This is a genomic window from Devosia sp. (assembly GCF_035944845.1).
Classification (GTDB): domain Bacteria; phylum Pseudomonadota; class Alphaproteobacteria; order Rhizobiales; family Devosiaceae; genus Devosia_A.
Map to the genome: position 1 here is coordinate 1 of NZ_DASZAW010000068.1, position 54,415 is coordinate 54,415.

Annotated in this window: 60 protein-coding genes, 1 tRNA gene and 1 riboswitch (1 of these 62 cut by a window edge); of the genes, 27 read left to right on the top strand and 34 right to left on the bottom strand. The window is 65.2% G+C overall.

Annotated features, from left to right (window positions below; all coding sequences use genetic code 11):
- The first annotated feature begins 43 nt into the window (after positions 1–43).
- The 3 genes from def to truA all read left to right on the top strand — a co-directional run bounded on the left by def (position 44) and on the right by truA (position 2,560).
- Positions 44–565 carry a peptide deformylase gene (gene def, locus VGV07_RS12490; RefSeq protein ID WP_326869031.1) on the top strand — a complete coding sequence of 174 codons (522 nt, stop codon included), beginning with the start codon at positions 44–46 and terminating at the stop codon, positions 563–565.
- Positions 566–767: 202 nt separating this feature from the next.
- A complete protein-coding gene (gene fmt, locus VGV07_RS12495; protein WP_326869032.1) occupies positions 768–1,688 on the top strand; it encodes a methionyl-tRNA formyltransferase in 921 nt (306 codons plus the stop codon).
- A gap of 134 nt (positions 1,689–1,822) precedes the next feature.
- A complete protein-coding gene (gene truA, locus VGV07_RS12500; protein WP_326869033.1) occupies positions 1,823–2,560 on the top strand; it encodes a tRNA pseudouridine(38-40) synthase TruA in 738 nt (245 codons plus the stop codon).
- 7 nt (positions 2,561–2,567) lie between these two features.
- Here the strand turns inward: truA and VGV07_RS12505 are convergent, their stop codons facing one another.
- The 5 genes from VGV07_RS12505 to dapD are packed head-to-tail and all read right to left on the bottom strand — an operon-like array spanning position 2,568 to position 6,268.
- Entirely contained in the window at positions 2,568–3,173 is a 606-nt protein-coding gene (locus tag VGV07_RS12505; protein WP_326869034.1) for a hypothetical protein, read from the bottom strand.
- Positions 3,173–3,712, bottom strand: a complete 540-nt coding sequence (locus VGV07_RS12510; RefSeq protein WP_326869035.1) for a hypothetical protein — start codon at positions 3,710–3,712, stop codon at positions 3,173–3,175. Before VGV07_RS12510 ends, VGV07_RS12505 begins: the two co-directional genes overlap by 1 nt.
- Entirely contained in the window at positions 3,709–4,257 is a 549-nt protein-coding gene (locus VGV07_RS12515) for a hypothetical protein (RefSeq protein ID WP_326869036.1), read from the bottom strand. The genes VGV07_RS12510 and VGV07_RS12515 overlap by 4 nt, the downstream gene beginning before the upstream one ends.
- Positions 4,257–5,411, bottom strand: a complete 1,155-nt coding sequence (gene dapE, locus VGV07_RS12520) for a succinyl-diaminopimelate desuccinylase (RefSeq protein ID WP_326869037.1) — start codon at positions 5,409–5,411, stop codon at positions 4,257–4,259. Before dapE ends, VGV07_RS12515 begins: the two co-directional genes overlap by 1 nt.
- Positions 5,412–5,428: 17 nt before the next feature.
- A complete protein-coding gene (dapD, locus tag VGV07_RS12525) occupies positions 5,429–6,268 on the bottom strand; it encodes a 2,3,4,5-tetrahydropyridine-2,6-dicarboxylate N-succinyltransferase (protein ID WP_326869038.1) in 840 nt (279 codons plus the stop codon).
- An 85-nt stretch (positions 6,269–6,353) separates the two neighbouring features.
- On the opposite strand from dapD, the gene VGV07_RS12530 reads away from it, so the two are divergent.
- The gene (locus tag VGV07_RS12530) at positions 6,354–7,241 is read left to right on the top strand and encodes an LOG family protein (RefSeq protein ID WP_414649946.1); all 888 of its coding nucleotides are present in this window, start codon (positions 6,354–6,356) and stop codon (positions 7,239–7,241) included.
- A 155-nt stretch (positions 7,242–7,396) separates the two neighbouring features.
- On the opposite strand, the gene VGV07_RS12535 is transcribed toward VGV07_RS12530, so the two are convergent.
- On the bottom strand, positions 7,397–8,101 hold the full coding sequence (locus tag VGV07_RS12535; RefSeq protein ID WP_326869040.1) for a pyrimidine 5'-nucleotidase: 705 nt from the start codon (positions 8,099–8,101) through the stop codon (positions 7,397–7,399).
- Between the two features lie 224 nt (positions 8,102–8,325).
- Here VGV07_RS12535 and VGV07_RS12540 point away from each other — a divergent pair, with 224 nt between their 5' ends.
- The 4 genes from VGV07_RS12540 to VGV07_RS12555 all read left to right on the top strand — a co-directional run bounded on the left by VGV07_RS12540 (position 8,326) and on the right by VGV07_RS12555 (position 12,099).
- Complete coding sequence (locus VGV07_RS12540) at positions 8,326–8,940, top strand: TetR/AcrR family transcriptional regulator (RefSeq protein WP_326869041.1); 615 nt, start codon at positions 8,326–8,328, stop codon at positions 8,938–8,940.
- Positions 8,941–8,943: 3 nt separating this feature from the next.
- Positions 8,944–10,437, top strand: coding sequence for an MFS transporter (locus tag VGV07_RS12545; protein WP_326869042.1), 1,494 nt, complete (start codon positions 8,944–8,946; stop codon positions 10,435–10,437).
- A 101-nt stretch (positions 10,438–10,538) separates the two neighbouring features.
- Positions 10,539–10,910, top strand: a complete 372-nt coding sequence (locus tag VGV07_RS12550) for a YciI family protein (RefSeq protein WP_326869043.1) — start codon at positions 10,539–10,541, stop codon at positions 10,908–10,910.
- 223 nt (positions 10,911–11,133) lie between these two features.
- A complete protein-coding gene (locus VGV07_RS12555; protein WP_326869044.1) occupies positions 11,134–12,099 on the top strand; it encodes a hypothetical protein in 966 nt (321 codons plus the stop codon).
- Positions 12,100–12,372: 273 nt separating this feature from the next.
- Here the strand turns inward: VGV07_RS12555 and argB are convergent, their stop codons facing one another.
- On the bottom strand, positions 12,373–13,281 hold the full coding sequence (gene argB, locus VGV07_RS12560; protein WP_326869045.1) for an acetylglutamate kinase: 909 nt from the start codon (positions 13,279–13,281) through the stop codon (positions 12,373–12,375).
- 154 nt (positions 13,282–13,435) lie between these two features.
- Here argB and VGV07_RS12565 point away from each other — a divergent pair, with 154 nt between their 5' ends.
- The 4 genes from VGV07_RS12565 (at position 13,436) to msrB (ending at position 16,106) form a co-directional block, all read left to right on the top strand.
- Positions 13,436–13,972, top strand: coding sequence for a sigma-70 family RNA polymerase sigma factor (locus VGV07_RS12565; protein WP_326869161.1), 537 nt, complete (start codon positions 13,436–13,438; stop codon positions 13,970–13,972).
- Positions 13,969–14,685 (top strand): anti-sigma factor, encoded by a 717-nt coding sequence (locus tag VGV07_RS12570; RefSeq protein WP_326869046.1) that lies wholly within the window; start codon positions 13,969–13,971, stop codon positions 14,683–14,685. The genes VGV07_RS12565 and VGV07_RS12570 overlap by 4 nt, the downstream gene beginning before the upstream one ends.
- Positions 14,686–14,916: 231 nt before the next feature.
- The gene (locus VGV07_RS12575) at positions 14,917–15,480 is read left to right on the top strand and encodes a fasciclin domain-containing protein (RefSeq protein ID WP_326869047.1); all 564 of its coding nucleotides are present in this window, start codon (positions 14,917–14,919) and stop codon (positions 15,478–15,480) included.
- A 128-nt stretch (positions 15,481–15,608) separates the two neighbouring features.
- Complete coding sequence (msrB, locus tag VGV07_RS12580; RefSeq protein WP_326869048.1) at positions 15,609–16,106, top strand: peptide-methionine (R)-S-oxide reductase MsrB; 498 nt, start codon at positions 15,609–15,611, stop codon at positions 16,104–16,106.
- A gap of 16 nt (positions 16,107–16,122) precedes the next feature.
- On the opposite strand, the gene VGV07_RS12585 is transcribed toward msrB, so the two are convergent.
- Entirely contained in the window at positions 16,123–16,368 is a 246-nt protein-coding gene (locus VGV07_RS12585; protein WP_326869049.1) for a hypothetical protein, read from the bottom strand.
- On the opposite strand from VGV07_RS12585, the gene VGV07_RS12590 reads away from it, so the two are divergent.
- From VGV07_RS12590 to VGV07_RS12600, 3 genes are all read left to right on the top strand, one after another.
- Positions 16,367–17,071: a type 1 glutamine amidotransferase gene (locus VGV07_RS12590; RefSeq protein WP_326869050.1), complete on the top strand. Its 705-nt coding sequence runs from the start codon at positions 16,367–16,369 to the stop codon at positions 17,069–17,071. The genes VGV07_RS12585 and VGV07_RS12590 overlap by 2 nt on opposite strands.
- A 60-nt stretch (positions 17,072–17,131) precedes the next feature.
- Complete coding sequence (locus VGV07_RS12595) at positions 17,132–18,385, top strand: hypothetical protein (RefSeq protein ID WP_326869051.1); 1,254 nt, start codon at positions 17,132–17,134, stop codon at positions 18,383–18,385.
- A 112-nt stretch (positions 18,386–18,497) separates the two neighbouring features.
- Positions 18,498–19,247, top strand: a complete 750-nt coding sequence (locus VGV07_RS12600; protein ID WP_326869052.1) for a hypothetical protein — start codon at positions 18,498–18,500, stop codon at positions 19,245–19,247.
- On the opposite strand, the gene yihA is transcribed toward VGV07_RS12600, so the two are convergent.
- From yihA to rpmH, 5 genes are all read right to left on the bottom strand, one after another.
- The gene (gene yihA / locus VGV07_RS12605) at positions 19,244–19,894 is read right to left on the bottom strand and encodes a ribosome biogenesis GTP-binding protein YihA/YsxC (RefSeq protein WP_326869053.1); all 651 of its coding nucleotides are present in this window, start codon (positions 19,892–19,894) and stop codon (positions 19,244–19,246) included. The two genes, VGV07_RS12600 and yihA, sit on opposite strands and share 4 nt — an antisense overlap.
- A 179-nt stretch (positions 19,895–20,073) precedes the next feature.
- Positions 20,074–20,775 carry a hypothetical protein gene (locus tag VGV07_RS12610; RefSeq protein ID WP_326869054.1) on the bottom strand — a complete coding sequence of 234 codons (702 nt, stop codon included), beginning with the start codon at positions 20,773–20,775 and terminating at the stop codon, positions 20,074–20,076.
- 16 nt (positions 20,776–20,791) lie between these two features.
- Positions 20,792–22,651 carry a membrane protein insertase YidC gene (gene yidC, locus VGV07_RS12615; RefSeq protein WP_326869055.1) on the bottom strand — a complete coding sequence of 620 codons (1,860 nt, stop codon included), beginning with the start codon at positions 22,649–22,651 and terminating at the stop codon, positions 20,792–20,794.
- Positions 22,651–23,010, bottom strand: coding sequence for a ribonuclease P protein component (gene rnpA / locus VGV07_RS12620; RefSeq protein WP_326869056.1), 360 nt, complete (start codon positions 23,008–23,010; stop codon positions 22,651–22,653). The genes yidC and rnpA overlap by 1 nt, the downstream gene beginning before the upstream one ends.
- 10 nt (positions 23,011–23,020) lie before the next feature.
- Entirely contained in the window at positions 23,021–23,158 is a 138-nt protein-coding gene (gene rpmH / locus VGV07_RS12625) for a 50S ribosomal protein L34 (RefSeq protein ID WP_055047796.1), read from the bottom strand.
- Positions 23,159–23,424: 266 nt separating this feature from the next.
- Here rpmH and VGV07_RS12630 point away from each other — a divergent pair, with 266 nt between their 5' ends.
- From VGV07_RS12630 to VGV07_RS12640, 3 genes are all read left to right on the top strand, one after another.
- Positions 23,425–24,858 (top strand): dihydrolipoyl dehydrogenase family protein, encoded by a 1,434-nt coding sequence (locus VGV07_RS12630; RefSeq protein WP_326869057.1) that lies wholly within the window; start codon positions 23,425–23,427, stop codon positions 24,856–24,858.
- 59 nt (positions 24,859–24,917) lie between these two features.
- Positions 24,918–26,348, top strand: coding sequence for a HAMP domain-containing sensor histidine kinase (locus VGV07_RS12635; RefSeq protein ID WP_326869058.1), 1,431 nt, complete (start codon positions 24,918–24,920; stop codon positions 26,346–26,348).
- A 100-nt stretch (positions 26,349–26,448) separates the two neighbouring features.
- Positions 26,449–26,525 (top strand) — tRNA-Arg (locus VGV07_RS12640).
- Positions 26,526–26,994: 469 nt separating this feature from the next.
- On the opposite strand, the gene VGV07_RS12645 is transcribed toward VGV07_RS12640, so the two are convergent.
- The gene (locus VGV07_RS12645; protein ID WP_326869059.1) at positions 26,995–27,318 is read right to left on the bottom strand and encodes a hypothetical protein; all 324 of its coding nucleotides are present in this window, start codon (positions 27,316–27,318) and stop codon (positions 26,995–26,997) included.
- 43 nt (positions 27,319–27,361) lie between these two features.
- On the opposite strand from VGV07_RS12645, the gene VGV07_RS12650 reads away from it, so the two are divergent.
- On the top strand, positions 27,362–27,709 hold the full coding sequence (locus VGV07_RS12650; protein ID WP_326869060.1) for a VOC family protein: 348 nt from the start codon (positions 27,362–27,364) through the stop codon (positions 27,707–27,709).
- A 187-nt stretch (positions 27,710–27,896) separates the two neighbouring features.
- On the opposite strand, the gene VGV07_RS12655 is transcribed toward VGV07_RS12650, so the two are convergent.
- The 4 genes from VGV07_RS12655 to VGV07_RS12670 are packed head-to-tail and all read right to left on the bottom strand — an operon-like array spanning position 27,897 to position 31,451.
- Complete coding sequence (locus VGV07_RS12655) at positions 27,897–28,661, bottom strand: ABC transporter ATP-binding protein (protein WP_326869061.1); 765 nt, start codon at positions 28,659–28,661, stop codon at positions 27,897–27,899.
- Complete coding sequence (locus tag VGV07_RS12660; RefSeq protein WP_326869062.1) at positions 28,658–29,740, bottom strand: iron ABC transporter permease; 1,083 nt, start codon at positions 29,738–29,740, stop codon at positions 28,658–28,660. The genes VGV07_RS12655 and VGV07_RS12660 overlap by 4 nt, the downstream gene beginning before the upstream one ends.
- A complete protein-coding gene (locus tag VGV07_RS12665) occupies positions 29,737–30,684 on the bottom strand; it encodes an ABC transporter substrate-binding protein (RefSeq protein WP_326869063.1) in 948 nt (315 codons plus the stop codon). Before VGV07_RS12665 ends, VGV07_RS12660 begins: the two co-directional genes overlap by 4 nt.
- A complete protein-coding gene (locus VGV07_RS12670) occupies positions 30,681–31,451 on the bottom strand; it encodes a (2Fe-2S) ferredoxin domain-containing protein (protein ID WP_326869064.1) in 771 nt (256 codons plus the stop codon). Before VGV07_RS12670 ends, VGV07_RS12665 begins: the two co-directional genes overlap by 4 nt.
- 363 nt (positions 31,452–31,814) lie before the next feature.
- Positions 31,815–32,023, bottom strand: a riboswitch (cobalamin riboswitch).
- Positions 32,024–32,451: 428 nt separating this feature from the next.
- On the opposite strand from VGV07_RS12670, the gene VGV07_RS12675 reads away from it, so the two are divergent.
- Both VGV07_RS12675 and VGV07_RS12680 read left to right on the top strand, forming a co-directional pair.
- Entirely contained in the window at positions 32,452–33,087 is a 636-nt protein-coding gene (locus VGV07_RS12675) for a rhomboid family intramembrane serine protease (protein ID WP_326869065.1), read from the top strand.
- Positions 33,084–33,503, top strand: a complete 420-nt coding sequence (locus tag VGV07_RS12680) for a hypothetical protein (protein ID WP_326869066.1) — start codon at positions 33,084–33,086, stop codon at positions 33,501–33,503. Before VGV07_RS12675 ends, VGV07_RS12680 begins: the two co-directional genes overlap by 4 nt.
- 176 nt (positions 33,504–33,679) lie before the next feature.
- On the opposite strand, the gene VGV07_RS12685 is transcribed toward VGV07_RS12680, so the two are convergent.
- The 6 genes from VGV07_RS12685 to VGV07_RS12710 are packed head-to-tail and all read right to left on the bottom strand — an operon-like array spanning position 33,680 to position 37,899.
- Positions 33,680–34,768 (bottom strand): GTP-binding protein, encoded by a 1,089-nt coding sequence (locus tag VGV07_RS12685; protein ID WP_326869067.1) that lies wholly within the window; start codon positions 34,766–34,768, stop codon positions 33,680–33,682.
- A 50-nt stretch (positions 34,769–34,818) separates the two neighbouring features.
- On the bottom strand, positions 34,819–35,715 hold the full coding sequence (locus tag VGV07_RS12690) for a metal ABC transporter solute-binding protein, Zn/Mn family (protein WP_326869068.1): 897 nt from the start codon (positions 35,713–35,715) through the stop codon (positions 34,819–34,821).
- A gap of 18 nt (positions 35,716–35,733) precedes the next feature.
- On the bottom strand, positions 35,734–36,609 hold the full coding sequence (locus VGV07_RS12695) for a metal ABC transporter permease (protein WP_326869069.1): 876 nt from the start codon (positions 36,607–36,609) through the stop codon (positions 35,734–35,736).
- The gene (locus tag VGV07_RS12700) at positions 36,606–37,355 is read right to left on the bottom strand and encodes a metal ABC transporter ATP-binding protein (RefSeq protein WP_326869071.1); all 750 of its coding nucleotides are present in this window, start codon (positions 37,353–37,355) and stop codon (positions 36,606–36,608) included. Before VGV07_RS12700 ends, VGV07_RS12695 begins: the two co-directional genes overlap by 4 nt.
- On the bottom strand, positions 37,352–37,501 hold the full coding sequence (locus VGV07_RS12705) for a hypothetical protein (RefSeq protein ID WP_326869072.1): 150 nt from the start codon (positions 37,499–37,501) through the stop codon (positions 37,352–37,354). Before VGV07_RS12705 ends, VGV07_RS12700 begins: the two co-directional genes overlap by 4 nt.
- A 2-nt stretch (positions 37,502–37,503) precedes the next feature.
- Positions 37,504–37,899: a Fur family transcriptional regulator gene (locus VGV07_RS12710; RefSeq protein WP_326869073.1), complete on the bottom strand. Its 396-nt coding sequence runs from the start codon at positions 37,897–37,899 to the stop codon at positions 37,504–37,506.
- A 158-nt stretch (positions 37,900–38,057) separates the two neighbouring features.
- On the opposite strand from VGV07_RS12710, the gene aztD reads away from it, so the two are divergent.
- From aztD to VGV07_RS12725, 3 genes are all read left to right on the top strand, one after another.
- The gene (aztD, locus tag VGV07_RS12715; RefSeq protein ID WP_326869074.1) at positions 38,058–39,269 is read left to right on the top strand and encodes a zinc metallochaperone AztD; all 1,212 of its coding nucleotides are present in this window, start codon (positions 38,058–38,060) and stop codon (positions 39,267–39,269) included.
- A gap of 55 nt (positions 39,270–39,324) precedes the next feature.
- The gene (gene zigA, locus VGV07_RS12720; RefSeq protein WP_326869075.1) at positions 39,325–40,521 is read left to right on the top strand and encodes a zinc metallochaperone GTPase ZigA; all 1,197 of its coding nucleotides are present in this window, start codon (positions 39,325–39,327) and stop codon (positions 40,519–40,521) included.
- 168 nt (positions 40,522–40,689) lie between these two features.
- Positions 40,690–41,286 (top strand): NAD(P)H-dependent oxidoreductase, encoded by a 597-nt coding sequence (locus tag VGV07_RS12725; protein WP_326869076.1) that lies wholly within the window; start codon positions 40,690–40,692, stop codon positions 41,284–41,286.
- A gap of 70 nt (positions 41,287–41,356) precedes the next feature.
- On the opposite strand, the gene VGV07_RS12730 is transcribed toward VGV07_RS12725, so the two are convergent.
- The 6 genes from VGV07_RS12730 to VGV07_RS12755 form a co-directional block, all read right to left on the bottom strand.
- Entirely contained in the window at positions 41,357–42,049 is a 693-nt protein-coding gene (locus tag VGV07_RS12730) for a Crp/Fnr family transcriptional regulator (protein ID WP_326869077.1), read from the bottom strand.
- Between the two features lie 797 nt (positions 42,050–42,846).
- Entirely contained in the window at positions 42,847–43,071 is a 225-nt protein-coding gene (locus VGV07_RS12735; protein ID WP_326869078.1) for a hypothetical protein, read from the bottom strand.
- Positions 43,072–43,673: 602 nt separating this feature from the next.
- Positions 43,674–44,501 (bottom strand): universal stress protein, encoded by an 828-nt coding sequence (locus VGV07_RS12740; RefSeq protein WP_326869079.1) that lies wholly within the window; start codon positions 44,499–44,501, stop codon positions 43,674–43,676.
- Entirely contained in the window at positions 44,498–45,571 is a 1,074-nt protein-coding gene (locus VGV07_RS12745) for a betaine/proline/choline family ABC transporter ATP-binding protein (protein WP_326869080.1), read from the bottom strand. The genes VGV07_RS12740 and VGV07_RS12745 overlap by 4 nt, the downstream gene beginning before the upstream one ends.
- On the bottom strand, positions 45,568–46,440 hold the full coding sequence (locus VGV07_RS12750) for a proline/glycine betaine ABC transporter permease (RefSeq protein WP_326869081.1): 873 nt from the start codon (positions 46,438–46,440) through the stop codon (positions 45,568–45,570). The genes VGV07_RS12745 and VGV07_RS12750 overlap by 4 nt, the downstream gene beginning before the upstream one ends.
- A 129-nt stretch (positions 46,441–46,569) precedes the next feature.
- On the bottom strand, positions 46,570–47,589 hold the full coding sequence (locus VGV07_RS12755; RefSeq protein ID WP_326869082.1) for an ABC transporter substrate-binding protein: 1,020 nt from the start codon (positions 47,587–47,589) through the stop codon (positions 46,570–46,572).
- A 467-nt stretch (positions 47,590–48,056) separates the two neighbouring features.
- Here VGV07_RS12755 and VGV07_RS12760 point away from each other — a divergent pair, with 467 nt between their 5' ends.
- The 3 genes from VGV07_RS12760 (at position 48,057) to VGV07_RS12770 (ending at position 51,014) form a co-directional block, all read left to right on the top strand.
- Positions 48,057–49,352: a glycosyltransferase gene (locus VGV07_RS12760; RefSeq protein ID WP_326869083.1), complete on the top strand. Its 1,296-nt coding sequence runs from the start codon at positions 48,057–48,059 to the stop codon at positions 49,350–49,352.
- 26 nt (positions 49,353–49,378) lie between these two features.
- Positions 49,379–50,557 (top strand): Na+/H+ antiporter NhaA, encoded by a 1,179-nt coding sequence (gene nhaA, locus VGV07_RS12765; protein ID WP_326869084.1) that lies wholly within the window; start codon positions 49,379–49,381, stop codon positions 50,555–50,557.
- Positions 50,558–50,798: 241 nt separating this feature from the next.
- Positions 50,799–51,014, top strand: coding sequence for a hypothetical protein (locus VGV07_RS12770; RefSeq protein ID WP_326869085.1), 216 nt, complete (start codon positions 50,799–50,801; stop codon positions 51,012–51,014).
- 20 nt (positions 51,015–51,034) lie between these two features.
- Here the strand turns inward: VGV07_RS12770 and VGV07_RS12775 are convergent, their stop codons facing one another.
- The 4 genes in view from VGV07_RS12775 to VGV07_RS12790 are tightly spaced (at most 18 nt apart) and all read right to left on the bottom strand, a layout consistent with a single transcriptional unit that may run on beyond the window.
- The gene (locus tag VGV07_RS12775) at positions 51,035–51,721 is read right to left on the bottom strand and encodes a PIG-L deacetylase family protein (protein ID WP_326869086.1); all 687 of its coding nucleotides are present in this window, start codon (positions 51,719–51,721) and stop codon (positions 51,035–51,037) included.
- Complete coding sequence (locus VGV07_RS12780) at positions 51,718–52,992, bottom strand: MGH1-like glycoside hydrolase domain-containing protein (protein WP_326869087.1); 1,275 nt, start codon at positions 52,990–52,992, stop codon at positions 51,718–51,720. Before VGV07_RS12780 ends, VGV07_RS12775 begins: the two co-directional genes overlap by 4 nt.
- A gap of 18 nt (positions 52,993–53,010) precedes the next feature.
- Entirely contained in the window at positions 53,011–53,673 is a 663-nt protein-coding gene (locus VGV07_RS12785; RefSeq protein WP_326869088.1) for an SGNH/GDSL hydrolase family protein, read from the bottom strand.
- Positions 53,670–54,415 carry the 3' portion of an amylo-alpha-1,6-glucosidase gene (locus tag VGV07_RS12790; RefSeq protein WP_326869089.1) on the bottom strand. 526 nt of this gene lie beyond the right edge of the window, so the window shows 746 of its 1,272 coding nt (coding positions 527–1,272); the start codon falls outside the window, past its right edge — the gene reads right to left on this strand; it ends in the stop codon at positions 53,670–53,672. Before VGV07_RS12790 ends, VGV07_RS12785 begins: the two co-directional genes overlap by 4 nt.

A 54,415-nucleotide genomic window follows, 5' to 3' on the forward strand; every position in this document is an offset into this window, starting at 1 on the left:
ATACCATATTCAGCGGCAACCCCCGATGAAGGACTGAACGTTCATGGCCAAGCGCCCCATCCTGATCCTGCCCGACGAGCGCCTGCGCGCCATTGCAGAGCCGATCGAGAAGATCGACGATGGCATCAAGCAGCTCGCCAAAGACATGCTCGAAACCATGTACGACGCGCCGGGCATCGGCCTTGCCGCGCCGCAGATCGGCGAGTTGAAGCGCATCGTGGTGATGGATCTCGCCAAGGAAGGCGAGGAGCCCGCCCCGCTAGTGATGGTGAACCCCGAGATACTCAAATACTCCGACGAGACCGTCACCACCGAAGAAGGGTGCCTGTCGATCCCGGAGCTCTACTACGACGTCGAGCGCCCGGCCGAGGTCACCGTCCGCTACACCGATCTCGACGGCAAGCAGGTCGAGCTCGATGCCAAGGACCGCCTCGCGGTCTGCGTTCAGCATGAACTCGATCATCTCGATGGCGTGCTCTACATCGATTACCTGAGCCGGCTGAAGCGCGACCGCGTGCTGAAGAAGTTCCAGAAGGCCGAGCGGCTGGCCAAGAAGGCCGGCTGAGCACGCCGATCTCTCAGTCATTGCCTTCTCCCCCTGTGGGAGAAGGTGGCCGAAGGCCGGATGAGGGGTATCTCTCCGCGCACTCGGTCGCTCCTCGCCTCGCTCGGAACGCGCTACACTTCGTTTCGCGGGCCCCCTCATCCGCCCTTCGGGCATCTTCTCCCGCAAGGGGAGAAGGCGACGACCGAGAGACCGGGAACATATGAAAATCATCTTCATGGGCACGCCGGAATTCGCCGTGCCCACCCTCACCGAGATCGTCTCGACCGGCCACGAAGTGGTGGCCGTCTATACGCGCGCGCCCAAACCTGCCGGTCGCGGCCAGGCCGAGCGCAAGTCGCCGGTGCACGAGGCGGCCGAGGGTTTCGGCATCCCCGTCTTCACCCCGCGCAGCCTGAAGCAGGCGCCCGAGCAGGAAGTGTTTGCCTCGCTCGACGCCGATGTGGCGGTGGTCGTCGCCTATGGCCTGATCCTGCCCAAGCCGATCCTCGAAGCGCCGCGGCTCGGCTGCCTCAACCTGCACGGTTCGCTCCTGCCGCGCTGGCGCGGGGCCGCGCCGATCCAGCGCGCCGTGATGGCGGGCGATGCGCGCACCGGCATCATGGTGATGCAGATGGACGAAGGGCTCGATACCGGCGCTGTCGGCCTGATCGAAGAGATGCCTATCGGCCCCGACATGACTTCGGGCGAACTGCACGACAAGATGATGCTGGTCGGCGCCGACCTGATGGGGCGGGCGCTCGCCGCCCTCGATCGTGGCAGCCTGCATTTCACGCCGCAGCCCGAGGAAGGCGTGACTTATGCTTCCAAGATCGACAAGGCCGAGGCCCGCATCGATTGGACCAAGCCCGCAGGCGAGGTGCACAACCTGATCCGCGGCCTCTCGCCATTCCCTGGCGCCTGGTTCGAGCTCACGCTCAACGGCACGCCCACCCGCATCAAGGCGCTTCGCTCGACGCTGGTCGGCGCAGAGGGCGCCCCCGGCTCCATCCTCCCCGACCTCACCATCGCCTGCGGCACCGGCGCCGTCCGCCTCACCATGGTGCAGCGCGAAGGCAAGGGTGCCATGGACGCAGCGACGTTCCTCCGTGGGGCAGGGGCCCTGCCGGAGCGGGCGGGCTAGCCGTGCGAGCGGTCGTTTCCAAACACTCGGTGCCATCCCCGCGAAAGCGGGGATCTCTGTTTTCTTTGCCGGCACCGCAAACTGAGGTTCGCGGTTTCGCGGGAATGACCCGGTGGTTGGGGGTGATGTCCTAGATGCCCCGCTACCGCCTCTCCATCGAGTATGACGGCCGCCCGTTCTGCGGCTGGCAGCGGCAGGCGCACGACCTCTCGGTGCAGCAGCTGCTCGAGGAGGCGATCGAGCGTTTCAGCGGCGAAAACGTCGTCACCCAGGCTGCCGGGCGCACTGATGCCGGCGTCCACGCGCTGGGCCAGGTGGTGCATTTCGACCTCGAGCGCGACTGGGATCCGTTCAAGGTCCGCGAGGCGCTGAACTATCACACCAAGCCGCACCCGGTGGCGATCCTTACCGCCGACCTGGTCGGCGAGAGCTTCGAGGCCCGCTTCTCCGCCATTGCCCGGCACTACGAGTACCGCATCCTCAACCGCCGCGCCCGGCCCGGCCTCGATGCCGGCCGCGTCTGGCACGTGCCGGTGCCGCTCGATGCCGAGGCCATGCACGCTGCAGCGCAACTGATCCTCGGCAAGCATGACTTCACCACCTTCCGCGCCGCCGAGTGCCAGGCGAAATCGCCGAATCGTACGCTCGACGTCTTCACCGTGTCGCGGCAGGCTGAGATGATCGTCGTCACCGCCAAGGCGCGGAGCTTCCTCCATTCGCAGGTGCGCTCGATGGTCGGCTCGCTGAAACTGGTGGGCGACGGCAAATGGCGCCCAGGCGATTTCCGCGCCGCCCTCGATGCGCGCGATCGCGCTCGCTGCGGTCCGCTGGCGCCGCCCGACGGGCTCTATCTCACGCGGGTGGATTACTAAGGGCGCTTCAGGGGGCCCTAGTCGCTCCAGCGCCGGTCGTCAGTTCGGCCAGTTGCTCGGGCGACAGCGGAAACACCGCGCTGATGACGAACAGCGCAATCACCCCGCTGATCAGTTGCACCACGAGGAACGAGGCGATCTGCCAGGGTGTCAGCGTCAGGATCAGCCGGGCGATGTTGACCATGATGATGATGATCACGATGCCCGTGGCGATGAACACCAGTTCGCTCCCCATCCCCACCAGCCCGAGCAGCGTCGTCGCGATGGTGAGGTAGAACGTCGCCCAGTTGTCGACCACGATATAGGGCACCAGCGCATCGGGCCGCTTCAACTGGCGCAGTACCAGGGCCGCTGCTCCGATCTGCAGCGCCAGGACAATCAACACCGTGGCGGTGGCCCGGAACACCGTGCCGCTCACCCCCGGCACGCCAAGTAGCAGCGGCACTGCCGTGTTCAGCATCGCCACCACCAGGAAGGCGATGAAGCTGCCGACCAGGCCGCGATCAGAGAAGTCGAAATAGCCGTTGGCCCGGCGGTCACCGATGATCAGCGCCACAACGCCGCGGGCAGCCGAGGCCACCTCGTTCCAGATCTCGTTGCTGCGTTCAGGCACTAGCCGACCCCGTTCACTCCGGTGGTCAGCATGTAGAGCCCGACTCGGACGGCGACAAGCGCGACGATACAAAGAATGGCAAACGCGGCGGAAATGCCGAACCGCAGTTTACCGACCTCGCGCGCCACCCGGAACTGCATGAACCCGATGACCCCGAGCGTCGCCGTCAGCGCGTTCGAGCCGCCGAGATAGGCCAGCGGCAGCGACGCTCCGAGGACGAACGCCATGGCGTAGGTGGCGGGCACCGCCATCGCGACGGCCGGCGTACGAAACACCCGCGCCGACACTGCGATCACCACCCATACCACGCCGAGCTGAAGGGCGTTGGCGACAAGGCTGAGGACGACCGTCGCCCAGCCGGGAAAGCCGCTGAGCGAACTCTCGATGAGGATCAGCGCCAGCACCACGGCAAAGAAACAGCCGGTGGCGTTGACGAGCCCGAGGCCGGTAAGGTTGAATTTCTCTGCGGCGCCGGGGCGCGCCGTCAACAGGTCAAGCCAGCCGATAATGGCGCGCCAAAGCTCGCCGAAGGCGTTCATGGCGCCGCCAGCATCGCCTGCCCGGTGGGCAGCATCAGCAGCAGGAAGCTCGACGCAAAGGTGCCAAGCGCCACCAGGACGCCGATCAGGATGGCGCCGCCCCAGCCGATGGCGAACAGGCTTTTCGAGGCTCGCGCCGAGAAGTAGCCGAGGATGCCAATCATCGCCGTACCGGCGCCGATTCCGAGCGCTCCCAGGATGATGCCGATCAGTTGGCTCAACGCCAGCACCAGCGCGAGGAACAGAAACAGCGCCGGCAGCCGGTCGCGTTTATCGAGCAGCATGCCCGCGCCACCCACCACTATATAGGGCACCGCGGTCATCACCAGCGCGAGGAGGGCGAAGTCGATGACTGCCCGCAACGCCTCGGGCAGCGCCTCGGCAAACGGCACCACCAGCAGCACGGCCTGCAGCAGCAGCATCAGGACGATGCCGGTCACCGCATAGGTCCAGCTCACGCCGGCTGCCGCTTCATCGGTTGCCAGTGCGCGTCCGAACGCCGCCTGCGTTGCGACGCCCACAGCCCCGAGAAAGCCTGCTGCCATCACTCAGCCCCCAGATAGTCGGTGATGAACTGCGCATAGAGCGCCGTCAGGTCCTCGACATCGGCGACGCGGACGTTCTCGTCGACCTTGTGCATGGTGGGGCCTGGCAGCCCGAACTCCACCACCGGGCAGTATTCCGCGATGAACCGCGCATCCGAGGTGCCGCCGCCGGTCGAGAGCTCCGGCGGAATACCGGTGCGCCGCGCAATAGTTTCGACCAGCGTTTCGACGCCACCACCGAGCGGCGACAGGAACGAGCGGGACGGACGTCCGACCACGGTGAACTCGGCGCTGCACTCGCGCAGGTCTTGGTTGCCGATCACCTCTTGGATCGCGGCGATCAGGCTTTCGGGCGTCCAGCGGTCGTTGTAGCGCACATTGAAGCGCAGCAGCACTGAGGCCGGGATGACGTTGGTGGTCTCGTTGCCGACATCGGCCGAGGTGAACTCGAGGTTCGAGGGCGGAAAATGCTCGGTGCCGTCGTCGAGCTTGCCGGTCAGCGCCCCGATCAGCAGTGCCGCCACCGGCAGCGGGTTGTTGGCCTTGTCGGGATAGGCGACATGCCCTTGCCTGCCGGTCACCCGGATCTGTCCGTTGAGCGAGCCGCGTCGCCCTACCTTGATGCTGTCGCCCACTCGTGTGGCGGCGCTCGGCTCGCCGACGATGGCGAAATCGAAGCGGTGACCCTGCTGGTCGGCCCAGGCCATCAGCTTGTCGGTGCCGTTCACCGCGTCGGCTTCCTCGTCATTGGTGATGGCAAGCGAGATACGCCCGGCCTCCGGCGCGCGGGAGATCGCCGCGATAAACGCCGCGATCCCCGACTTCATGTCCGCCGCGCCGCGCCCATAGATTGTCCCGTCGACGAACTCGGCGGCAAACGGCTGGTACCGCCAGCCCGCCGTGTCGCCCGGCGGCACCACGTCGGTATGCCCGGCAAACAGCAGGTGTTTCCCGCCGGAGCCACGCGTCGCGAACAGGTTGTCGACCGGGTACGACCCATCCCCCTCGAACCGTAGCCGCTGACAAGTGAAGCCGAGCGGCGCCAGAGCCGCCTCGAGCACGTCGAATGCGCCGTGGAGCTCCGGCGTCACCGAAGGCTGACGGATCAGGTCGGCGAGAAGCTGGACGGGATCGAGTCCCTCTGCGAGCGTCATTGTCCCGTCCGTCCCTGTCAGTCGCGCAGCAGTTCGTTGATACCGGTCTTCGACCGCGTCTGCGCATCGACCGTCTTGACGATCACTGCGCAATAAAGGCTCGGGCCCGGCTGGCCGTTGGGCAAAGGCTTGCCCGGCAGGTTGCCCGAAACCACCACGGAGTAGGGCGGCACTTTGCCGATATGGATTTCGCCGGTGGCCCGGTCGACGATCTTGGTCGAGGCGCCGAGATAAACGCCCATCGACAGCACTGAACCTTCGCCGACCACCACGCCCTCGACCACCTCGGAGCGGGCGCCGATGAAGCAGTTGTCCTCGATGATGGTCGGGCCGGCCTGCATCGGCTCCAGCACGCCGCCAATGCCGACGCCGCCACTCAGGTGCACGTTCTTGCCGATCTGCGCGCACGAGCCGACCGTGGCCCAGCCATCGACCATCGAATTCTCGTCGACGAAGGCGCCGATATTGACGAAGCTCGGCATCAGGACGACGCCGCGACCGATATGCGAGCCCCGCCGCACGATGGAGCCGGGAACGGCTCGGAAGCCAGCCTCGCGAAAGCGGTTCTCACCCCAGCCTTCGAACTTCGAAGGCACCTTGTCCCACCAGGTGGTGCCGCCAGGCCCCTGGATCACCGCGTTGTCGTTGAGGCGGAAGCTCAGCAGTACTGCCTTCTTCAGCCACTGATTGACCGTCCACCCGTCGCCGGACTTTTCGGCGACGCGCGCCTTGCCGCTGTCGAGCAGTTCCAGCGCAGTCTCCACCGCCTCGCGCACTGCGCCTTGCGTCGTGGAGCTGATCTCGGTGCGCGCCTCCCAGGCGGCATCGATGGTCTGGGCGAGATCGGCATACGACATGAGCAAGGCTTTCAATCGGGGGACAGGACGGCGCGCCGGACATTATCCGGCCCGGTCCTGCTGTCAACGATCCTTAACCCCGGCCATGACAAGCTCAAGGCCACTATTCGGAGACGCCAGAATGGCCAGACGCGCCCATACCCCGCTTCGCACCTCGGTGGAGGACCTGGATGCGGCAAAACGCGCCCCGTCGACGCCGCAGACGGAATCCGCCGCGTTCCGGCTCGCCTTCTCCGATGAAGAGTTCATGACCAGCGAGGACACCCGCGGAGTCCGCTTTCAGCTGGAATACCTGAAGACCGAGTTCCGCCTGCGCGAGCATGGCATCCGCTCGACGGTGGTGCTGTTTGGCGGCGCCCGCATCCCCGAGCCGGGCAAGCCGGCATGGGCCGCCCGCAACGAGACGCAGAAGACGAACCTCGAGGCCGCCTCGCGCTACTACGACGAAGCGCGCCGCTTCGCCCAATATGCCTCGCTCACCTCACGGGCGCTGAACTTCCGCGATTATGTGGTGGTCACCGGCGGTGGGCCGGGCGTGATGGAGGCCGGCAACCGCGGCGCCGCCGATGTCGGCGCGCCCACCATCGGGCTCAATATCGTCTTGCCGCACGAGCAGGCGCCCAACACCTTCATCACGCCCGAGCTCTGCTTCAATTTTCACTACTTCGCGACGCGCAAGATCCACTTCCTGCTGCGCGCCCGCGCCGTCGCCATCTTTCCGGGCGGCTTCGGCACGCTCGACGAGTTCTTCGAGACGCTGACCCTGATTCAGACCGGTCGCATGGAGCGCGTACCGCTGCTGCTGTTCGGCAAGGAGTTCTGGAACAAGGTGATCAACTTCGAAGCGCTCGCCGATGCCGGCACCATTGCCCCTGACGACCCGCATCTGTTCACCGTCGTCGACAGCGCCGAAGACGGCTGGAACGTCATCCGCGAGCACTACAACCTGCCGGAAGTGAAACTGGCGGGGTGACGGCTGACTGATAGAGACGACCCCCTCCCGGCCTCCCCCATGAAGGGGGAGGTGAAGAGTCGAGGCTCTGTCTTCAATCGTGCCAGACGCACCAGCGGGGCACCTCCCCCTTCATGGGGGAGGATGGGAGGGGGCCGTCTCTATCAGTCGTCCCCCTAAGGCAGCTTCCGCAGGAACCCCGCCAGGTCCGCCGTCATGTGATGCACATGGGCGCCGCCGGTGCGTTCAAGCTCCCAGGCCTCCACCTGCTCGTGCGCAAAGGCCTCGCCGGCGATCACCTGCACGGTGGTCATGCCGGTGTCGTGCGGCACCACCAGGTTCTTTTCGAGATCGTCGAACATCGCGGCGCGCCGCGCATCGATCCCATGCCTGCTGAAGAACGCCTCATAGGCCTCGGGCAGCGGCTTGGGCTTGTAGCTCATCGCGCGGATATCGAAGATGTCCTCGAACAGCTCATCGGCATTGCCCAGCCGATTGAGGACCGATCTCGCGTGCCCGACATCGCCATTGGTGAGGATGAACTTCCGGCCGGGCAGCGCGCGGATCGCGTCCACCAGGTCCGGATGCGCCTCTACCGGCGAATAATCTATGGCGTGCACCGTGTTGAGGAAATGGTCCGGGTCCACCTCGTGCAGCTGCATCAGCCCGTTCAGCGTCGTACCGTAATCGCGGTAATAGGCCTTCTGCAGCGCCCGCGCCTCGTCGAACGGCAGTTGCGTGACGCCGACCATATAGTGGCTGATCAGCATGTCGATCTGCGCAAACAGGTTGCACTCACGCGGGTAGAGCGTGTTGTCGAGGTCGAACACCCAGTCGGTGACATGGGAAAGCGAGCGGGGCGTGGGGGTAAGGTCGTTCATCCTGCCAATATGGCAGCTTTCGCCTGAACTTTCACCCCGCGCCGTCCGCAGGGCTGCGTAGCCTTCCAGGCAGGCAGGCCATGACGGCGGGCCGTCGCCTGCACCAAAGTGATCAATCAATCACTTGATTGAGATCGCGATTGCGGGTATCTGCCTGCGCTGCCGAACAGAGAACGTCGAAATCACGCCTTCTGGCGCGACATTGCCGGCGAGCCAGGACAACCATGACCGTCACCAGCACCGCACCCAGGCGCGAAACCACCGACGACCGCCGCCGCGCCATCGCCGCGGCGGCGCGCGAGCTCATCGCCGAGAAGGGCTTCGAGGGCCTGCGTACCCGCGATATCGCGGCGCGGGTCGGCATCAACGTCGCGACGTTGCACTATCATGTGCCCACCAAGGAGGCGCTGATCGGCCTCGTCGCCGACGCCATGCGCGAGGATTTTCGGGCACAGTCGCTGGTCCGGCCGCGCGCTCACCTGTCACCCGCCGAGCGGCTCGAGCACGAGTTCTACGACTTCCAGGAAATGTTCTACGAACAACGCGATACCCTCGCCGTGATGTCCGAACTGATGGAGCGGGCGCGGCGCGACGAAGTGATCCACGCCGCCATGCGGCCGATCCTCCTGAAGTGGCACCAGATGGTTGCCGCGATCTTCGTTGACGGCGTCGCCGACGGAAGCTTCCGGGCCGACCTCGACCCCGAGGCCACCTCCAGCATGTTTATCGGGGCGCTGGTCGGCTTCGGCCGCGGCCCCGATACCTCACCCCAGTATTTCGAACGCCTGTGCGCCGAGTTGCGCCGCGCCGTTCGTGTCCAAACCCCGACCAGGAACTAGTCCATGTCTTCGCAATTTCATGTGCCGCAGTCCAAAGCTGATGCCGATCCGCGCCGCTGGGTGGCGCTCGCCGTGCTGCTGCTCGCCAGCTTCATGAACCTCATCGACGTCACCATCGTCAATGTCGCGCTCCCCAGCCTGCAGCAGAACCTCGGCGCCGACCCGACCCAGATCGAGTGGGTCATCGCCGCCTATGTGCTGGCCTTTGCGCTCGGCCTCTTGCCGTTCGGCCGCCTCGGCGACATCGTCGGGCGCACCCGCATGTTTCTCATCGGCGTTGCCGCCTTCACGCTGGCCTCGGCCTTCTGCGGCCTCGCGCCCTCGATCGAGTGGCTGATCGTTGCCCGCGTGCTGCAGGGCCTCGCCGGCGCCTGCATGACCCCGCAGGTGCTCGCCATCGCCCAGGTCACCTTCCCGCCCGAGGAAAAGGGCCAGGCCTTCTCGCTGTTCGGCCTCAGCGCCGGCCTCGCGGCCGTCGCCGGCCCGATCGTGGGCGGGCTGCTGATCGGCGCGAACCTCTTCGACCTCGACTGGCGTCCGATCTTCCTCGTCAACATCCCGTTCGGCATCCTGGCGGTCGTTGCCGGCTGGTACCTGATCCCGCGCACCCCCGGCCACCCGACGCTCAGGAACGATTTCGTCGGCATTGGCCTGTTCGCCATCGCCATGGTCGCCATGGTCCTGCCGCTGGTCGAAGGCCATGCGCTGGGCTGGCCGACGTGGCTGTGGGGCCTGATGGCGATGGGCCTGATCTTTGCCGGCATCTTCATCATCTGGGAGCGTCACCGCGCCCGCCTCGAGCTGCCGCAGTTGCTGAACTTCAGCCTGATCAGCAACCCGAACTACCTGCTCGGCCTGCTCATCACCACCATCTTCGCCTCGGGCATCCCTGCCATGTTCATGGTGATCTCGCTGATGCTGCAGTCGGGCTACGGTTTCACCCCCCTCGAGTCCGGGTTGGTGAACACCCCGTTCTCGGTGGGCGTGCTCACGGTCTCGCTGTTCATCGGCCGGCTCGGCCAGAAGTACCTGCGCACCCGCCTGGGGGTCGGCGCGGCGATTCTCGTCGTCGGCATCACCTGGGTGGATTTCATCATCCGCGGGCTGGGCGACAGCGTCGATCACTGGACCTTCCTGCCGCCACTGCTGCTGGCCGGCATCGGCCTGGGCCTCGGCTTCTCCGGCCTGTTCCAGTCAGTGCTGGCTGGCGTGCCGCCGCGCGACGCCGGCGCCGGTTCCGGCGCGCTGCAGGCTTTCCAGCAGGTGGGCGGTGCCGTCGGGGTGGCTCTGGTTGGGCAGATCTTCTTTACCCAGCTCGCCGAGGGCTTTGCCGCCGGCAATACCCCGCATGTCGCCTTCGCCGAGGCGGCCGCCCCCGCCATCGTCTACCAGATCATCTCGTTCGGCCTGGTGGTGATCCTCGTGCCGTTCCTCAAGATCAAGCGTCCCGACCAGACCGGTGCGCCGGCGGCGCCGCCGGTGGTCGCCGAGGCCTGATGCACAAGGGCGCCTGCGGGCGCCCTTTCCTTTTCTCGCAGCAGGATGTCGATTCCGATCTCGCCCCCTCGACCAGTCCGGCAAGCCGAAGGAGAAAATCGATGCGCTACGTTTGCCTCGTCCATGTCGACCAATCGCTGATCGACGCCGCGACGCCCGAGGAGCTCGCCAACATGGACCGCGACAACCAGCGGGCCAATGCCGAGCTGACGGCCAGCGGCCACCTCGTTCTCGATCTGGCGCTGAAAGCCCCCGACACCGCGCGCATCGTGCGCTCCCGCGGCGGCAAGGTCTCGGCCACCGACGGGCCCTACGTTGAAAGCAAGGAGCACCTGGGCGGCTTCTTCGTCATCGAAGCGCGTAGCCTCGACGAGGCGACGGCGATTGCGCGTCGCGAGCCGATGGCCCGCTTCGGCACCATCGAGGTGCGGGCCGAGATGGGGATTTCGTGGCAGCAGCCCAAACCGGCCTAGCCCCTCCCTCCATTCGAGGGGAGGGATTGAGAGTGGGGGTGGTGCGGTGATCGCCGATAGACCCCCACCCCCAGCCCATTCCCTCAAGGGGGGAGCTAGAGCGAGCCCATTTGCAATTGGCTAACCATTGCTGACGAGTTTCCATAAAATGCCACATGTCGGTCGCTGTGCCGGCCAAGTGCGCCTCCATCTCGCGTCTCGTCAAACGCGTACAGGAGCTACCGTGAACAGCCTCGCCATCTTCGGCATCACCGCCGCCACCATCTTCGGGCTCGCCACGGCGCTCGCCGGCAACGTCCAGGCCGCCGAGAACTTCATCTACACCGGTAATGGCGACCTCGCGGCGGCGCAGCCGCTGCTGGAGCGGGCCGACATCGCCGGAGCGCAGGTGGTCTACAACTGGCGCGCCCTCGAGCCGGCCGAGGGTGAGTACGATTTTTCGGCCATCGAGCGCGATCTCACCCAGACCGGCAAGCTGGGCAAGAAACTCTTCATCCAGATCCAGGATCGGTTCTTCTCGCCCGAGGCGCGCAATATCCCCGACTACATCCTCGAGGGCGCCGAATATGGTGGCGGCCTCGTACCGCAGGTCGATAACCCCGGCGAGGGCAAGGCGGCGGCTTACGGCTGGACCACGATGCAGTGGAACCCCGCGGTGCGCAGCCGCTATCAGGCGCTGCTCAAGGCGCTCGCCGCTCGTTTCGACGGCAAAGTCGAAGGCATCAACCTGCCGGAGACCGCCATCGATATCGACATGAAGGCCGACCAGACCGGCTTCAGTTGCGACACCTATTTCGAGGCCGAGCTGGAAAACCTCACCATGGCGCGGGCCGCCTTCACCACCTCCAAGGTGGTGCAGTATGTAAACTTCTGGCCCTGCGAATGGGAGAACGACCACAACTATATGGGCCGCCTGTTCGAACGCGCCGCCGCCGGCGGCATCGGGCTCGGCGGCCCCGACATCGTGCCCTACCGCAAGGGCCAGATGAAGAACTCCTATCCGTTCTTCAACCAGTACAAGGGCAAGCTCGCTTTCGTCGGCATGGCGGTGCAGGAGCCGACCCTCACCTACAAGAACGACAAGACCGGCAAGCCCTTCACCAGGGACGAGTTCACAGCCTTCGCCACCGACTATCTCGGCGTCGACGCGATCTTCTGGAGCGTCGAAACCCCGTGGCTGAAGCAGTGAGCGGGGGCATGCGCGACCGCCCCCGCCCCCTCCCGCACACCAGCCGCCAGCCGGGCGAGAGCCGCAACCCGCGCCGCATCGGGCACGATCTGGAGGCGAAGCCGGATCGACCAAGCGAGTGGATGGGGCTGAGCAGGCGCTGACCCGCCTGTCCGCAAGCGAAACTCTGTCCCGTCCAACCTGTGGTTGAGGAGCGTCGTCGCCCTGGACGCCGACAAGCACCTGAACGGAGGGGACATGGCCACCCTCGATACCGAGAGCCGAAGCCGCCCCCTACCTGACGATCAGCGTTCCCGCGCCGTGGGCGGTGAACAGCTCGACCAGCACCACGTGCGGGGTCTTGCCGTTGAGGATCACCACGCCCTCGACGCCATTGTCGAGTGCTTCGAGGCAGGTCTCGACCTTGGGGATCATGCCGCCATTGATCGTGCCGTCGGCGATCAGCGCCCGCGCGTCACGCGCCGAAAGCTCGGGGATCAGCTTCTTGTTCGCGTCCAGTACGCCGTCGACATCGGTAAGGAACAACAGGCGCTTGGCGCCGAGCGAGCCGGCGATGGCGCCGGCAAAGGTATCGGCGTTGATATTGTAGGTCTGGCCATCGCGGCCCGGCGCCACCGGCGCAATCACCGGGATCATCTCCGAGCGGGCGAGCAGGTCGAGCAGCGTGCGGTCGACTTCCACCGGCTCGCCGACGAAGCCGAGATCGAGCGCGCGCTCGATATTCGAGCCGGGGTCCTTGACGGTCTTGGTGGCCTTCCTGGCGAACACCATGTTGCCGTCCTTGCCGCAGAGGCCGATGGCCCATTCGCCTTCGGCATTGATCAGCGCCACGATCTCTTTGTTGATCGATCCGGCCAGCACCATCTCGACGACTTCCATCGTCCGCTTGTCGGTGACGCGCAGCCCGCCCTCGAACTTCGACTCGATGCCGAGGTTCTTCAGCATCGAGGCGATCTGCGGCCCGCCGCCATGCACGACGATCGGGTTGACCTTGGATTGCTTCAAGAGCGCGATGTCGCGCGCGAAGGCCTGGCCCAGTTCCACATCGCCCATGGCGTGGCCGCCATATTTCACCACGACCGTCTTGCCCTCATAGCGCTGCATATAGGGCAGCGCCTGCGACAGGACGGCGGCGTCGCGGGAGAAACTCTCGATGTCGGGCATGGCGCGCTGTGTATCCATTGTGCTTCGTCCTATAGCGCATTCCGATGGAGTCGAAAGCGCTTTTGAGCCCGTTGGGTTCAATAGAATAATCACGAAGTTTTCGTGGCACGGGGCTGTCGGGCTATAGGCAGCAGCGGGGCCATTGGCTAAGGTTCGCGCCATGAGCAGCACCATGAGCCCCGAGATCGCCGACCTCATCGCCCGTTGTGCCCTGCGGGATCGCGCGGCATTTCGTGATCTCTACGCCCGCACCAGCGCGAAACTTTTCGGCGTTACGCTGCGTATCCTCAAAGACAGATCGGAAGCCGAAGAGGCGCTCCAGGAAGTGTACGTCAAGATTTGGCAGCGCGCCGACCGCTACGTCGCGGGGGGCTACAGTCCGATCAGCTGGCTGGTGGCGGTCGCCCGCAACCACTCGCTGGACGTCCTCCGGGCGCGGAAGCCGGTAAGCGATGATATCGACCTCGTGCTTGACCTCGCCGATGGCGGGCCTGACCCCGAGCAGGCGACCATCGACAGTTCGGAGCGGACGCGCATCGACGGCTGCCTCGACGAGCTCGAGAGCGACAAGGCCGATTGCGTGCGTGGGGCCTATCTCGACGGCTTCAGTTACGAGGAACTGGCGACGCGCCATAGCGTGCCGCTGAACACGATGCGAACCTGGCTGCGGCGCAGCCTGTTGAAATTGAGAGAGTGCCTATCGGCATGAGTACGGAAGGTCACAGCGGCGGCAGGGAAGACGACCAGGTTCTGGTCGCCGAGTATGCGCTCGGACTGCTGGAAGGCGGCGAACGCGCTGCACTCGCACGCCGCATCGCTGCCGAGCCGGCACTCGCCTCGGACCTGCGCCTGTGGCGCTCCCGCCTCGCGACCCTCGACGACGAGTTCGCTGAAGTCACGGCGCCGCCGGGCGTTCTGCCACGCATCGAAAGCCGCCTGTTCGGCGCCCCTGCCGCCGCCGCCGGGGGCTGGTGGAACTCCTTGGCTTTGTGGCGCGGTCTCACCGCCGCTGCTGCGGCGGTGGCGGTGGTAGCGATCGGCGTCAACCTGCTGCAGCCCCGCGTCGATCCCAATGTTCTGGCCACCCAGCTGGTCGCCGCCATCCAGGCGCAGGAGGGCAGTGGCGTCGAGTTCGTCGCGCTCTACGACCAGGCCTCGGGGCAGGTGCGGATCACCTCGCTCAAGGGCACCGCCGTGCCCGACAAGGATTTCGAGCTCTGGTACATCAAGGGCGAGCAGCCCGCTGTTTCGATGGGTGTGATCCCGGTCGACGAGCGACGGGAGATTCCGCTCGATGCCGCCGCCAAGGCCGGGATCGAACCCGGCACCGTTCTCGCCGTGACGCTGGAGCAGAAGGGTGGCTCGCCCACCGGCGTCGCCCAGGGTCCGATCGTCGCTGTCGGGACCGTCACGCCGATCTGACCCCGTCCATCGCCATTGCAACGAGACGGCCCGCTTCTACCGAGGCGGGCCGTTTCGCTTTCGCCGTCGGCGGCGCCGCATACGAGCCGAGGCCGCGAATAGTTTCGCGACAGGTCGCGAATAAACCGCTCCGAATGAAAATGTGATCCGAAACTGCCCGGCAACAACCTCCGTATCTCCGCCTGTCCCGTCACAAGAACAATGCGGACGCCCAAAGGAAGGAACCAAACAATGAAGCTCTCCACTCTTCGCGTACTTGCCGTATCGGCCATGCTGTCGGTCTCCGCGATCTCCGGCGCTGCCTTTGCTGAGAATCCGATGGTTGGCGGTGCGCCGATGCTCGAGACCAAGGACATCATCGACAACGCGGTGAACTCGGCCGACCATACGACGCTCGTCGCCGCGGTGAAGGCCGCTGGCCTCGTCGAAACGCTGAAGGGCGCCGGGCCGTTCACCGTCCTCGCCCCGGTCAATGCCGCCTTCGATGCCCTGCCGGCCGGCACCGTCGACAACCTGCTGAAGCCCGAAAACAAGGATCAGCTGGTGAAAATCCTCACCTGCCACGTCATCGCCGCCAAGGCCATGGCGGCCGACATCACCAAGATGGCGATGGATGATGGTGGCGAGCATGTCGTCGACACTGTCGGTGGCTGCAAGCTGACCCTCAAGGCAGCCGACGGCAAGGTCACCATCACTGACGAAACCGGTGGTGTCGCCAATGTGACCATCGCCGACGTGGTGCAGTCGAACGGCGTGATCCACGTCATCGACAAGGTGCTGCTGCCCAAGATGTAACTTTCGCAGCCCCTGCTGCGAATAGCCTGTCGTGTCCCGCGGGGGGTGCCTCGTGGGACACGCGCATTTGAGATGCACCCACCGACAGTGCGGATAGACTGTCGGCAACCGTTGAAAGGCCCCATCCCATGCAAGTCGATCGCCGCACTTTCCTGCTTGGCGGCACTGCCGTAGCTGCGTTCGGCGCGGCGGCCCTGCTGTTCCGCCCCATGGGCTCGAGCCACGCCGCCGAAGGCACCTTCGAGGTCAGCTTCACCGAAGACGAGTGGAGGGCGAAGCTCGAGCCCAAGGTCTTCGAAGTGCTGCGCCACGAAGCCACCGAGGCCCCCGGCTCCTCGCCGCTGCTCAACGAGCACCGCGCCGGCATCTTCAACTGCGCCGGCTGCGACCTGCCGCTGTTCGATTCCAAGACCAAGTACGATAGCGGCACCGGCTGGCCCAGCTTCTATCAGCCGCTCGACAACGCTGTCGGCGAGGCCACCGACAACACGCTCGGCATGAGCCGCACCGAGGTCCATTGCCGCCGTTGCGGTGGCCACCTTGGCCACGTCTTCAATGACGGCCCGCAGCCCACCGGCCTGCGCTACTGCATGAACGGCCTCGCCTTGACCTTCACCGGGGCCTGACTGCCGCTACCCCAAACTAGTGCCGACCCTCCAACTGGCCCTCCATCCCCATTTCGGGATAGAGGGCCTTCTTCTTGATCAATTGACGGGTGAGCCGAACCACCGCTGGTGCCTCCACCCCGGTGTCGGCCGGTGGGTGGATAACGATCGAGGCCGACCAGTTTCTCGTGCGCAGTCCATCGTCAAACGATCTTGCAACCGAGCTCTGCCGTTCGGCCATCTTGCCAAGCCTCGCAAACCGCCCCATTTCTTGCCGCGTCATGAAGCTCACCATCATCCAGACCGGCGAAGTCCCGGCGCCGCTGCGGCCGCAGTTCGGCGCCTATCCGCCCATGTTCAAGCGCATGTTCGACGAAGCCGGCCAGCCGTTCGAGTACGAGACGGTGGCGGTCTATGACGGGGCCGATTTCCCCGATGCGAGCAAGCTGGACGGCATCCTGATCACCGGCTCCGCCGCCGGTGTCTACGACGATTATGCCTGGCTCGATCCGCTGCGCGCGTTCATCCGCTCGGCCTATGCCGCCAATACGCCAATGCTCGGCATCTGCTTCGGCCACCAGATCATGGCCGATGCGCTCGGCGGCGATGTGCGGAAATCCGAGAAGGGCTGGGGTCTCGGGCGCCACACCTACGAGGTGAAATCCCGCCCCGGCTTCCTCGCCACCGATCTGCCAGCGCTCTCCATCGCCTGCTCGCACCAGGATCAGGTGCTGGTGCCGCCCAGGGAGGCGGAGGTCTTCCTCGGTTCCGAGTTCACCCCGAATGCCGGCCTGGTCTACGCCAACGGCAAGGCGCTCAGCCTGCAACCGCACCCCGAGTTCCACGACGACTACACCCTGGCGCTTGCTGAACTCCGGCGCGGCAAGGCACCGGCGGAAGTAGTCGACACCGCAATCACCTCGGTCTCGATGCCGTCTGATAGTAAGCAGGTCGCAAGCTGGATCGGGAATTTCTTGCGGCGCTGAGCAAAAGACTTGCGCGCCGGCGCTGTCTGCCCCAACAATTGCGGTTTGGGGGATATGGTCATGCGTAGCCTGCTATCGAGTTGCCGAACGACAGTATTCGTCGCGCTCGGTCTGGCATCGCCGGCCCTTGCCGATGGTGCCGACGACTATAGCTATCTGCGCACCGCGCAGAGCCTGGATGACAGCTGCCATGTCCTGAAGTTTGTGGAGCGCAAGCTCGTCGACGAACTGGCCTTCGACCATATCCGTGGCACCGGTCAGTATGGTTTCTGGCAAACCGGGCGCATGACCAATGAGGAGTACAACGCCTGGCTCGACGGGCTCGATGCCGCCGCCGATGCCAAAGCCGCCCAGATTGGCTGCACACAACCGGCGGAGGCCTATTTGCTGCAGGCCCGCGGGGTGGCCAGCTCCGCTATCCTGCAGGGCATGATGCTGGCGCACCATCTCGCCGGCTTGCCCGAGGACGACAGCTATCGCCGGCCCCTGCATGCCGACCTGCTTGCCGCATCGGCGGCCTATCAGGGCTTTCTGCAGCAAGTCTATCAGAACCAGTACCCGGCCTTCCACGAAGCCCAGCGACAGGCGGCCTTGGCCCGGCTGCCCAACGGCGGTATGCCGGTCTGCGACATGTGGTCCGCGCCGGATGCGCCCTGCGTCGAGACCTTTGGCGGCTTCCCCAGCGATGACTACTACGAGAAGATGGGCGACGCCGGCACGGCTGCAATCGTCGTGAACGACGTTCTGTTGGAGGTGGCGGCGGAAACCGCCGGTTTTCGCGTTGCCGGCAATTTTCTGCAGAAGACTCTTCTGGTCGGCAATCTCATTCAGCCCGCCAGCGGAGCAATCTACGCCACGCTCGTAGACGGCGCGCGGGCGTTCAGGTTGCAGGAGGGCGGCGAGGTTTTTGGCGCCATGGCACAGGCCCCTGATGGCTCGCTGCGGTTCATGACCTATGGCACCGACGCCGAAAAACTCCGTACCGGCGCTGTGCGGCTGCTGGTCCGCACGGAGCCAAAACCGGAGGGACTGCAGGATTGGGAGATATTCAACCTCGAGGATTACCGCAGTCTGACCTTCCCGTTCGATGGCGTGCTGCTCGATGAGAAGTGCCTCGGCGGCCCATGCTTCGCCTTCTCGCCGCAGGCGACCCAAGCGATCCTTGACACTGGCTTCGACGAGAAAGCCGAACTCTGGCTCTCCGGCGACTCCGCTGCTGCCCCGGCGGCGACCGCGGACTGGTTGCAGCGGAACATCGTCTATCCACAACTCATGCGGCGGCTGCTCGGGGAGACGCCGCCACCGGCGCAATAGGGCCTCCAACGTTGAGTGGCTTGACTCACCGCGCCCCTGGGCCTCGAATGCCCTTAGCGCTGCCTGACGGGGTGTCGCAGTGTGGGATTGGGTCAAAGCGCACGGCCGGCTGGTGCGATCGCTTGTCTGGGCGACGCTCGGGGGGATTTGCTTTGCCGTTGCCATTGGCCTGACCTGGACCATAGCGCACGTCACGACGGCGCTTTCCGCCAGTTCGGAAGATCGTCTCGAGATCGATCCCGCCGGGTGGTACGCCGTCTCGGTCGTGAGCGGTGGCAGTGCCGAAGCTCCGGCGCAGCTCAACTACGACTACACCTTGCAGGACGACCTGGTGGTCCTGTCCTTCGACCTGCCCGCCGGGGTGACACAGATCATCGTCGCCGCCGTCGACGCCGCCTGCTGGGAAGCCCGGCCTGGTGGGGCCCGGGGTGAGGACCTGTGGACCTTCGACGAAGGCAACTACCGGCACCTGCGCATTCCTCAGGCCATGGTGCCGGTCGGCGGCCGCGTCGTCTGCAACCTGGCGCCTCGCATCCGCGCCGCCTCGTTCACCACTTCGGCGACGGTGTTCTACAATGACCCGCGGCCTGAGCTTGCCTCCACTGGCGGTGGCGTCTTCCTGCCGATCGAGCTGTCGCTCAACAACCGCGATGGCCCCTACGACATCGCTGCTTCCAACAACGCGGTCCTCGGCGATTCCGTGCTGCTGCGCCCCGACGGCAACATCACCGTGCGGTTCCATTCCATGCAGATGGGCGAGGTGCGCGACTGGTACATCCTCGTCATCGGCGTGCTTGTCGGCTTCGGCGCCGCCATGGTCATCGAGGCGTTCCGCCCGCTCATCGAGCGGATCGGCCGCTAGTGCTCCATCAGCTGCCGGATCTCGGCGCGCAGCTGCTCGAGGCCGATCTTTTCCTCACTCGAGGTCAGGATGATCTCCGGATGCGCCGCCGGCCGCTTGGCGATGGCCGCGCGGGTCTTTGCCAGCGCGGCCTCGAGTTCGGTCTTGTTCGGCTTGTCCGCCTTGGTGACGACGATCTGATAGCTCACCGCCGCCTTGTCGAGCTCGTTCATTACGCTGGCATCGTTGGCGTTCGGGCCGTGCCGGCCATCGATCAGCACATAGACGCGCCGAAGGTTCGGCCGCCCGGTAAGGTACTGGTGGATCAACCGGGTCCACTGCTTCACCTTATCCTCCGGCGCTCGCGCATAGCCGTAGCCGGGCATGTCGACGATCCGTAGCGCGTCCGACTGGCTCTCGAAGATATTGAGCTCCTGCGTCCGCCCCGGGGTGTTCGACGTGCGGGCGAGCCCGGTGGTGCCGGTCAGCGCATTGATCAGCGACGACTTGCCGACATTGGAGCGGCCGGCAAAGGCGATCTCCATCCGGTCGGCCGGCGGCAGGTCGGCAATGCGTACGCACCCCTTGATGAAGACGAACGGCCGCGCAAACAGCAGGCGCCCCGCCTCGATCTGGTCTGTGCTGAACTTGGATGGTGTCTCGCTCATTGGCGTTCAATAGGGGAGGGCGGCGGAGAAGGGAAGAGGAGGGCAGGCTGAAGCAGACGGCCTCTCCCTCAGCGGCAATCGGCAGTAGGCAGTCGGCAGTCGAGGTCCCGACTGCCGATTGCCGACTTACGACTGCCGGTCCGAGGCCGGGAGGGGGCCGTCTCTATCAGCCCGACCACCTACACCGGATACCCGAACGCCCGCTTCTCCAACCCTTGCGCCACCAGCGCCCTCGAAAACGCCGGCCAGTTGTCCACCTTGTCGGCCGCCGCCTTCACATGGTCCTGCTTTACCAGCCCGGTCGTCGTTAGCGTCGCCGGGACCTTCAGCGTCACGCCGACCTGCGCTGCGGCGGCCGAAAAACGCCGCAGCACCCCCTCGGGCGGCTGGTCGATATCGGTCTCGTACCGGAGGATGGGAGAGGGCAGGAAGCGCCGGTTCAGCCAGTTGCGCCAGCGATCGTACCAGCGCTCCTGTGCGTCCATCCAGGCGGCGAAATCGGCGATGTCGAGGTTGAGCCGCACCGCGGAGGTGTCGACCTCCTGCCACTTGTGCACGCTGATCGCCTTGCACCAGCTGACATAGGCATCGATCTGCCGACGCACCACGAAGATCACCCGCACGCCCGGCCGCGACAGGATCATCTGCTCGACCGTCTCCGGTTCGAGCGTGTCGTGCCAGAGCTTGAAGGCGAGGACGCGCTTGTGTTCGGCGCGGGCTGCGGCAACTGCCTCATCGAGCACGTGGTCGGGCTCGATCCGTTCGGCGAGGCTGTTGAACAGTTCCGGGAAGGTCCTGAGCTCGGCGAAGTTGCCGCCGAGCTGCATCAGGTGATTGGCCCCGGTGCGGGGGCCGGTGATCAGGCAGAGTGTATCCAGCACCCGATCACCTGTCGCGTCAGCTGGCCTTGCCGCCCGCTGGTTTCTCTTCAACCTTCGGCTTGCGCTTGAAGCTCGCCACGATGTTGCCGAGCAGGTCCACTTCGGCGCCGTGGCGCTTCATGATGAACCATTGCTGCGTCACCGAGAGCAGGTTGTTCCAGGCCCAGTAGATCACGAGGCCGGCGGGGAACGAGCCGAGCATGAAGGTGAAGATGATCGGCATCCAGTTGAAGATCATCGCCTGGGTCGGATCCGGCGGCGGCGGGTTGAGCTTCATCTGCACCCACATGGTGATGCCCATGATCACCGGCCAGATCCCGAGGTGCAGCAGGCTGCCCACTACCGGCACGGCGACCGGGTTCCACGGGATCAGGCCGAACAGCGTGAAGATGTTGGTCGGGTCGGGCGCCGCGAGGTCGACGATCCAGCCGAAGAACGGAGCGTGGCGCATCTCGAGCGAGATGAAGATCACGGTATAGAGCGAGAAGAACACCGGGATCTGGATCAGGATCGGCCAGCAGCCAGACAGCGGATTGATCTTCTCTTTCTTGTAGAGCTCCATCATCGCCTGCTGCTGCGCCGGGCGATCGTCCTTGAAGCGCTCCTGGATCGACTTCATTTCCGGCTGCACGCGCCGCATCGCCGCCATCGAGGCATAGGAGCGGTTGGCCAGCGGGAAGAACACCGCCTTGACGATCACCGTCACCGCGAGGATGGCGAGGCCGAAATTGCCCAGGATCCCGTAGAGGAACTGCAGCAGGTGGAACATCGGCTTGGTGATGAAGTGCAGCCAGCCCCAGTCAATCAGCAGTTCAAGCCGGTCGAAGCCGTAGGTCTTTTCATAGCTGGCGATCACGCCTTCGCGCTTGGCGCCGGCGAACAGGTAGGTCTTGTTTTCGGCGGTGCCACCGGCCGGCACCAGCACCGGCGTCGTCTCGACGAAGCTGGTCTGGAAGACGTTCTGCGCGCCAGAGGGGGTGGCCGAGAAGCGCGCGTTGAGCGGGGCGCCCGGCACCGACAGCACCGCCGTCGCCCAGTATTTGTCGGTGATGCCGACCCAGCCACCGGTGGTGCTGGTGACGTCGATCTGCTTGTCGTTGACCACGTCGTCGTATTTCTTGGAGACGAGGTTGTTCGAGCCGAGCACGCCGAGCGGGCCTTCGTGTTGCACGAAGAAGTTCTGCACGTGCGGCTTGCCCTGGCGCACGATGCGCGAGAACGGGTAGAGCGCCACGTCGCCCGAGCCGGTGTTCTCCACCGACTGCGCCACCGTGAACAGGTAGTTGTCGTCGACGCTGATGGTGCGGCGGAAGATCAGCCCGGCGCCATTGTCCCACTTCAGTGTCACCGGCGTTGCGACCGTCAGCGTCTCGGCGTCGCCCTCGACCGACCACACCGTGGTCTCGGTCGGCGTTGCAGCGGTGCCGCCGGCCGCCGGCACCCAGCCGGATTCGGCGTAGTAGCCACCCGGCGCGCCCGACGGGATCAGCAGCGTAATGATCGGGGAGTTAGGGTCGACCGTCTCGGTGTACTGCTTGAGCTGCAGGTCATCGAGGCGAGCCCCGGTCAGGTTGATCGAGCCTGCGAGCGACGGCGTGTCGATCTTGACGCGCTGCGGCGTAGCGGCGAGCGCGGCGGTGCGATCGGCAAACGAACCGACGGCCCCGGTTGCGGCGGTCGCTGCAGGCGTCGAGCCATCGGCAGCCGGCGTCGCGAGGCTGGTGTCGGTCGCCGCTGCCTGCTGCGCCTGCTCGATCTGGGCGCGCTTCTGCGCCTGCTCCAGTTGCGGGCCGGCAATGAAGAACTGCCATCCGAACAGCACCACGACGCTGAGCACGATCGCAATGATCATGTTGCGGTTGTTATCGGACTGCATCAGCTCTTCTTCTTCAGATGGACTTTGGAAATGGCGGCGGCCAGGTCGTTGACCAGCTGGCCGTACGAAATGCTCAGCGCCTCGCGGCGGCCGACCAGCACGTAATCATGTTGGGGTTCGAACCCGCTCGCGCAAGCCTTCGCGGCAGCCCTTAGGCGCCGGCGGATGCGGTTGCGCTCGGGCGAGTTGCCCATCTGTTTGGTAACCGTGAAGCCGATCCCCGGCAGATCGAGCTCGCGTGCGTTCGCCTGCAGCGAAAACGCAGCGCGCCCGACGCGTTGGCCTCGGGCGGCTTTCAGGAATTCGGACCGGTTCTTGAGGCGCCGCAAGGCGCCGTCCCGTGGCATGGCCGTGTTCACGGCCAGCGCCTTAGGCCGAGAGCTTGGCGCGGCCGATCGCACGGCGGCGGTTCAGGATCTTGCGGCCGTTCTTGGTCGCCATACGGGCGCGGAAGCCGTGGCGGCGAGTGCGGACGAGCGTGCTCGGCTGGAAGGTGCGTTTCGACATACGATCTGACCACGCCGGCGCGCGGTTCCTCTTATACTTGAGAGCAGCAAGGTGCTTGCCGGCCGGGCCCTGCTCTGGGCGCCTTCGGCAGATTGGGGCGGTGTATAGGGAATTGGTTCGGTGAAGTCAACGCGGCGGCGATGCGGCAGAACGGCATGGTTCCACCCGGAAATCCGCGGATTTCCACACTGCCTTGATCCTGCCCACTATTGTCGGGCGGCAAGCGAATGGTATTGAGGCGCGGGGCCTTAGTCGAGAGAGCGAGATTGGCCGATATCCTTACGCCCGACCTCTGCGTCATCGGGGCCGGATCAGGCGGCCTGGCCGTCGCTGAAGCGGCTCGCGCCTATGGCGCCTCGGTGGTGCTGGTCGAGAAAGCCCGGATGGGCGGCAACGCCCTCAATGCCGGCGCGATTCCGGCTAAAGCACTGGTCGCGGCTGCTGCGCACGCCCAGGCGATGCGCGACGGCGCCGCCTTCGGTATCGCTGCGGACGAACCCAAGATCAACTTCCGCAAGGTGCACGACCATGTCGAACAGGTGATCGCTGCGCTCGCCCCGCGCGATGCTGCCGGTCGGCTCGCGGCGCAGGGCGTCGACATCGTTCGCGGCGCGGCGCACTTCATCAACCGCAAGGCGCTGTCGGTCGGCGATACCGAGATCCGTGCCCGCCGCTTTGTTATTGCCACCGGTGCGCGCCTGCCGGTGCCGTCGATCCCCGGGCTCGACGCGGTGCCGTATTTCACCAGCGAGACCATTCTCGACAACACACGCAAGCTCACCCACCTCGTGGTGATCGGCGGCGGCCCCGTCGCGATCGAACTGGCGCAGGCCTATGCCCGGCTCGGCACCGAAGTCACGGTCGTCGAGAACGGCCCGCTGCTCGCGGGGTTCGACCCTGAACTTGCCGACATCGCACTGAAGCGGCTGGCCGAAGAGGGCGTCAGCCTCCGCCCGCATGCGACTGTCACCGCCATCCAGGCCCGCTCCATGGGCATCGGTGTCGCCGTGCAGAGCGGCGAAGCCGATCAGTTGCTCGATGCGTCGCACATCCTCGTTGCCGCCGAGCGCCTGCCCAACCTCACCGGCCTCGATCTCGATAAGGCCGGCATCCGGATGAGCAAGGCCGATCCGCGGCTGCTGCAGCTCACCGCCGGCCTCAGGACCACCAATCCACGCGTCTATGCGGTGGGCGATGCCGCCGGCGGGCAGTCGGTGCAGGCGGCGGTGCGCCAGGCCGATACCGTCGTTCGCAGCGTGCTGCTCGGCGCCATGGCCAAACCCGACGCCCTGCGGGTTCCCCGGGTCGTCTCCACCGACCCCGAGCTCGCTGAAATCGGCCTCAACGAGGCGCTGGCCCGGTCGCGGCATGGGATCGGCTTCCGGGTCACCCGCTGGTCCTATGCCGACAACGATCGGGCCCGCGCCGCCCGTGCGACTTATGGCCTCGCCAAGCTGCTGACCGATCGCTCGGGCTGGATCATCGGCGCCGGGGTCGTCGGCCCGGGCGCTGGCGAGCTGGTGTCGCTGTTTTCGCTCGCCATGACGGGCCAGCTCAGGGCCGATAAGCTTGCCGAGCTGGTCGCGCCCTATCCTTCTTATGCCGAGATCGCGGTGCGGCTCGGCGAGGCGTTCCGCCGCGGCGAGACAACCAAGCCGCTCATCCGGCAGTGGATCGGCCTCAACAAGCTGCTCGGCTAGCTCCGTTTGTCATGCGTTGACGCTGGAAAGCGACGGCTTTCCCCGCTAATCATCGCTCAATGGCCAAACAAAACCGCGCGATGCCGGGTCCGTTCTCCGGGCTCTCCGTCAAGATCATCGCCACCATCATCGTGGTGATCCTCGCGGTCGAGATCGTCATCTACCTGCCATCGGCGGCAAACTTCCGCCAGAGCTGGCTCAACGACCGGCTGCGCGTCGGCGTCGTGGCGGCCCGCGTGCTCGATGCGGTGCCCGACGCCATGAACCTGCCGCGCATGCTGACCGACCGGTTGCTCACCTCGGCCGGGGCGCTGGCCATCGTCTACCGCCGCGAAGGCCAGAGCCAGCTGATCGAACTCGAGAACGTCACCATGCCGCGCGCGGCGGTGACGGTGGACCTGCGCCAGCGCGATCCGGCCTCGCTGATTCTCGGCGCGCTCGAGACGCTGGTGCTCGGCTCGAATCGGACGCTGCGCATCGTCGGCGAAGAGGATGGCATGCCCGACCGGGTCATCGAGGTGCTGATGCCGGAGGCGCCGCTGCGCCGCGAGCTGCTGCTCTATTCGCGCAACCTGTTCTTCCTGTCGCTGATCCTCGCCATCATCACGTCGGCCGTGCTCTACGTGTTCGTCTCGCGCATCCTGATCGCGCCGATCCGCCGGATCACCGGCAACATGGTGGAGTTCTCCGAGGCGCCCGAGAACGCCGCGCTGATCGTGGCTCCCTCCGATCGGCGCGACGAGATCGGCATCATGGAGCGCGAGCTCGCGGCGATGGAATCCGACATCTACTCCATGCTGCGCCAGCGCCGGCACCTTGCCGATCTCGGTCTCGCCGTCGCCAAGATCAACCACGACCTGCGCAACACCCTCACTTCGGCACAGCTGCTTTCCGATCAGGTGGCAAATCTCGACGATCCCAAGGTGCAGCGCCTCGCTCCGCGCCTGGTGCTGTCGATCGACAAAGCCATCGGCTTTGCCCAGTCGGTGCTCGACTATGGCCGCCAGAGCGCCACGCCGCCGCGTCCCGTACCGGTCGACCTGCACCTGTTGCTCGACGAAGCCGCATTCGACGCCGGTCTCGTCGGCCACCCCGCGATTCGCTGGACCAACCACGTGCCCGACGCGGTGTCGATTTCCGCCGATCCAGACCAGTTCGCGCGCATCTTCGACAACCTGCTGAAGAACGCCCGCGAAGCGCTCGAGGCCGCCGGCGGCAAGATCGAAAACCCGGAGGTCGAGGTCACTCTCACCGAGACGCCTGAGTGGCTGACACTGTCGGTCACCGACAACGGCCCCGGCCTGCCGCCACGGGCCCGCGAGAACCTGTTCGTCGCCTTCGAGGGCTCGGCCAAGGCTGGCGGCACCGGGCTCGGCCTCGCCATTGCCCGCGAATTGACCGAAGCGCATGGCGGCAAGCTGGGCTTCGTCGACCAGCCGCTGGGCACCCGCTTCGACGTCACGCTGCCCCATTCCATCCGCATCGCCTGAACTGTCATGGCGACGTCAATTTCCCTGCGTGTCGATGCTTGCAATGCTGCAGCGGCCCATGTATGGGTCTCGCCGTTCGCCGGAACACCACCGGCCGTGCGCGCCCTTAGCTCAGCTGGATAGAGCACCAGACTACGAATCTGGGGGTCAGGAGTTCGAATCTCTTAGGGCGCGCCATTCTTTTCCCGTTGCACATCAGTGACTTAGGTGCGAGGAATCGCGGCGGCGGCCAGGGCGCGAGGACCGGCGTGTCGCTTGAAATCTTGGAAACTCATTCCGAACCAAGCCGGCTTTAGGACCGACATGCTCGGTTACGGAAGTCCCCGAAAGTCGGTTCGGGCTGTCCGAAGCAGGTCGGACTGGCGATAGGCCAGGGGTCGAATTTCTCCCCGGCGACAGCGGGCTCGGGAAGTGCCCCAAGCCTCGGCCTCGGGCGCGCGCCAGCTCCGTTGCAAATGACGATCAGGCGTCGCTCATCGAGAAGCCAAGGGGGGAGGATATGCCGCCAGGCTGGCGACTTGGGGCGCTCGATACGGTTTGAGCCGAGGGTAGCGAAGTCGGTCATGCGTGGGGCCGGCGAGTTTGCCTTGTCGATCGAGCGCACCGCATAGGCCAGGCAGAATGCCAGTCGTTACCGCAGCACTGACTAGCGCCTAAGCTCACCGGTATAGCGGTCAAGAAGGCCGTCGGCCTCGCAGAAATTCCCGCGCCGGTTGCCGAGCATGTATGTGCCCGCCAGCTTTCCGCTTCCTCGGGCGCCGGCGAAGATGCCAGTACCGCGGGTCACCTGCCACACGCCGCTGTTGGTCGGATCGCATTCCGAAACGTTCACCCGGAAAGCGAGCGTCAGCGTGTTGCCGGCGCCGCAATCGAACTTCTTGCTGCCGTTGAACACCTGCGCGCCGTGTGACTGCGAGGCGCCACCGTTGATGGTGCGGAAAGCGCCCCCTCGCTCACTGCGGCTATCCACGCCTGACCTGTTCGTGCCACGTTGTGGGCATCGGAGGACGCCTATGCCAAGCATGACGCTCGACCACGTTTCCCTGCTGGTCCGCAACCTTGAAGCGAGCTCGAAATTCTATACCGAGGTGATGGGCTTCGTACCGATCCACAACGGTACCGAGAGGTCCAATATTCGTTGGTTCGGCATCGGTGGCATCACCGCACTCCACATCACCGAAGACGATTTCGGTGATACTCGCCTCAAGAAGCAGACGCATTTTGCCGTCTGCGTCGACGATTTCGACGGCTTCGTGGCCGAGTTGCGGGCCAAGGGGGTGAAATTCTGGAGCTGGTCCGAGAAGATCGGCGAAGTCCGGTCGACCCGACGGCTTCCACCAAATCTACCTCGCCGACCCTGACGGCTACTGGGTTGAGGTCAACGACCACAATCGCCACTCAGCGTAACGGATGGCCAGGCGCTCGTCGCCAAGGTGATTGTCGCAGCTCAGGTTCTGGCGCAAAGCGGATGTCGCCTCAGAGCGCGAACCGCGCCTCCCCCCATCGGTCTTCGCCGCCTGATGGGCCGCTTCGGACCCAATGCGAGCGTCATCTTTCGAGGTCAAACTCGATCCGGACACGCCCATCACGGCTGGCGATTGTCGCCTGCACCCCAAAGGCCTCCCGGATGCGCTCTGCGGTGAGCACTTCGACCGGCGTGCCGAACGCGATCAGCTTGCCGCTATGCAGCATAGCCAGGCGATCGCAATAGCGGGCGGCCAGCGTCAGGTCGTGCAGCGCGGCAAGCGTCGTGGTCTTCAGCCGCCGGATCAACTCGAGCAGTTCGAGCTGGTGGCGGATGTCGAGGTGGTTGGTGGGCTCGTCCAGCACCAGGAACGGGGCTTGCTGCGCGAGCGCCCGTGCCACCAGCACGCGTTGCTTCTCGCCCCCCGAGAGGCTGAGGAACGATCGGGTGGCGCAATGGGCCATGCCGACCTCGGCGAGGCAGCGCTCGACGATATCGCGATCGGCCGCGCTGTCGCCATCGAGCAGGCCCTTGTGCGGCGTGCGCCCCATCTGCACCAGCTCGCGCACTGTGAAGTCGAACTCCCCCATCCGCTCCTGCGCCACCACCGCAGTGCGCCGGGCAGCATCGCGAGCCGGGAGCTTCCAGACGTTGTCGCCCAGATGCACGACCCGTCCGCCCGCCGGCTTCAGCACCCGATAGATGGCCCGCAGCAGCGAGGATTTGCCCGAGCCATTGGGTCCGACGAGGCCGACGAACTCGCCCGGCTGGAGGTCGAACAGCACCTCATCGACCAGCCGCTTGCCCTCGATCTCGACTGAGAGGTCTTCGATGGAAAGCTGGGTCATGAGGCGTCTCGCGATCTCCAGCGCTGGCTGACCAGCATCCAGACGAAGAATGGGCCGCCGAGGAGCGCGGTGATAACGCCGACCGGCAACTCGATCGGCGCGAAGGCCATGCGGGCGACGACGTCGACCCAGACCAGGAAGATCGCCCCGACCAGCACCGAGACCGGCAGCACGCGCCGATGGTCGGTGCCGACCAGCATGCGCACGACGTGGGGAATGACGAGGCCGACAAAGCCGATGGCGCCTGACACCGCCACCATCACGCCTGTCAGCAGCGACAGCACGATGAAGAGCGTGACGCGCAGCCGGCCGACATCGACGCCGAGCGTCCGAGCCGTATCATCGCCGACCAGCAGCGCATTGAGCGCCCGGCCGCTGAGCGACAGCCACAGGGTACCGAGCAACAGCACCAGCGCCGGCAGGCCGAGATCCGGCCATGCCGCCCCACCGAGACTGCCGAGCATCCACTCCATGGCGGTCCGCGCCAGCTCGCGGTTCTCGGAGGTGAGCACGATAAGGCTCGTCAGCCCCGCCAGCGAGTAGCCACAGGCCATGCCGGCGAGGACCAGCCGCAGCGGCGAGAGTTGCCCGCCCGCGACAGCGATGAGGAACACCAGCGTGAACGACATGATGGCGCCGGCGAAGGCGCCGGCCGAGACCGCATAGATGCCGAGAGAGCCGAGTGCGCCGGTACCGAGCACCAACACCGCGCCAACCGAAGCGCCCGATGAAATGCCGAGCACATAAGGATCAGCGAGCGGGTTGCGCACGACGGCCTGCATGGCGACGCCGACGGCGGCGAGCCCGGCCCCGACCACAGCGGCCAGCAGCACGCGGGGGAAGCGCAGCATCCAGACGATGTTCTCCTGCGCGCCCGTCCAGTCGCCGGTGGTGCCGGTCAGCTTGGCGAAGGCGATCTGCCACACCGTCAGCATGGAGAGGTCTACCGGCCCGATGGTGACCGCCAGCGTCAGCGACAGCAGCAGCGCTGCCGCCAGCCCCGCGCCGACCACCGGGAGCGGCAAGTTGCGCAGATGCTCCCGCCAGCTGGCGGGAGCATTGCTCGCAACGATCGTCACTGGAAGAGGTCCGGATAGAACCCGGCCGCCAGAGTGCGCACTGCGTCGGGGTTGCGCACACCTTCGAAGGCCGAGGGTAGCGGCAGGACGACGAAGCGGTCGTTCTGGATCGCCGGCACACTGGCCAGCGCCGGATTGTCCTTGAGCAGCGCGATCTTGGCCTCGGCGCTGGTCTGGCCGTAGTCGTTGATGACGATCACGTCCGGCGCGCGAGCGACCGCCTCTTCCCAGCTCACATTCGACCAGGTCTCGTCCAGATCGGCAAAGACGCTCTCGCCGCCGGCGAGTTCGATCAGATGGGTCTGCAGCGCCTTGCCGGTGGTGTAGATGGCGTCCTCGCCGCTGTCATAGACCAGCACCTTCACCTTGGGCCGGCCGGCTGCGGCGATGACATCGGTCACCTCGGCGATCTCGCCCTTGATCTTGTCGATCAGCGCCGTGGCAGCCGGCTGAATGTCGAAGATCAGGCCGAGGTTGGTGATATCCTCGTAGACATCGGCCATGGTGGCGCCCTTGATCAGCGTGCCCTTGACGACGTAGGCGTTGATGCCGAGTTCCTTCAGCTTCTCGGCAGGCGCCACCGCCGTATCGCGGAAGGCGCTGAGGCGGCCGAAGGCAAAGTCGGCATTGGTGCCGAGCACCACCTCGAGCGAGGGCGATCCGGTGCCGTCCGAGAGGATCGGGATCGCGTCATAGTCGGCCTTCAGCGTGTCGAGGATCGGGTGGTTGAGATAGGCGGTGCCGACCATTTTCGGCGCCAGTCCCAGCGACAGCGCCAGTTCGGTCACGTGCCCGTTGAGCGTGACGGCGCGTTCCGGCGCCTTGTCGAAAACCAGCGTGTTGTCGCCGTTCTGGATGGTCAGCGGATAGGTCGTCGACTGCGCGACGGCGATGGCCGGCAGCGCGGCGAACAGCGCGGCCGCCCAGAGGGATTTGAGCTTCATTCGTCTTCTCCTGTTGCAAGGGTGAGGTCGGCCGGCGTGTCGAGTGGAGCGACGCGATGGACAATGAGTTCGGGGACGGGCTCGCCGCGGCCGATGACCATTTCGACGAAGCGGGCGACAGCCTCGCCGTCGAGCAGTCGGTACCATTCGCCGCGCGGATAGGCGGCGAGCAGCGGGCCCTGGTTGCAGGGGTAGAGGCAGCCGGACGTCGCCACGAGGCACTCGCCGCCCAGTCCGGTGCGGGTGAGCTCTTCCGCGAGCGCGAGCTTCAAATTGGGCGCCCCGCGGAAATGGCAGCGCGGGCCGGTGCAGACAATCAGATGGTGCCTGAATGGTGGAGGCCGGTTCCAGCCCGGTTTGCCCAGGCTCGGCCGCTCCTCGACTGCAATCGCCTCGGCCCGGCCGGCGTCGACAGCCATGCCGACAATATCGCGGATGGTCTCGTCGGCGATGGCCTGGTCCGGTCCGAGCAGCAGCGTCACGTCCGGCCGCTGCCGCTCCTGCCGCCAATGCGCCAGCACCCCCGGCAGCCATGCCGCCAGGCTTTGCGAAAACGGCAACCCAAGCGGCTGCACCAGTATGGTGCGATGGCCCTGGGCCACCAGCTCATCCAGAGCATCGCCCAGGTGCGGTCCGGTGCCCTCCAGCCGAACCAGCCGCGCCGGCACCGGCGAAGCCTCGGCCACCAGAGCCGCCAGCTCGCGCTGCCGCCCGGCACTCAGATGCTGCTGGGAAACGCAGACGATGACGCAATCAGGTCGGGGCATTGGAAACGAAATCCGGTGTGGCTGGGGAGGCAACGCGAGGCCGCTCTCGCGGCGGCACCGGCGGGGTTGGGTGGGAATTGGCCAAGGCGGTGGAGGTCGAACTGGTGCAACCGAAATGCTCTGCGGCGGTCATCGTCGCCGCAGGTGCTCAAGCGGTTGCCACTGCTCCTGACGGCGCAGAGATGCCATCGAACGGCCACAACACCTGCGGGCCGGTCGTGTAGCCGAACACTGCCGACGATAACGGCATCAGGTCGAGCCATCAGAGCTTCTCCGGACTGGAGAAGGCTCACATGTCGCCAATGCCACGGAATCCGTGCCTGGTCTCAATCGCGCCCCCTGCCGGGACACCTCGCCCGGCTACATGGTCTTGCGCTCTGGGCAGGTCTCCTGGCTCGCGGCTCGGATGTGACGGCAGCCTTCCCAACTCCAGTACGGAGTCAGTGGCGATGTGCAGTCACTTGCCGCTTACAGTTGCGAGGGCAGCCACGGTCTTGGCCCCTGATGGGTAATCCGCACCGTGTTCCCTTTTAATCCGCGCCTATGGCGGAACCGAAAGCACGAGCAACCTCTATGATTCGGGGGCGGGGATTCAAGCCAGTCGCGGTGTCGGCGTAAGGCGCAAAGCGGATATCGCTTGTCGGTCGTTGGTGGCTTCTGTTGCGCGTGCCCACCGTCAGCAAACGGCCTTTTTCGTAGACCAACTGAGCGGAGTATTATGCCTCGGATCACTTGGACAGCAATTGGAACTGCGATCGGCGCAGGCATCGGAGTCGGTATGCAAGAGGTTGGCGTCGGTATCGGGATTGGCCTGGCGATCGGCCTCGGCCTCGCAGAGGGGGCGACGAAGGCTCTTGAGGTGGCTTGGCACAGGTCGTCGGGCGCACACGCGGCATGCAACCGGGAGGCGACGCGCATCTGTTTGGCAGACCCCATGCCGCCGTCGCGAGAACAGCGTGGAATCTCGTTCCAATTGCCCGCGCTTTTCAGAGAATGATCTGTGACCTTTGAGAACGTTTTCTTGGCGATGGCCATGGTTCTGGGCATTTCGGTCGGGACGGCCATTGTCCGCCGACACGGTGCGCATCGGATACCATTGCTCACCCTTGTCGTCGCAATGCTGACTGTTGCCGGCTTCACGCTCCAGGTCCTGCAGCCTGGCACGCTTGAAGCCCTCCAGCGCAACAGCTCCGCGATAGCGGCAGGGCAATGGTGGCGTCTCCTGACCACGCTCTTCGTGCAGGATGGCGGCTGGGCCGGCTTCCTGTCCAACCTTGCCGGACTGGTGCTGGTGGGCGCGCCAGCCGAGCAACTGGTGAGCAGGCGGGTCTGGACGGGGCTCTACTTCGTGCCTGCGTTCGTTGTTGAACTGATCGCGCTTTATTGGCAGCCCGTTGGCGGCGGCAACTCCATCGCCTGGATGGCGCTGGCCGGAGCGGTGTGGATTTTGGCCCTACGGCGCAAGGGTGGGCTGACAATATCCCTACTGAGTGGGGCCGGCCTTGTGATCGGCGTTCTGCTCTCCGCGGTGGGCAATATCCACGGACCGGCCATCCTGCTTGGTGCCATGCTTGGGTGGGCCGTTGCCGTGATGCATCCGGATGCAATTTCAACAGATGAGGTGAGGCGAGAATGATCGAGAATGAAATCGGCGATCTTGGCGCCGCGGTCGAGCGCTTCATCGCAACATCCGATTCCGGAAATATGGCCGAGATCGAGAGGATCTATGCGAAGGACTTCCTTTGCCTGCGTGCACCGGACACTGGGCAGGCGATGCGTTTGCCACGCGATACCATGCTGTCCATACTGGCGTCCGGGACCAATCCGCAAAGGTGGAGCGGCACCACCTCGATCGACAGTGTCGAAATCATCGACGGACTCGGGGTGGTCGTGCTCCGGAGAGAAAAGGATGTCGGCCACGGGCCAGAGGTTATGTTCTATTGCCTGATCTGGCGCCTCGATGCCGCTGGCTGGCAGTTCGTGCGGGAGTATGTCCACCAGCACGCTTTGCCTGGGGCGGTGGTTCGCCAGGACGAAGGGACGACGACCTGACGCGGGCCCTGACGCTAAAGCCGGACGAGCCGCCGAGTGCCGCGTCATGCAGACAGATCGAAGCGAGCCAGTGTGCCGCCGCTCAACAGACCCAGCTGCCTGCCTTCTGAGTCAAAGGCAAGGGTGGTGATCGGCTCCCCGCCGGCGTCGCGCGGCGGCAGCATTGCAAAGAACAGTCAGGCGGGCGCCCGGCGCCGCCTCGACTTGAGGGTGTCGAAGAAGCTGTCGAGTGCTGCCTCGTCGATGCCGTCCGCGATGAGGACGAGGCGCGTGCGGCGGTCCTCGCTGGGCCAGCGCTCGAGCCGCACCGGCGGGTGGAAGATGTCCTGCACCAGATGCACCAGCATCGGCCGCTCCGGGTCGTCGTCGAGCGCCACCAGGCCCTTGAGCCGCAGCAGGCGCGAGCCCGCGGCGCGGCGCAGCACATCGATGAAGGTGACCAGTTCGCGGGCCGAGACCGGCTCCTCCATCACCATGCTCTTGGTGTAGATGCCGGAGTGGCGCCCGAGGCCTGCTACAGGCGAGATCGCCGGCTTGGCAAAGGCGCGGGAGATCGGGCTCTCGGCGGCGAGCCAGGCAACAACATCGCTGCTGCGCCCGCTGGCGCCGTATGAGCCGGCGGAAAGCAGCGTCTCCGGCTGGGCCAGTGGCGCCTGCACATCGACGACATGGGCGCCGGGATTGATCCGGGCAATCAGTTGATCGAGCGCATGACGACGCTCGGCCTGTTCGTGTGCCAGCAGGTCGGATTTCGTCAGTGCGATGCGGTCCGCGAAGGCCAGTTGCTTGTGGCCGAGGATGCGCTCCTCCACCGTCGCCGCGCCGCGCACGGCATCGAGCGTGGTGATCACCGACGCCAGGCTGAAGTATCGCCCGCCGATCCGGTAGGGCGAAGCCAGCAGCATCTGGTTGATGATCGGCGCGGGGTCGGCAAGCCCCGTGGTCTCGATGACGACGCGCTCGATGCGGCCGGTCTTGCCCTCGTCGATGCCGTCGGACAGGCGCGCCAGTGTCGAAACGATGTCGTTGCCCGGCTCGCAGCAGATGCAGCCGGTGGAGGTTTCGGCGAAGGTCATGTCCTCGCCGTCGACCTGGACCAGGTCGTTGTCGATCGGCACGTCGCCAAACTCGTTGACGATGACCGCCGTTCGTGGGGCGCCGGGTGCGATCATCCTGTTGAGCAAGGTGGTCTTGCCCGACCCCAGAAAGCCGGTCAGCAGGAAGACGGGGATCGGCTCGGCCAAGCCAGGTTCAGGATCGGACATCGGGGACCATCGTGAAACTGGGCGCCGGACGGGCCGGCGCCCGAGGGTGGCTATTTGGCAAGCGCTGCCGCGATGAGGTCGACGTTGTGTCGGAACATGTCGGCATAGGTCGCCGCCGGTCCCGAAGCGTCCGAAAGCGACTCGACGAACAGCTCGCCGCCGGGCTCGGCCCCCGTGGCACCCGCGATCTGCTGCACGAGGCGCGGATCGTTCGAGCTCTCGAAGAAGTACGCCTTCACGCCTTCGGCCTTGATCTGGTCGATCAGTGCCGCGACATCGGCGGCTGAGGCTTCCGTCTCGGTGGAAACCCCGACCGGGGCCAGGAAGGTGATGCCATAGGCGTCGCCGAAATAGCCGAAAGCGTCATGGCTGGTGAGGATGCGGCGGTCTGCCTCGGGCACCGTATCGAACCTGGAGCGGGCGTAGGCATCAAGCTCCTTGAGCTTGGCGAGATAGGCATCGGCATTGGCGGCGAAGGCCTTTGCGTCCTCGGGATCGGCTGCCGCAAGCGCCTTTTCGATATTGCCGACCCAGATCTCGACATTGGCCGGGCTGTTCCAGACATGCGGGTCGGTGACGGTTTCGCCGTCTTCCTCGAGCTGGCGCGTCGGAATGCCCTCGGACGCGACGACCGGCGTGCCCTGATAGCCGGAAGCGCTGATCAGGCGATCGAGCCAGCCCTCGAGGCCGAAACCGCTGACGAACACCACGTCCGCGGCCTTGAGGTTGCGGGCGTTGTCGGGCGTCGGCGCAAACTCGTGCGGATCGCCGCCCGGTCCGACCAGCGAGGTTACCTCGACATGCTCGCCGCCGACCTGTTTGACGACGTCCCCCAGCACCGAAAAGCTGGCAATGGTCTTGAGCGTGGCGGCAGACGCCGAGGTGATGCCCGCGACGAGAATCGCGGCGGCGAACCCCAGACGCACGAGAGGATTGAATGGTTTCATGGCGTTTCCTTTCGGGAATCAGCCTGCGCTTTGCAGGTTTGGGAGGAGCCGCCGCAGCCATCCCGAGGGCGCGACGAGGAGCGAGGCGCCATAGAAGATGCTGGCGGTAAGGATGATCGTCGGCCCCGAGGCAAGACCCAGGTGGAAGGAGGCGATGAGGCCGACAAACCCCGAGACGGCCGCCACGGCGGAGGCGATGACCACCATCGCGGGCAGGCTGGTTGCCCAGAGCCGGGCGACAGCCGCCGGCAACATCATGAGCCCCACGGCCATCAGCGTGCCGAGGGCCTGAAAACCCGCCACCAGATTGAGCACGACGAGGAACAGGAAGAGGAAATGGTACAGCGAGCCACGCCCGCCGACGGCCCGCAGGAAGCCCGGGTCGAAGCACTCGGCAACGAGCGGCCGGTAAACAATCGCGAGGATGACGAGGCTCGCCGAGGCGATCGCTCCGACCAGGTAGAGCGCCGGGGCATCGATCGCCAGGATGGTGCCGAACAGCACGTGCAGCAGGTCGATGTTCGAGCCGCGCAACGACACGATGAGTACGCCGGTGGCGAGCGACGCCAGATAAAAGCTCGCAAAGCTCGCGTCCTCCTTGAGCGCCGTGGTGCGGCTGACGAGGCCCGACAGCAGGGCGACCGCGAGCCCGGCCGCGACGCCGCCGATGCCCATGGCGGTCAGGCTGAGTCCCCCCGCGACGAGGAAGCCGATGGCGGCGCCCGGCAACACGGCATGGCTCATGGCGTCGCCGACCAGGCTCATGCGGCGGAGCAGAAGAAGCACGCCGACCGGTCCGGAGCCGAGCCCCAGGCAGAGACAGGCGATGAGGGCCCGCCGCATGAAACCGTATTCGACGAACGGAGCCAGCAGCAGATCGTAGAGCACCGTCATGCGGCCCCTCCCATCCCGGAAAAGCCAAATCCGCTGTCCGGCCAGGCCTCTGCCATTGCTCTGGCGTCCGTGAGGTTGGCGCTCGTCAGGGTCTCGGAGGTCGGACCCCACGCAATTTGTCGCTTCGCCAGCAGCAAGGTGTTCGGGAAATGCGCCCGCACCTGTTCGAAATCGTGCAGCACGGCGATGACCGTGCGGCCGTCGCTGTTCCAGCGCAGCACGATGTCGAGCAGGTCTCGTGTCGTGCGGGCGTCGATGGCCGTGAAGGGCTCGTCGAGCAGGATGACCCTGGCGTTTTGCAGCATCAGCCGGGCGAACAGCACACGCTGGAACTGTCCTGCAGAAAGCGTCCCGATATGGCGCCGTTCGAAACCCTCGAGCCCCACCGCCGCCAAGGCATCGCGAGCCGCCGCAGCGACCGCTCTGGATGCGGCTCCGAAGGCGCCGATGGCGCGCCACGCCCCCATCAGCACGGTGTCTGAAACCGATAGCGGAAAACTGCGATCGACCTCCGCCGCTTGAGGCAGGTAGCCGAGGTCACGGGTGCCCAACTGGTCGCGGGCGATACGCCCATGGGTCGGCGTCAGTTCACCGACGATGGCCTTGAGCAGGGTGGACTTGCCGGCCCCGTTGGGCCCGGCAATCGCCGTCAGGCTGCCGGCCGCGAAGCTGCCGCTGATATTCGCCACGGCCTGCTCGCGCCCATAGGCGATCGACACGTCGTCAAGGGTGATTGCCGCGCTCATGGCAGGGACACTGCCCAGGCGATCAGCAGCCAAAGCGCGGCCAGCACGCCAACCACGCCGGCGAGCCGGACCCACACGGGCCTGGCGAGAAGCGACGACACGAAGATGTCGCCTTCGAGGGCGGTTCGGACTTTGTCTCGGGGCATCGTCACACCGCTTCCGATCGGCACGCGACGCACAGGCCTGAAACCTCGAGCGACAGGTTCTCGACTTCGAAGCCGGCGCCGGCCAGCCGGCTGCTGATCTCGTCGATCGCCTCGTCGTCGAACTCCTGGACCGTCCCGCAATGTTTGCAGATGAGGAAGCCGGGGCGCGACGTCGCGTGATGGCGGTCGCACAGCACGAAGGCATTGAGGCTCTCGACTCGGTGCACCTTGCCCGAAGTCATCAGCTGCGACAGGGCCCGGTATACCTGCACCGGCGCCTTGATCGTCGTGCCCTCGAGCTCGTGCAGGATCTGATAGGCCGTCAGCGGGCGGGCCACCACCTGCAGCACCGAGAAGATCTCATCGGCGTTGGCGCTGAGATTGGAACGGGTTCTCAATTGGCCAGCTCCCGCTGTGGGCAATCCGGATGGAGCAGTCGTCGCTTGTAATGTGATAACATATCAAGATCCAGTCTGTTCGTGCGTAATGATATAACGTACTATCCCGGGCTGGGCGCGGGGCAGAGGGCCACCGCGCCGTTGCAAGGAGCAAACACATGCAAAGACCCCTGCTGATCGGCCTCACCCTGGCCCTGATGACCAGTGCAGCCCCGTCATTGGCCGAGGAAGCAAGTGCCTGGCGCCTGTTCGTCGCCGACCACTCCGACCCGCTGGTCACTGCCCTCGATGTCGAATCCGGCAAGACCATCGGTCAGTTCCAACTGAAGGGGCCGGCGACGCTCTATGCCACTCCCTCCAAGGGCGGCGTCTATGCCGTGCAGACCGAAAGCAACCAGGTCACGGCCATCGCGACCGGCATCGCCATCGAGGATCATGGCGACCACGGCGACCTGAAACTCGGCGACCCCGCGCTGATCGACGTTGCGCTGGAGGGTGAGCGCCCGGTCCATTTCGTCCCGCACGATGGCCATCTCGCGATCTTTTTCGACGGCACGGGCACAGCCAAGCTCGTGCACGAGGACGACTGGCTCGAAGGCGAGATCGAGGGCCACGACTTCCATACGGCGGCGCCGCACCATGGCGTCGCGGTCCAGGTCGGCGACCATCTCGTCATTTCCGAGCCGAATGCCGCCGATCCATCGGCGCTGCCCGTCGGGGTGCGGGTGCTGGATCACGATGGCAAGGTGGTTGGTGCACTGCATGACTGCCCGGACCTGCATGGCGAGGCTTCTTCGGGTGACACGCTGGCCATCGCCTGCGCAGCCGGGCTGCTGCTCGTCAAGCAAGCCGCAGCAGGCCCCTCGATCGAGTTGCTGCCCTACTCGGCCGATCTGCCGGAGGGCAAGTCGACCACGCTCCTCGGCGGCGTCGGCCTGCAGTACTTCCTCGGCAATTACGGGGCGGACAAGGTCGTCATCGTCGAGCCGGGCGCCGAGGCCGCCTTCCGTCTCGTCAACCTGCCGACGCGCCGCGTGCATTTCGCCGTCGATCCGCAGCGGGTTCGGTTCGCCTACGTATTCACCGAGGATGGCAACCTGCACGAACTCGACGTCGTCGACGGCGCGATTACCCGCAGCCTGAAGCTCACCGAACCCTACTCGATGGACGGCGAATGGAGCCTGCCGCGACCACGCATCGCCGTGGCGGGTGGGGACATTGCGGTGACCGATCCGCTCAAGGGGCTGATCCACATCGTCCATGCCGAAGACTTCGAACTCGAGAGCGACATCGCGCTCGACGGCAAGCCCTTCAACATCGTGGCGGTCGGCGGCTCGGGCGAAGACCACGGCCATCATCACCACCACTGAGGCCTTCGCTCCTCCCGGCCAGCCGGGAGGAGCTCTCCTTTTCTGAGGATCTCCAATGAAAAAGCTCCCCGTAACCGTGCTCTCCGGATTTCTCGGCGCCGGCAAGACCACGCTGCTCAACCACATCCTCAACAACCGCGAAGGTCGCCGCGTCGCGGTGATCGTCAACGACATGAGCGAGGTGAACATCGACGCCGAACTGGTCCGCGACGGCGGCGCTAATCTCAGCCGCACCGATGAGAAGCTGGTCGAAATGAGCAATGGCTGCATCTGCTGCACGCTGCGCGACGACCTGCTCGTCGAGGTCAAGCGGCTGGCCGAAAGCGGCCGTTACGACTACCTGCTGATCGAGGGCACTGGCATCGCCGAGCCGCTGCCGATCGCCACCACCTTCGATTTCCGCGACGAGCGTGGAGAGAGCCTGTCCGACCTGACGCGGCTCGACACCATGGTGACGGTGGTCGATGCGGCGAACCTGCTCAAGGACTACGCTTCGCACGACTTCCTGCGCGATCGCGGCGAGATCGCCGGCGAAGGGGACGAGCGCGCCCTGGTCGACCTCCTGGTCGAGCAGATCGAGTTCGCCGACGTCGTCATCCTCAACAAGGTCTCGACCTCAACGCCCGAGCAGCGGGATGCGGCGAAAAAGATCATCAAGGCGCTGAACCCGGATGCCAGGCTCATCGAGACGGATTTCTGCGACGTGCCGCTCGACGAGGTGCTGGACACCGGGCTGTTCAGCCTCGAACGAGCGGAGACGAACCCGCTCTGGTTCAAGGAGCTCAACGGCTTCAAGGACCACATCCCCGAGACCGAGGAATATGGCATCCGTTCCTTCGTCTATCGCGCCCGTCGGCCCTTCAACCCGATGCTGCTGCAGAAGTTCGTCAGCAAGACCTGGCCGGGCGTGGTCAGGGCCAAGGGCTTCTTCTGGCTTGCGACGCGGCCCAGTTTCGTTGGCGAGCTCAGCCAGGCCGGGGCTTTGGTCCGCACCGGTCGCCGCGGTATGTGGTGGGCGGCAGTGCCCCGGCAGCGTTGGCCGGATGATACGGAATGGCGAGCCTCGATGGCGCCCTATCTCGATCCCATCTGGGGCGATCGGCGGCAGGAGCTCGTGTTTATCGGCGCCGACCCCATGGACGAGGCTGCCATCCGCCGCGACCTCGACGCCTGCCTCATTCCGGCCAATCGCTTCACCCCCGAGCAGTGGACCAGCCTCGCCGACCCCTTCCCGAGCTGGACGGCAGCGTGATCCCAACAGGAGCAAGCCCCGCGATGCCCGGATCGATCCGGGCGAATATTGTCCGCCAGCGCGGGCCTCGAGCCCGCCGGTGGGTCGCGTGGACTCTTCGTCTTCGCGGACCTTGCGGGTGTTTTGCGCAAGCTGCCATAATCGGATTGGCACCTGGGGGCGCTCGCCATGAAGGTCAACGTCGTCTATGCGCATCCGGCGGCCGACAGCTACCAGGCGTCGTTGCACCAGCGGATCCTGCGCACGCTCGACGCCATGGGCGACGAGGTCATCGATTTCGACCTTTACGCGATGAAGTTCGACCCGACGATGGGCGAGGTGGAATGGCACGGACACAACGACCCACCACAGCCGCCGCCGCAGGACCTGAAGGTCTATATCGACGCGCTGAAATGGGCCGACGCCTGCGTATTCTGCTTTCCCACCTGGTGGTTGGGCATGCCGGCGATCCTCAAGGGTTATTTCGATCGCGTATGGCGTCCGGGCGTTGCCTTTGAACAGCCGCCGGGCGGAGGTCTGATCAAGCCGGCTCTGCTGAACCTTACTCGGATGGGCGTGGTCACCACCTGCGGCGCGCCCTGGTTCTACAACAAGCTGTTGATGCAGGATCCGGCGAGAAAAGTGCTGCTGCGCGGGCTGAAGGCCACCTGCGGCGGCCTCGGCGTGAAGCACGTGTATCTCGCGCAGCACTCCGTTTACGACATCTCGCCGGAGGCGCGGGAAAAGTTCGCGCAGAAAGTCGAACAGCGGTTCGCCCGGTTCTGAAGTGCGGGCCGGTAAGGACGGCACCGCCCAGGCTGCTCCAGTCGGCCCGGGTTTGAAGGGGCAAAGCATATCAATCTGCTCCCATCAGCCGCCGGTACTCAGCTTCCGCAAGTCCGTAGGAACGGTCCGCGCGATCAACCAGCCGCTTGCGGTCGAGGATGACCAGATGCCCGCGAGTCGAGCGGATCAGGCCCTCGCCCTCGAGCAGCTGAAGGGCGAGGGTAACGCTGGAGCGTCGCACTGCCAGCATCGTGGCGAGCAGATCATGGGTGATGTGAAAGTGCAGCCCTAGCCGGTCCGATACCATCAACAGCCATCTTGCCAGCCTTTCGCCCAACAGCGCCTGCCCATTGGTCACCGAGGTGGCCGTGATCTGGATTTCGAACGCACGGTAGTATCGAGCGAGAATGGTCGAGAAGGCCTCCGACTGTTGGAGCGCAAGCCGCACTTGGTGAATTGCCGCGCGATAGGCAGTCCCGGCAGCTTGAGAGAATGTCTCGAATGGGGACTGACTGTCCCCGGTTACCACGAATGGGCTGGTGACTCCTTCGCGCCCGATCAGCCCAACTTCGATGGCGCCGCGTCCAATCTGCGCCACAACCGACGCCATGCAATCTTCAGGAAAGTACAGCGCATCCACGGGAGCGTTCGCCTCATGGAACTGTTGACGCAGGGCAACGTCAACCAACTCTAGATCGAGCAGTGCGCGGTCGTCCGGAGAGAGCTGTTTCAATAGAAAATTCTGAAATGAAGCGTCGGACAAAGTGCTCTCCCGCGTTTTGGGGGCAAGGCACTTCGCATCTCCTGGCCGTCCGAGCCCGGCAAGCCTACAACCGATGCGTCAGTTTGCTATTGGAAAGCGCCTGCTTTAGGGCCTTGGTCAGCTACCGTACCAACTACGTTCGGTCGCGCCGGATTTCCAATGACAGACTGATGTTGCTTCGTTCTCGAACGCTGAACCCTCGGTGTCGGCATGGGTGCCGGGCTCATCAGAAAAGTCGAAGAACTAGCGATCCATAGTGGTTAGCCAGGTCGGCTGGCTAACGTCAGTCGCCGGGGTGCCATGCCCACGACGCGGTGAGGGCGACGCCGGCAACACGTTCTGCTGTTTCACAGAAACTCAGACCCGCGTAAGCTACATGAGTTCGGATCGCGTCCACAACCAATCCGAACAGACGGGTGCTCTGAAGCCACCAGCATCAGAGCACCCGTTGCTGTCAGAACGGACAGGTTTCGCGTCCACATCAGAACTGCCCGGTTTTCGCGCCCCCTTTGGATCAGGGCGCACCGAGGCCGTTATGGCAGCCAGCCTCAACGTCACTATGGTCGAGATGGAAGAGTCTGGATACCGACTGTCCGGTTCACGACATTTGCGCGGTTGCACGTTGAATCGGTTCAGCTATTTCTTCCCGAGCGGCCGTGGGGTGGCGTTTCGGGGGGCCCTGCGCCAGTCCAGCTGTTCTCGGTTTCCGGCATCGCACCGGCCCGCGTCGACCCCACCTCGAGCATGCCGAGAAACGCCGGTCCACACCGGCGGCAGGTTCGGGCTGCTTCCGGCCCTTACTTGTCCGGCTCGCCTCCCGGATCGAAGGCAACCAACCTGCCATCGACATCGACGATCGTTATGTCGCTTGCCCCCGATAGACGCAGATCGCCGAGCAGTCTTGTAAGCTCAGCTTGCGTCGTCGCTTCCAAGCGCCCCGCGCCGGTCAGCATCCGGAAGGTGATGAAATAGGCCGTGGGGGGGCGCGTGTCCTCAGGCCGCTTGAAGAACCGCCAGGTCATGATGCCGGAGCGGCGCCGGGAGCCTGCTCAGGATCGCAGAGCGTGACACTGTGCGATACTAAACCGCCTGTTGGCCGCCACCCAAAGGCAGCTGCAGGTCTATCCTCCAGCAATGGCGGGCGCTCATGTGCCGCTTCCTGGGCTTTCAGTGCGCTGTTCGCCACTATGGTGACGTCGCGGGTCGTGTCTACAGTGCCGTCATCGAGCACCGGCTGAACGAAATAATGCTCAAGTGGTCCCAAAGCAGATCGCCTAGTTTCAAAGGGTGATGGAGACGCCCGCGCCTGGCTGCGGGTATCACGCGAACGACTCCATCGCTGCGGAGAGCGCGCTATGACACGCTCACCCAAACACCTCGCCAGTCCCGAACTATCCTCCCTACGGTACCCAGGACCGCCCACACGAGGCGCTTTCGCGATGGAGGACTCCCATCACGACGGGGTTGCGGCGGTCATGCACGGGAATGCCTGAGGGCAAAGGCCACTAAGCCCTCTGTAACCGCCAAACCGATAGTCCGACACACTGGTGCGAGGGTAAAGTTGCAATTTGGTCACGGTGCAGCCGCGATCCTGCCACCAATTGGCCGCGACTGGTCAGCCACTTCAGCACAGCAAGACCGGAACCTGGCAGGCGCGAAGGAACTCCGAGGTAAGGCTGCCCAGGATCATCGATCTAAGCCTAGAACTGCCGAACGCACTCACGGCGAGCAGGTCGATCTCATCAAGCACGACCCGCTCCGGAACGACCGTCTGAGCCACGCCCGGCTCGATCCTGGTTTTCACTTCGAAACCGGCGTCTCTCAGTTTCGTCTCGGCCTGCTCGAGTGTCTGCAGCGCAATGTCGGTGCGGTCGCCGACATGCAGCAGATCGAGGGGATAGTTCGGTACAACACCGCTCGCGAGGGTGTTCACCGCCGGAGCGGCGGACTCGACCTCTACCGCCACCATCATGCGCTTGATCGGCCTGAAGCTGCGCGAAACCGCCAGCACGGGAACCTTGCTGCCGCGGGCCAGACGCTCGAGGTTCGAACCGAGCGGCAATCGCGCCAGGTCGGCCTGCTCGCCGCGCTTGCCCATGATGATGATCGAAGCTGGCGAGGCGGCATGCACCATGGTCCGAGAGATGTGTCCCTCCAGCAGGCGTGTACTGACATCGTAAACGCCGGCCTCGTTCAGCAGCCTGCGGGCCTGATCCAGCCGCTCGCGACCCTGGCGCGCCAGCTCGGCCACCTTGGCGTCGAGAGTATCGTCCTGGTGAAGCAGCATGGCGCCCCCCGGGTGGACGGGCGCGAGGTTGGACGCCGCGAGCTCATTCGGCGAAACGATATTGACCAGTTCAACGCTGGCCTGCTTCTCGCGCGCCAGCCAGACCGTGTGGTCGATGACGCTGTGCGCGTAGAGGGACAGGTCGATGAAGGCCACGATCTTCATGATGCGGCCTCCAGCACTGGGGATGCGACTGACGGCGACCTCGCGCCGTGCCGCGCCAGCGCTCCGATCACCCGCCTTGCCGTGATGCGGCCGATCTGCCCGCCGGACGCATCGAGCACGCCCACCCATTGATGCTCGGCGAACAGCGGCAGCACATCCTCACACCGGGCTTCGGCAGGCACCGCAATCGAACACGGCTCGGATTCACCCACGTCCATGATGGTGCGGACACGGATGGCCCTGGCCTTGTTCACGTCGCGTACGAACTCTTCGATATGCTCGTTGGCCGGATTGAGCACGATTTCTTCAGGTGCGCCCTCCTGCTGGACGGCGCCATCCTTCAGCACGGTGACCCGATCGCCGATCTTCAGGGCCTCGTCGAAATCATGGGTGATGAACAGGATCGTTTTGTTGAGCGTCTTCTGCAGGCTCACCAGTTGGTCCTGCATCCCCGATCGGATCAGCGGGTCGAGCGCCGAGAACGCCTCGTCCATGAGGATGATGTCGGTGTCGAGCGCCAATGCCCGAGCCAGCCCGACCCGTTGCTGCTGTCCGCCCGACAACTGGCGCGGTCGGGCGTTCTCGTAGCCCGAAAGGCCGACGATCTCGATCCATTTGCGCGCCTCGGCTTCCCGCTCGGCCCTGGCTACACCGCGGACCTCGAGGCCGTAGGCGACGTTGTCGACGACCGAGCGGTGGGGCAGCAGGCCGAATTTCTGGAACACCATGGCGACGCGGGTACGCCGATACTCCCGCAGCTCGCCGAGCGACATCGCCAGAACGTTCGTGCCGTAGACACTGATGTCGCCGGCGGTTGGCTCGATGAGCCGGTTCACGTGTCGGATCAGCGTCGATTTGCCTGAGCCGGATAGCCCCATGACGACATGGATCTGTCCCCTCGCAACCTGCATCGACACCCCATCAAGTCCGACGACATGGCCGGTCTCGGCTTGCAGCTCGGCTTTCGACATCCCCCCTTGCAGTGCGGTGAAAGCTTGCATCGGCGCAGGGCCGAAAATCTTGGTCACGCCCGTCATGGCAATGGCCGTGTCGGTTTGCATCGTCGTCATGTCCGCGCCTCCGAAACCCCTACGCGTGCCTGCAGCCGCCTGCCGAACGCCTGTGTGATCCGGTCGAACACGATGGCGAGCACCACGATGCCGAGGCCTGCGAACAGCCCACGGCTGACCTCGAGTCGCCCGATGCCCTGCAGCACCTGGTAGCCGAGGCCGCCGGCGCCGATCATCGAGGCGATCACCACCATCGCCAGTGCCATCATGGTCGTCTGGTTGATCCCTGCCAGGATGGTCGGAAGGGCGAGCGGAATCTGCACGCCAAGCAGCCGTTGCGTTGGACTGGTGCCAAAGGCCCGGCTTGCTTCCATCACTGCAGGGTCGACGGAGCGCAGGCCGAGGTCGGTCAGGCGTACCAGTGGCGGCGCCGCGTAGACGATGGTGGCGATCAGCGCCGGGATCTTTCCGGGCCCGAAGATCATGACGGTGGGGATCAGATAGACGAAACTCGGCAGCGTCTGCATCAGGTCCAGCACCGGGGTGAAGAACTGCCGCACGCGCGCCGATCGGGACATCCACACGCCCACCGGAATCGAGATGACGATCGCGGTGAGTGTCGCGGCGATCATCAGCGCTGTCGTGCTCATCGCATCCCTCCACAGGTCCATCACGCCGAGGAAGAGCAGCGAAACCAGCACGGTCGCCGGCAGCGGCCAGCGCCGGGTGGCCAGCCATGCGATGCCGGTGAGCAGGGTGATGATCAGCCACCAGGGGGTGGCGACGAGCAGGGCCTCGATGGCATTGAGCAGAAGCAGCAAAGGCCGCGCCGCCGCCTCGAAGGCGCTGCCCCAGTTGGTGACGACCCAGCCGAGGGCGTCGTCTACTCCCCGGCGTAGCGGTCTTGTGTCGATGAGTTCGGGAAACATTGGTTTCTGTGCCTGGTGAAATGGCCGCACCCGGTCAGCGAGAAGCGCGACAGCGGACGCAGCAGAAAAACGGAAAATGCGGCCGGGACTGGTGAACCCCGGCCGCAAAGCTAGCGCAGTGAGGAGCCGCTAGCTGAGGCTGGCGCGGACCTTGTCGGCGATCTCCGGCGAAACCCAGGTCGTCCAGACATCTTCCTTGGTCTTGAGGAAATTCTCGGCCGTCTGCGCAGCGTCAGCCTTGTTCTCGTCGCCATAGACCAACAACTCGCTGATCTGGGCATTGGTCAGGCCGACCTTGCCGAAATATTCTGCCACCGCGGGGGCCTCGGTCTCGATCCATTTGGCCGCCCCGATCACCGCCGGCGACGAGGGATAGGCGGTCTTGCCAGCCGGCTCGCCGCAATCAGGATCGGTGTTGCAGGCGTAGACATCGGGCTTGGCTTCACCCAGATCGAGCTGGACAGCATCGAACTTGCCCAGGATTGCCGTCGGGCCCCAGTAGTAGAAGAGGATGGGCTCATTTCGCAGGAACGCCCGCGCGATCGAGGCATCGAGGGCGCCACCCGAACCCGGCGAGAACAGGTTCCATTTGTCGTCCATCCCGTAGGCTTCGAACAGCGCAGACGTAGAAAGTTCGCACGCCCAACCCGGCGGGCATGAATACAGCCGTCCCTGACCGCTTTCCTCCGGATCGGGGAACAGGTCTGGTCTGGCAATGACAGCGTCAGCCGTAGTCAGTTCAGGGTTCGCCTCCTGCACATAGCGGGGAATGAACCAACCCTCGACGGTGCCATCGGTGATGGCGTCACCCAGCTGAATGACCTTGTCGGCCTCAATGCCCTGCTGCCAGGGCTCGGCGATCGTGCTGGTCCAGAGCTCGGGGGCAATTGCGGGTGTTCCCCGCGACAGCATCGACGATGAGGTGGGCACGGTATCGCCCGTAACGATCTCGACGTTGCAGCCGAAACCCTTCTCGAGAATCGTCGCGTGAATGTGCGCGAGAGCGGCGGCGGAAGGCCACGTCATTTCGGCGATATCGATGGTGCGGTCAGTGCCGCACTGGTTGTCCTGTGCTTGTGCAGGCAGCGCGAACGCTGCTCCCAGAAGCAGCGAAGCTGCGAGCAGCACGCTTTTCCGGCTGAATGTCATCAGTCGTGTCTCTCCATGTTGGTAATATGAGCCAGCAACCTATGAATTTGTCCCATCGAGTCAACCCGAGATTCGCCAGTCAAGTTACAAAAATGGCCAAAATTACCGGAGCTATGATGCTCTTCTTTTCCACGATGTATTCGCAGTGACCTATTCTTTCCCGAGGTCTGACGCGAAATAACCACATTTGATAGACGATGTCATTGGTGTTTGCTGGCGCACATCAGCGAGGGATCTGTGAGGGGCAGCTGGCGTTTGAGTGGCTCCTCGTGCACCTGCGTCGCAAACGCTTGAACACGAAGGGTCAGCAAGGCATACTCAATTTGGGTGTCGGGCGTTTCGCAGCCGGGCAGGGATTGACGCTGGTCGGGCCGCCAGCGGACCGAACTCCTTGCTGAAAGGTCACCCGTGGCCCGCTTCCAGATTCATTGTTTGCGCCGCGCGTTTGAGACGCCTGGAGCGGCCGCATGAAGATTGCCATTCACACGCTCGGTACGCGCGGCGACATACAGCCTTACCTGGCTCTGGCCCTCGGCCTGAAGGCGGCCGGGCACACCGTCTTGATCGCGGCCCCCACGCAGTACGAGGCCTTCATCGGGGGGCGCGGCATCCCCTTCTCGCATCTGCCCGGTGAGTTTCTTGATCTTATGGATACGCCTGAAGCCAAGGCGGCGATGGCCGGCGGCGGCGGCTTTGCCGCTGGTTTCAAGATGATCAAGCAGTTCAAGCCCATCGGCCGCAAACAACTCAAGGCAGAGTGGCAGGCGGCCCAGCAGTTTCAGCCTGACCTCATCATCTACCATCCCAAGGCCATCGCCGCCCTGCACATCGCGGAACGGCTCTCGTGTCCCGCCGTGCTGGCCTCGCCCTTGCCGGGGTTCACGCCGACCAGGCAATTCGCGAGCCCGATGGTGCCGTTCCGCTCCGTGGGACCGTTCAACCCCCTGACGCACACGGTGATGGCAGAAGGAGCGGAGGCGATCTTTCGCAAGATGATCGCCGAGTGGCGCTCCTCTGAGCTGAACCTTCCGAAGAAACCGGCCAACAAACTGAAGCCCCGGGCCACGCTTTACGCCTACAGCCCCAGCGTTTTGCCAAGCCCCTCGGACTGGCCCGACGATGTCGTTGTGACGGGCTACTGGTTCTTGGAGGAGGAGAGGCGCTGGCAGCCCGATCCCGCGCTGCAGGCATTCCTCGATGCCGGCGAACCGCCGGTCTATGTCGGCTTTGGCAGCATGCCGGGCCTCGATCCGGCCGAACTCACCGAACTCGTCAGGCAAGCCCTCAGTGACGCCGGAAAGCGCGGCGTTCTCGCAACGGGTGGCGGGGCCATTCAGGCTGGACCCGCTGCACCCGACCTGCACATCATCGAGGGCGCTCCCCACGATCAATTGTTCCCGCTGATGTCGGCGTGCGTCCACCATGGCGGGGCGGGAACCACCGGGGCATCGCTGCGTGCCGGCAAGCCAACGATCATCTGTCCGTTCTTTGGCGATCAGCCCTTTTGGGCGCGCATCGTCCGTGACCTGGGTGCCGGTCCCGCGCCGATCGACAAGAAGCACCTCACATCAGCCTTGCTGGCGGCAGCCATCATCGAAGCCACAACCAACGCCGGCATGGCGCGGCGCGCGGCAGAGATCGGCGCCAGGATCCGTCAGGAGCACGGCGTGAACAACGCCATCGCCCATCTCGAGCGGCAGGGTTTGCTGACACCGAGATCTGCCCCTGCTGCGCAAACCGAGCCGGCAGCGGGTCGCGGCTGACCAACAAGAAGACGAAGGACTGCACTGTGACTGAAACTATCCGCAGACCGCACTCGCTGCTGCGCCATTTTCTGAACGGAGAGGCTTCCGCCGGTATCGTCCTGATGGTGGCCGCGGCGCTGGCGCTCATCGTCGCGAACTCACCCGGCGCAGGGCTCTACGAGGGCGTGCTGCACACCAAGATCGGCCCCCTCAGCGCCGAGCACTGGATCAACGACGCCCTCATGGCCCTGTTCTTCCTGCTCGTCGGGCTCGAGATCAAGCGGGAAATGATCGATGGACAGCTAGCCTCATGGTCCCGGAGAATCCTTCCGGGGGTTGCCGCGGCAGGCGGCATGGTGGTGCCGGCAATCATCTATGTCGCGCTGAATATCAATGATCCGCGCGCCATTCACGGATGGGCGATCCCGACGGCAACGGATATCGCCTTCGCGCTGGGCGTGATCTCCCTCCTTGGCAAGCGCGTTCCCGCCTCGCTCAAGATCTTTCTCGCGGCGCTCGCGATCATCGACGATCTCGGTGCCGTCATCATCATCGCCCTCTTCTACTCATCGGGGATTTCATGGCTTGACCTGGCCGGGAGCGCGGTTGTGCTTGGCCTGCTCTTTGCGTTGAACCGGAGGGGTGTGCTCAACCTCTGGCCTTACCTCCTGCTTGGGATCGTCTTGTGGGTATTCGTGTATCGCTCCGGCGTTCACGCCACGCTCGCCGGCGTCGCGCTGGCGCTCGCCATTCCACTGCGCATGAAGGACGGTCGCCCCGATGATCTGGCGCGCTCGCCGCTGCACCGCCTCGAGCACATGCTCGGCAAGGTCGTTCCGTTCGTCGTCCTGCCGATATTCGGGTTCGCGAACGCCGGCGTTTCGTTTGCCGGCGTCAGTGTCCAAGGGCTCGTCGATCCTCTCCCCCTGGGCGTGGCCCTTGGCCTGGTGGTCGGTAAATTCGTCGGCGTCTTCGGCAGCGCTGCCATCGCCATCAGGCTCGGTTTCGCCGATCTGCCTGTCCATGCCTCCTGGATGCAACTGCTGGGCACCGCCATGCTCTGCGGCATCGGCTTCACCATGAGCCTGTTCATCGGGCTGCTCGCCTTTGCAGGCGAACCTTCTCTGCAAGAACAGGTGAAGATCGGAATCCTTATCGGCTCGGGCGTGTCAGCACTTGCCGGCGCCGCTGTCCTGATGATGTTCACAAGGCGAGAGACTTAACGCGCAGGTGGATCTGGAGAGCAGGGGCTGTCCGGCCACCCGCCGTTGGCCCGGGCCTTTGCATCAGAAGTGGACGGCTACTGCCCCTGCAGCCACTTTTTCCCATCGGTTGTGACGCTGCACTGATGCCGCGGGCGCGAAGCATCGCAGGTGGGATTTGACATAGATCAAATCTGGCGCCGGCGGTCGGTTGGAACATCGGGCGGATCGTCGATCAACACCCTGATGTGGAACAAGGCTGATGGAAATTCTCCGAATGCTCCACGACAGCGAAATCAACGGCAGCGTCGAGTGGTTTTTCGACGGTGTGTGGACGGTGAAGATCGGCGATCCGGTGAACGGCGTTCGGGCGAAAGGCGTGGTCGCTTCTGCCGATGAGGCTGAGGTGTGGCTGCACGTGACGGCGAGGGTTCTTTACCCCGACGGCGACTATGCCAAGGCAACCGAACCACAGTGATCCGCCTCGCGGGCGGCTGCCTAGGTCGCGCCGGCGCCACGATCCCGCACCGGCAGGACGCCGGGGGCAGGGGGCAGCAGGTTGCGGGGATCGCCGAACGGGAACACCGGCTCGAAGCGGAACACTTCGGCATACCCCTGGTTGGCATTGCACTGGGCCGAGCGATAGCGCCCGCCCAGCTCCGCCATGTCGACGAAGCGTTCGGGATCCTGCGAGCGGTGCGCGCGGATGGCGGCCCGCTTGAGCTCGATATAGGGCGTGATGTCGATGAAGTGCGTGGGCACGAAGCCGACGCCCATGATGGTTTCCATCCACATGATCGGCGCCATCATGTTGGTGGCGATGCGCACCGCATCGCTGAGGGCGCGATGGTCGCCGTGATAATCGTTCGGGGCGTGGGTGATGACCAGTTGCGGCCGCTCGGCGCGGATGAAATCGGCGATGCGATCGATCACCGGGGCGTCGGCGCGCAAGCCGCCATCGGGGAAGCCGAGCATCACCGGGGTAAGCCCGAAGACGCCCGCCGCCGCTGCCGCTTCCTGCCGACGAATCTCGACGAGTTCTGCCGGATCGATGGTGCCGCCCTTGGCACCGTCGGTGGCGATGGCGACCACCACTTCATCGCCCTGCGCCTGAAAGGCGGCAACCGTGCCGCCCATCAGGATCTCGATGTCATCGGGATGCGCGCCGATGGCGAGAAGTTTCATGCCGCCTCCAGGAACTCGATGACCATGGCCGCTGTCCAGGTGAAGCGGCCGCCGCCACATGGCTCGCCGGTGGTCGGATCATAATATTCGGCAAAGCCCGACTGGGTAATCAGCTCGAGGCTGGATTCGACGATGCGATCGGCCATCGCGGTCTCGCCGGCGCTGCGCAGCCCGTCCTGGATCATGTAGTTCATCACCAGCCAGGCCGGGGCGCGCCAGTAGCGCTTGGGCTCGAAGCGGGGGTCGGCGGGGTCGTGCGACGGCACGATGTACTTGACCTGCTTGGCCCAGCTCTCGATGGTTCGGGCAATGGCCTCGGCCCGCGCCCTGGGCACCGCGGCGAACACCGGCAGGATGCCGCCGATCGAGGCGGAGTCGATCAGCTCGCCCGTGACGCGGTCGCGGCAGAGATACTGGCCGTGCCTGTCGCTCCACAGCGTTTCGAGGGCGGCGAGGCTCTTTTCGGCGCGGGCGCGGTTGCGGGCGGCGATCTCAGTCTCGCCCAGCTCATCGGCAAGGGCGGCGAGGTCGGTGGCCGAACGGATCAGGATGGCGTTGAAGCCGGGATCGACCACGCGGAACGGCGAGGCGTCGTGCAGTTTGGCATTGTCCCAGCCGAGCGAGCGGAACAGCTGCACCAGGTAGAGGTAGCGATCATACTGCGCCTTGGTCGGGCGATGCGAGGGGTCGGCATGCTGGGTATCGCGGCGGACATAGGGTTCGATACCGTCGGTGGGCACCCGCTCGAAGGCTTCGTCCCAGTCGATCGAATTATCGCGGCCGGACTCCCAGGGATGGAGGATGGCAACCAGCCCTTCGTGGCCGGGGTCGCGCATGTCGTAGAACCAGCGGTGCCAGGCATCGATCCGGGGTAGTAGCGCGCGGGCGCGCCTCGCCGCCTCGGCTTTATCGGTGGCGCGATCGAAGAGGCGTTTGATCGCAAAGCCGGCGACCGGCGGCTGTGTGATGCCCGAGGTGGGGGTGGAGCGCCCGGTGTCCCAGACGTTGGGACCGGGAAAATAGCCGTCCGAATACACGTGGAAAACGATGTGCGGCACCATGCCGTCGGGCCACTGATTGGCAAACAGGGTCTCGATCTCGGTCCAGGCGCGGGCCTCGTCATAGTGGAACTGCCCAAGCGCGGTGAGGCACGAGTCCCAGTTCCACTGGAAGGGATAAAGGCCCTTGGTGGGGACGGTGTAGCTCCCCTGGTCGTTCTCCTTCAGCACCTCGAGGGCGTGCTCGTATATCTTCTCGGTTTGCTGGGTCATGGGGGATACTCCTCAGGTCTAGAGCCGCGTCGCGCCGGCGAAGATTTCGGCGATCCGGCCGTGGCCGGCGGCGTTGGGATGCACGTTGTCGGGGAGGATGAGCGCATCGCCGCCCTGGGCGGCCATGCGTTCGTTGACGGGGGCGTAAAAGCAGCCGAACTCGATGGCCAGCGCCTGCACCAGCGGCACGAAGGACTGGTAGGTGGCGCGGTTCTGGCCGGCGAAGCCATCGGTGCCGACCGCGAAGCCGGCATCGGGCAGGTGGCTGGGGCTGCCGATGACGATGGCCTCGGGCAGGTAGCCGGCCCCGATGAGGCCGGCGAGCACGGCACGGTAGTCGCGCACGAAGCCGTCGGCGCCGAAGCTGAGCGGTGCACCGACATAGCGGGCGTCGTTGGTGCCGTAGAGGATGGCAATGAGGTCGCCGCGCTCGGCGCCGAGCAGATCCCGATCGAAGCGGTCGTGCCCGTTATGGTCGCGCGGCGCACCGCCGGCAGCCGGCGAGGACTGCATCACGGTGCCGCTGATGCCGCGATTGTAGAGCCTGACACCCAGCCGCGAGGCGAGCCGATTGGCCCACCGCGCCGGCATTTCTGGAATGGTCAGCCCTTCGGTGATGGAATCCCCGAAGGTGGCGAGCGAACTCGCCTTGCCGGCCCAGCGCTCGAGGAAGCTGATCACGCAGCAGCCTCCGCAGCCGGCTCGATGAACTCGAGCACCATGGCCGCCGTCCACGAGAAGCGGCCACCGCCGAGCGGCGTGCCGTCGCGTGGATCGTAATATTCGGCAAAGCCGGATTGCTCGATGAGCTGCAGGCTGTCGGCAGTGAGGCGATCGGCCAGCGCCACCTCGCCGGCGCGGTTGAGGCCATCGGCGATCATGTAATTGCACACCAGCCAGACCGGGCCGCGCCAGTAGCGCTTCAGATCGAAGCGCGGGTCGGAGGGCGCATGGCTCGGGACAAGATAACGGACCTCTGCCGCCATGCCCCCGATGGTTGTGGCGACGGCTGCGGCGCGATGCGCCGGGATCGGGGCGAAAACCGGGATCAGCCCGCCGATCGACGGGCTGTCGCTGAGCTTGCCGCCGACGCGGTCGAGCGGCAAATACTGGCCATGCCGGTCGCTCCACAGCCCATCGAGCGCGGCGAGCCCCAGTTTCGCCCAGTTGCGGTTGCGAGCGGCGATCTCGGGCGCGCCGAGGGCCTCGGCAAGCTCTGCCACCTCGAGGCAGGATCGGATCAGGATGGCGTTGAAGCCGGGGTCGACCACCTGGAACGGCGAAGCGTCGTGGGTCCGCTCGGAATCCCAGCCGAGGCCGCGGAAATGCTGCACCAGCCACAGGTAGCGGTCGTATTGCGCCTTGGTCGGGCGGGTCGCCGGGTCGGCATGCTTGAGGTCATTGCGCGCATAGGGCATCACGC

Excerpts from the sequence above, each read along its gene's own strand:
- def (WP_326869031.1), top strand. The coding sequence starts at position 44 with ATGGCCAAGCGCCCCATCCTGATCCTGCCCGACGAGCGCCTGCGCGCC.
- fmt (WP_326869032.1), top strand. The coding sequence starts at position 768 with ATGAAAATCATCTTCATGGGCACGCCGGAATTCGCCGTGCCCACCCTC.
- truA (WP_326869033.1), top strand. The coding sequence starts at position 1,823 with ATGCCCCGCTACCGCCTCTCCATCGAGTATGACGGCCGCCCGTTCTGC.
- VGV07_RS12510 (WP_326869035.1), bottom strand. The coding sequence starts at position 3,712 with ATGAACGCCTTCGGCGAGCTTTGGCGCGCCATTATCGGCTGGCTTGAC.
- VGV07_RS12515 (WP_326869036.1), bottom strand. The coding sequence starts at position 4,257 with ATGGCAGCAGGCTTTCTCGGGGCTGTGGGCGTCGCAACGCAGGCGGCG.
- dapE (WP_326869037.1), bottom strand. The coding sequence starts at position 5,411 with ATGACGCTCGCAGAGGGACTCGATCCCGTCCAGCTTCTCGCCGACCTG.
- dapD (WP_326869038.1), bottom strand. The coding sequence starts at position 6,268 with ATGTCGTATGCCGATCTCGCCCAGACCATCGATGCCGCCTGGGAGGCG.
- VGV07_RS12530 (WP_414649946.1), top strand. The coding sequence starts at position 6,354 with ATGACAAGCTCAAGGCCACTATTCGGAGACGCCAGAATGGCCAGACGC.
- VGV07_RS12535 (WP_326869040.1), bottom strand. The coding sequence starts at position 8,101 with ATGAACGACCTTACCCCCACGCCCCGCTCGCTTTCCCATGTCACCGAC.
- VGV07_RS12540 (WP_326869041.1), top strand. The coding sequence starts at position 8,326 with ATGACCGTCACCAGCACCGCACCCAGGCGCGAAACCACCGACGACCGC.
- VGV07_RS12545 (WP_326869042.1), top strand. The coding sequence starts at position 8,944 with ATGTCTTCGCAATTTCATGTGCCGCAGTCCAAAGCTGATGCCGATCCG.
- VGV07_RS12550 (WP_326869043.1), top strand. The coding sequence starts at position 10,539 with ATGCGCTACGTTTGCCTCGTCCATGTCGACCAATCGCTGATCGACGCC.
- argB (WP_326869045.1), bottom strand. The coding sequence starts at position 13,281 with ATGGATACACAGCGCGCCATGCCCGACATCGAGAGTTTCTCCCGCGAC.
- VGV07_RS12565 (WP_326869161.1), top strand. The coding sequence starts at position 13,436 with ATGAGCCCCGAGATCGCCGACCTCATCGCCCGTTGTGCCCTGCGGGAT.
- VGV07_RS12570 (WP_326869046.1), top strand. The coding sequence starts at position 13,969 with ATGAGTACGGAAGGTCACAGCGGCGGCAGGGAAGACGACCAGGTTCTG.
- VGV07_RS12575 (WP_326869047.1), top strand. The coding sequence starts at position 14,917 with ATGAAGCTCTCCACTCTTCGCGTACTTGCCGTATCGGCCATGCTGTCG.
- msrB (WP_326869048.1), top strand. The coding sequence starts at position 15,609 with ATGCAAGTCGATCGCCGCACTTTCCTGCTTGGCGGCACTGCCGTAGCT.
- VGV07_RS12590 (WP_326869050.1), top strand. The coding sequence starts at position 16,367 with ATGAAGCTCACCATCATCCAGACCGGCGAAGTCCCGGCGCCGCTGCGG.
- VGV07_RS12585 (WP_326869049.1), bottom strand. The coding sequence starts at position 16,368 with ATGACGCGGCAAGAAATGGGGCGGTTTGCGAGGCTTGGCAAGATGGCC.
- VGV07_RS12595 (WP_326869051.1), top strand. The coding sequence starts at position 17,132 with ATGCGTAGCCTGCTATCGAGTTGCCGAACGACAGTATTCGTCGCGCTC.
- yihA (WP_326869053.1), bottom strand. The coding sequence starts at position 19,894 with ATGAGCGAGACACCATCCAAGTTCAGCACAGACCAGATCGAGGCGGGG.
- yidC (WP_326869055.1), bottom strand. The coding sequence starts at position 22,651 with ATGCAGTCCGATAACAACCGCAACATGATCATTGCGATCGTGCTCAGC.
- rpmH (WP_055047796.1), bottom strand. The coding sequence starts at position 23,158 with ATGTCGAAACGCACCTTCCAGCCGAGCACGCTCGTCCGCACTCGCCGC.
- VGV07_RS12635 (WP_326869058.1), top strand. The coding sequence starts at position 24,918 with ATGGCCAAACAAAACCGCGCGATGCCGGGTCCGTTCTCCGGGCTCTCC.
- VGV07_RS12650 (WP_326869060.1), top strand. The coding sequence starts at position 27,362 with ATGCCAAGCATGACGCTCGACCACGTTTCCCTGCTGGTCCGCAACCTT.
- VGV07_RS12655 (WP_326869061.1), bottom strand. The coding sequence starts at position 28,661 with ATGACCCAGCTTTCCATCGAAGACCTCTCAGTCGAGATCGAGGGCAAG.
- VGV07_RS12665 (WP_326869063.1), bottom strand. The coding sequence starts at position 30,684 with ATGAAGCTCAAATCCCTCTGGGCGGCCGCGCTGTTCGCCGCGCTGCCG.
- VGV07_RS12670 (WP_326869064.1), bottom strand. The coding sequence starts at position 31,451 with ATGCCCCGACCTGATTGCGTCATCGTCTGCGTTTCCCAGCAGCATCTG.
- VGV07_RS12680 (WP_326869066.1), top strand. The coding sequence starts at position 33,084 with ATGATCGAGAATGAAATCGGCGATCTTGGCGCCGCGGTCGAGCGCTTC.
- VGV07_RS12685 (WP_326869067.1), bottom strand. The coding sequence starts at position 34,768 with ATGTCCGATCCTGAACCTGGCTTGGCCGAGCCGATCCCCGTCTTCCTG.
- VGV07_RS12690 (WP_326869068.1), bottom strand. The coding sequence starts at position 35,715 with ATGAAACCATTCAATCCTCTCGTGCGTCTGGGGTTCGCCGCCGCGATT.
- VGV07_RS12695 (WP_326869069.1), bottom strand. The coding sequence starts at position 36,609 with ATGACGGTGCTCTACGATCTGCTGCTGGCTCCGTTCGTCGAATACGGT.
- VGV07_RS12700 (WP_326869071.1), bottom strand. The coding sequence starts at position 37,355 with ATGAGCGCGGCAATCACCCTTGACGACGTGTCGATCGCCTATGGGCGC.
- VGV07_RS12705 (WP_326869072.1), bottom strand. The coding sequence starts at position 37,501 with ATGCCCCGAGACAAAGTCCGAACCGCCCTCGAAGGCGACATCTTCGTG.
- aztD (WP_326869074.1), top strand. The coding sequence starts at position 38,058 with ATGCAAAGACCCCTGCTGATCGGCCTCACCCTGGCCCTGATGACCAGT.
- zigA (WP_326869075.1), top strand. The coding sequence starts at position 39,325 with ATGAAAAAGCTCCCCGTAACCGTGCTCTCCGGATTTCTCGGCGCCGGC.
- VGV07_RS12725 (WP_326869076.1), top strand. The coding sequence starts at position 40,690 with ATGAAGGTCAACGTCGTCTATGCGCATCCGGCGGCCGACAGCTACCAG.
- VGV07_RS12735 (WP_326869078.1), bottom strand. The coding sequence starts at position 43,071 with ATGACCTGGCGGTTCTTCAAGCGGCCTGAGGACACGCGCCCCCCCACG.
- VGV07_RS12740 (WP_326869079.1), bottom strand. The coding sequence starts at position 44,501 with ATGAAGATCGTGGCCTTCATCGACCTGTCCCTCTACGCGCACAGCGTC.
- VGV07_RS12745 (WP_326869080.1), bottom strand. The coding sequence starts at position 45,571 with ATGACGACGATGCAAACCGACACGGCCATTGCCATGACGGGCGTGACC.
- VGV07_RS12750 (WP_326869081.1), bottom strand. The coding sequence starts at position 46,440 with ATGTTTCCCGAACTCATCGACACAAGACCGCTACGCCGGGGAGTAGAC.
- VGV07_RS12755 (WP_326869082.1), bottom strand. The coding sequence starts at position 47,589 with ATGACATTCAGCCGGAAAAGCGTGCTGCTCGCAGCTTCGCTGCTTCTG.
- VGV07_RS12760 (WP_326869083.1), top strand. The coding sequence starts at position 48,057 with ATGAAGATTGCCATTCACACGCTCGGTACGCGCGGCGACATACAGCCT.
- VGV07_RS12770 (WP_326869085.1), top strand. The coding sequence starts at position 50,799 with ATGGAAATTCTCCGAATGCTCCACGACAGCGAAATCAACGGCAGCGTC.
- VGV07_RS12775 (WP_326869086.1), bottom strand. The coding sequence starts at position 51,721 with ATGAAACTTCTCGCCATCGGCGCGCATCCCGATGACATCGAGATCCTG.
- VGV07_RS12780 (WP_326869087.1), bottom strand. The coding sequence starts at position 52,992 with ATGACCCAGCAAACCGAGAAGATATACGAGCACGCCCTCGAGGTGCTG.